Annotated in this window: 40 protein-coding genes; 10 read left to right on the top strand and 30 right to left on the bottom strand. The window is 63.4% G+C overall.

Features of this window, described 5'->3' with window-relative positions:
* Positions 1–370 precede the first annotated feature (370 nt).
* The 3 genes from ACODTA_RS28565 to ACODTA_RS28555 are packed head-to-tail and all read right to left on the bottom strand — an operon-like array spanning position 371 to position 5,845.
* The gene (locus ACODTA_RS28565) at positions 371–3,640 is read right to left on the bottom strand and encodes an error-prone DNA polymerase (protein ID WP_066701113.1); all 3,270 of its coding nucleotides are present in this window, start codon (positions 3,638–3,640) and stop codon (positions 371–373) included.
* Complete coding sequence (locus ACODTA_RS28560; protein WP_066701114.1) at positions 3,637–5,193, bottom strand: DUF6504 family protein; 1,557 nt, start codon at positions 5,191–5,193, stop codon at positions 3,637–3,639. Before ACODTA_RS28560 ends, ACODTA_RS28565 begins: the two co-directional genes overlap by 4 nt.
* The gene (locus tag ACODTA_RS28555; protein ID WP_066701115.1) at positions 5,114–5,845 is read right to left on the bottom strand and encodes an ImuA family protein; all 732 of its coding nucleotides are present in this window, start codon (positions 5,843–5,845) and stop codon (positions 5,114–5,116) included. The genes ACODTA_RS28560 and ACODTA_RS28555 overlap by 80 nt, the downstream gene beginning before the upstream one ends.
* Positions 5,846–6,019: 174 nt before the next feature.
* On the opposite strand from ACODTA_RS28555, the gene ACODTA_RS28550 reads away from it, so the two are divergent.
* A complete protein-coding gene (locus ACODTA_RS28550) occupies positions 6,020–6,553 on the top strand; it encodes a hypothetical protein (RefSeq protein ID WP_066701116.1) in 534 nt (177 codons plus the stop codon).
* Here ACODTA_RS28550 and ACODTA_RS28545 read toward each other — a convergent pair.
* From ACODTA_RS28545 to ACODTA_RS28520, 6 genes are all read right to left on the bottom strand, one after another.
* The gene (locus tag ACODTA_RS28545; protein WP_066701117.1) at positions 6,539–6,757 is read right to left on the bottom strand and encodes a hypothetical protein; all 219 of its coding nucleotides are present in this window, start codon (positions 6,755–6,757) and stop codon (positions 6,539–6,541) included. The genes ACODTA_RS28550 and ACODTA_RS28545 overlap by 15 nt on opposite strands.
* Positions 6,758–7,018: 261 nt before the next feature.
* Positions 7,019–10,255 carry an efflux RND transporter permease subunit gene (locus ACODTA_RS28540; protein WP_066701118.1) on the bottom strand — a complete coding sequence of 1,079 codons (3,237 nt, stop codon included), beginning with the start codon at positions 10,253–10,255 and terminating at the stop codon, positions 7,019–7,021.
* A complete protein-coding gene (locus ACODTA_RS28535) occupies positions 10,252–11,400 on the bottom strand; it encodes an efflux RND transporter periplasmic adaptor subunit (RefSeq protein WP_066701119.1) in 1,149 nt (382 codons plus the stop codon). The genes ACODTA_RS28540 and ACODTA_RS28535 overlap by 4 nt, the downstream gene beginning before the upstream one ends.
* The gene (locus tag ACODTA_RS28530; protein ID WP_066701120.1) at positions 11,397–12,665 is read right to left on the bottom strand and encodes a TolC family protein; all 1,269 of its coding nucleotides are present in this window, start codon (positions 12,663–12,665) and stop codon (positions 11,397–11,399) included. Before ACODTA_RS28530 ends, ACODTA_RS28535 begins: the two co-directional genes overlap by 4 nt.
* A 54-nt stretch (positions 12,666–12,719) precedes the next feature.
* Positions 12,720–13,097 carry a hypothetical protein gene (locus ACODTA_RS28525; protein ID WP_126516962.1) on the bottom strand — a complete coding sequence of 126 codons (378 nt, stop codon included), beginning with the start codon at positions 13,095–13,097 and terminating at the stop codon, positions 12,720–12,722.
* Positions 13,098–13,146: 49 nt separating this feature from the next.
* Positions 13,147–14,484, bottom strand: coding sequence for an MFS transporter (locus tag ACODTA_RS28520; RefSeq protein ID WP_066701122.1), 1,338 nt, complete (start codon positions 14,482–14,484; stop codon positions 13,147–13,149).
* Between the two features lie 91 nt (positions 14,485–14,575).
* Between ACODTA_RS28520 and ACODTA_RS28515 the strand changes: the two genes are divergently transcribed.
* The 5 genes from ACODTA_RS28515 (at position 14,576) to ACODTA_RS28495 (ending at position 18,537) form a co-directional block, all read left to right on the top strand.
* Positions 14,576–14,845, top strand: coding sequence for a metal-sensing transcriptional repressor (locus tag ACODTA_RS28515; protein ID WP_066701123.1), 270 nt, complete (start codon positions 14,576–14,578; stop codon positions 14,843–14,845).
* Positions 14,846–14,981: 136 nt separating this feature from the next.
* Positions 14,982–15,833 carry a chromate resistance protein ChrB domain-containing protein gene (locus ACODTA_RS28510; protein ID WP_066701124.1) on the top strand — a complete coding sequence of 284 codons (852 nt, stop codon included), beginning with the start codon at positions 14,982–14,984 and terminating at the stop codon, positions 15,831–15,833.
* Positions 15,830–17,245: a chromate efflux transporter gene (gene chrA / locus ACODTA_RS28505; RefSeq protein WP_066701125.1), complete on the top strand. Its 1,416-nt coding sequence runs from the start codon at positions 15,830–15,832 to the stop codon at positions 17,243–17,245. The genes ACODTA_RS28510 and chrA overlap by 4 nt, the downstream gene beginning before the upstream one ends.
* Before the next feature lie 31 nt (positions 17,246–17,276).
* Entirely contained in the window at positions 17,277–18,002 is a 726-nt protein-coding gene (locus ACODTA_RS28500; RefSeq protein WP_083216031.1) for a superoxide dismutase, read from the top strand.
* 331 nt (positions 18,003–18,333) lie between these two features.
* Positions 18,334–18,537: a hypothetical protein gene (locus ACODTA_RS28495; protein ID WP_066701126.1), complete on the top strand. Its 204-nt coding sequence runs from the start codon at positions 18,334–18,336 to the stop codon at positions 18,535–18,537.
* 8 nt (positions 18,538–18,545) lie between these two features.
* On the opposite strand, the gene ACODTA_RS28490 is transcribed toward ACODTA_RS28495, so the two are convergent.
* The 19 genes from ACODTA_RS28490 to ACODTA_RS28400 all read right to left on the bottom strand — a co-directional run bounded on the left by ACODTA_RS28490 (position 18,546) and on the right by ACODTA_RS28400 (position 37,862).
* Positions 18,546–21,359: a conjugal transfer protein TraG N-terminal domain-containing protein gene (locus tag ACODTA_RS28490; RefSeq protein WP_066701127.1), complete on the bottom strand. Its 2,814-nt coding sequence runs from the start codon at positions 21,357–21,359 to the stop codon at positions 18,546–18,548.
* An 18-nt stretch (positions 21,360–21,377) separates the two neighbouring features.
* Positions 21,378–22,832: a conjugal transfer protein TraH gene (locus ACODTA_RS28485; protein WP_066701128.1), complete on the bottom strand. Its 1,455-nt coding sequence runs from the start codon at positions 22,830–22,832 to the stop codon at positions 21,378–21,380.
* Complete coding sequence (locus ACODTA_RS28480) at positions 22,832–23,659, bottom strand: conjugal transfer protein TraF (RefSeq protein WP_083216030.1); 828 nt, start codon at positions 23,657–23,659, stop codon at positions 22,832–22,834. The genes ACODTA_RS28485 and ACODTA_RS28480 overlap by 1 nt, the downstream gene beginning before the upstream one ends.
* Before the next feature lie 283 nt (positions 23,660–23,942).
* The gene (locus ACODTA_RS28475; RefSeq protein ID WP_066701158.1) at positions 23,943–25,736 is read right to left on the bottom strand and encodes a conjugal transfer protein TraN; all 1,794 of its coding nucleotides are present in this window, start codon (positions 25,734–25,736) and stop codon (positions 23,943–23,945) included.
* Positions 25,737–25,774: 38 nt separating this feature from the next.
* Positions 25,775–26,521: a type-F conjugative transfer system pilin assembly protein TrbC gene (gene trbC / locus ACODTA_RS28470; RefSeq protein ID WP_066701129.1), complete on the bottom strand. Its 747-nt coding sequence runs from the start codon at positions 26,519–26,521 to the stop codon at positions 25,775–25,777.
* Between the two features lie 12 nt (positions 26,522–26,533).
* Positions 26,534–27,553 (bottom strand): conjugal transfer pilus assembly protein TraU, encoded by a 1,020-nt coding sequence (gene traU / locus ACODTA_RS28465; RefSeq protein WP_096367889.1) that lies wholly within the window; start codon positions 27,551–27,553, stop codon positions 26,534–26,536.
* The gene (locus tag ACODTA_RS28460; protein ID WP_066701131.1) at positions 27,553–27,822 is read right to left on the bottom strand and encodes a hypothetical protein; all 270 of its coding nucleotides are present in this window, start codon (positions 27,820–27,822) and stop codon (positions 27,553–27,555) included. The genes traU and ACODTA_RS28460 overlap by 1 nt, the downstream gene beginning before the upstream one ends.
* Positions 27,822–28,478 (bottom strand): type-F conjugative transfer system protein TraW, encoded by a 657-nt coding sequence (gene traW / locus ACODTA_RS28455; protein ID WP_066701132.1) that lies wholly within the window; start codon positions 28,476–28,478, stop codon positions 27,822–27,824. Before traW ends, ACODTA_RS28460 begins: the two co-directional genes overlap by 1 nt.
* Positions 28,475–29,011, bottom strand: a complete 537-nt coding sequence (locus ACODTA_RS28450) for a S26 family signal peptidase (RefSeq protein ID WP_066701133.1) — start codon at positions 29,009–29,011, stop codon at positions 28,475–28,477. Before ACODTA_RS28450 ends, traW begins: the two co-directional genes overlap by 4 nt.
* Entirely contained in the window at positions 28,992–29,666 is a 675-nt protein-coding gene (locus tag ACODTA_RS28445; protein WP_066701134.1) for a TrbI F-type domain-containing protein, read from the bottom strand. Before ACODTA_RS28445 ends, ACODTA_RS28450 begins: the two co-directional genes overlap by 20 nt.
* Positions 29,659–30,018: a hypothetical protein gene (locus ACODTA_RS28440; RefSeq protein WP_066701135.1), complete on the bottom strand. Its 360-nt coding sequence runs from the start codon at positions 30,016–30,018 to the stop codon at positions 29,659–29,661. Before ACODTA_RS28440 ends, ACODTA_RS28445 begins: the two co-directional genes overlap by 8 nt.
* Positions 30,019–30,023: 5 nt before the next feature.
* Positions 30,024–32,615: a type IV secretion system protein TraC gene (traC, locus tag ACODTA_RS28435; protein ID WP_066701136.1), complete on the bottom strand. Its 2,592-nt coding sequence runs from the start codon at positions 32,613–32,615 to the stop codon at positions 30,024–30,026.
* 1 nt (position 32,616) lies between these two features.
* On the bottom strand, positions 32,617–33,612 hold the full coding sequence (locus ACODTA_RS28430; RefSeq protein WP_066701137.1) for a TraV family lipoprotein: 996 nt from the start codon (positions 33,610–33,612) through the stop codon (positions 32,617–32,619).
* Complete coding sequence (locus tag ACODTA_RS28425) at positions 33,609–34,487, bottom strand: DsbC family protein (protein ID WP_066701138.1); 879 nt, start codon at positions 34,485–34,487, stop codon at positions 33,609–33,611. Before ACODTA_RS28425 ends, ACODTA_RS28430 begins: the two co-directional genes overlap by 4 nt.
* Positions 34,474–35,814, bottom strand: a complete 1,341-nt coding sequence (locus ACODTA_RS28420; protein WP_066701139.1) for a TrbI/VirB10 family protein — start codon at positions 35,812–35,814, stop codon at positions 34,474–34,476. The genes ACODTA_RS28425 and ACODTA_RS28420 overlap by 14 nt, the downstream gene beginning before the upstream one ends.
* 1 nt (position 35,815) lies before the next feature.
* Complete coding sequence (locus ACODTA_RS28415) at positions 35,816–36,625, bottom strand: type-F conjugative transfer system secretin TraK (RefSeq protein ID WP_066701140.1); 810 nt, start codon at positions 36,623–36,625, stop codon at positions 35,816–35,818.
* Positions 36,625–37,191 (bottom strand): type IV conjugative transfer system protein TraE, encoded by a 567-nt coding sequence (locus ACODTA_RS28410; protein WP_066701141.1) that lies wholly within the window; start codon positions 37,189–37,191, stop codon positions 36,625–36,627. The genes ACODTA_RS28415 and ACODTA_RS28410 overlap by 1 nt, the downstream gene beginning before the upstream one ends.
* 1 nt (position 37,192) lies before the next feature.
* Positions 37,193–37,483 carry a type IV conjugative transfer system protein TraL gene (gene traL, locus ACODTA_RS28405; RefSeq protein ID WP_066701142.1) on the bottom strand — a complete coding sequence of 97 codons (291 nt, stop codon included), beginning with the start codon at positions 37,481–37,483 and terminating at the stop codon, positions 37,193–37,195.
* Between the two features lie 58 nt (positions 37,484–37,541).
* On the bottom strand, positions 37,542–37,862 hold the full coding sequence (locus tag ACODTA_RS28400) for a TrbC/VirB2 family protein (protein ID WP_066701143.1): 321 nt from the start codon (positions 37,860–37,862) through the stop codon (positions 37,542–37,544).
* 377 nt (positions 37,863–38,239) lie between these two features.
* On the opposite strand from ACODTA_RS28400, the gene ACODTA_RS28395 reads away from it, so the two are divergent.
* On the top strand, positions 38,240–38,704 hold the full coding sequence (locus tag ACODTA_RS28395; protein ID WP_066701144.1) for a hypothetical protein: 465 nt from the start codon (positions 38,240–38,242) through the stop codon (positions 38,702–38,704).
* A 101-nt stretch (positions 38,705–38,805) separates the two neighbouring features.
* Complete coding sequence (locus tag ACODTA_RS28390) at positions 38,806–39,384, top strand: hypothetical protein (RefSeq protein ID WP_066967399.1); 579 nt, start codon at positions 38,806–38,808, stop codon at positions 39,382–39,384.
* Here ACODTA_RS28390 and ACODTA_RS28385 read toward each other — a convergent pair.
* Positions 39,381–39,830 carry a lytic transglycosylase domain-containing protein gene (locus ACODTA_RS28385; protein WP_232037496.1) on the bottom strand — a complete coding sequence of 150 codons (450 nt, stop codon included), beginning with the start codon at positions 39,828–39,830 and terminating at the stop codon, positions 39,381–39,383. The two genes, ACODTA_RS28390 and ACODTA_RS28385, sit on opposite strands and share 4 nt — an antisense overlap.
* A gap of 642 nt (positions 39,831–40,472) precedes the next feature.
* On the opposite strand from ACODTA_RS28385, the gene ACODTA_RS28380 reads away from it, so the two are divergent.
* Positions 40,473–41,771, top strand: coding sequence for a DUF8535 domain-containing protein (locus ACODTA_RS28380; RefSeq protein ID WP_066701145.1), 1,299 nt, complete (start codon positions 40,473–40,475; stop codon positions 41,769–41,771).
* A gap of 15 nt (positions 41,772–41,786) precedes the next feature.
* Here ACODTA_RS28380 and ACODTA_RS28375 read toward each other — a convergent pair whose 3' ends face one another.
* On the bottom strand, positions 41,787–42,056 hold the full coding sequence (locus ACODTA_RS28375) for a hypothetical protein (protein WP_066701146.1): 270 nt from the start codon (positions 42,054–42,056) through the stop codon (positions 41,787–41,789).
* A 154-nt stretch (positions 42,057–42,210) separates the two neighbouring features.
* Between ACODTA_RS28375 and ACODTA_RS28370 the strand changes: the two genes are divergently transcribed.
* Entirely contained in the window at positions 42,211–42,519 is a 309-nt protein-coding gene (locus ACODTA_RS28370) for a hypothetical protein (RefSeq protein WP_066701147.1), read from the top strand.
* Positions 42,520–42,542 lie beyond the last annotated feature (23 nt).

The raw sequence follows: 42,542 nt of genomic DNA, 5'->3' as shown, positions 1-42,542 counted from the left end.
CCCGATCGCCGCATAATTTAAGCCGAATGGCCTCCGGCAATCCCGGGGCGGTTCATGTCGCGATGAGGGCTTCAACTGTCGCGGCGGACGAAGATACCATGAAACGCTGCTTTCCTGCTCCGGCTGTTGCTGGCGCGCCTCGTTCACCCGCTCACACGTCAATGGCGTGAACAGAAACACTGTGACGCGTTGGCCGTAAGCTGGCCCCCGAAGGCGATATAGGAATGGTCCAGGCTCCCTGCCATGAGCTGGAATGATGTCTCTCGCCCGAATACCTATGCACCGACCGGCTAGTCTAATGACAAGCTCCCACTGCGCCGAACTTCTCTCGTTTTCCCCCGGAGCTGCGAGCCGGCGAGTTTGGACAGGATCAGCGGAAATCACGCGAACGGACCCTTATGCCGGGATCAGGCGGTGGCGTCAGCGATCTGCGATCCCACGATACCAGATCACGGGGATCGCACCGCAGCGGATGTTTGGCCACGTCAGCGCGACTAACCCGGTAGATATCGGCGACATCCGTGCGTGTGCCAACGCTGGCAAGGAGCGGCGACAAATCATCGAGCCGCTGGGCGACCACATGGATCACCTCGCCCTCGCGCTGCACCTGGCCTCGCACGCCCATCATCGACGCACCCAGGACGGCGCGCCGATGCTTCTCGAACACGTTGGTCCATACCACCAGGTTGGCGACGTTCGTTTCGTCCTCCAGCGTGATGAACATGACGCCCTTGGCGGAGCCCGGCTTCTGTCTGACCAGCACGATCCCCGCGAGATTGATCCAGCGGCCGTCTTTCATGGACTGCAGCTCATCGCAGGTGATCATCTTGCGATTGCGCAATTCGTCGCGCAGGAACGCCAGCGGATGAGCCCGCAGCGACAGGCCAGAGGCCCGATAATCCTCGACCACTTCCGCGCCGGCGCCCATAGGCGCAAGGATGACCGTCGGCTCGATCGCTTCCTGGCGTAGCTTGCCTTCACGTTCGTCCGCCGCAGCGAACAAGGGCAATGCTGCATTGCCGAGCCCCTTAACGCTCCACAGTCCCTCACGCCGATTGTTCCCCAATGAGCCGAACCCATCGGCTTCGCCGATCCGATCCAGAGCGCCGCGCCCCACGCCGGCACGCCGCTGGATTTCCTCGACGCTCTCATAGTGTTGATCGGCGCGCGCCGTGACGATCGCCGCGGCATCGCGGTTGGCGAGCTCATTCACCATGCGAAGGCCCAGCCGAACGGCGAGATAGCGGCCGCCCGTTGGCTCAAGGGTGCAATCCCAGCGGCTGTGATTGACGTCGATCGGGCGGATCTCGACGCCATGCTGACGCGCGTCGCGGACGATTTGGGCCGGGGCATAAAAGCCCATGGGCTGGGCATTTAGCAGCGCGGCGCAAAACACATCTGGATGATGGCATTTCACCCAACTGCTGGCGTAGGCGATCAGCGCAAAGCTCGCGGCGTGGCTTTCCGGGAAACCATAGGAGCCGAAGCCCTCGATCTGTTTGAAGGTGCGCTCCGCGAATTCCTGATCGTATCCGCGCGCGACCATGCCATCGATCAGCTTGTCCCGAAAATGTGAGACGCCGCCTGTCAGCTTGAACGTCGCCATCGCGCGCCGAAGCAGATCCGCTTCGCTCGGTGTGAAGCCAGCGCATTCGATGGCCACGCGCATCGCCTGCTCCTGAAACAGCGGCACCCCCAAGGTCTTCTCGAGCACGCGCCGCAGTTCCTCGGTCGGATAGGTGACGGCCTCCTCGCCGTTGCGCCGGCGACGATAAGGGTGGACCATATCGCCCTGGATCGGCCCGGGGCGCACGATCGCCACCTGAATGACCAGATCATAGAAGGTGCGCGGCGCCATCAACGGAATGGACGCCATCTGTGCGCGGCTCTCGATCTGGAAGACACCCAAGGTATCGGCCTTGCGGATCATCGCGTAGGTCGCCGGATCCTCGGCGGGGATGGTCGCGAGATCGAGCTTCAGGCCCTTGTCATTCTCCATGAACTCGAACGCCCGCCGCATGCACGACAACATGCCCAGCGCCAGGACATCGACCTTCATGAAGCCCAGGAGATCGATATCGTCTTTGTCCCATTCGATCACCTGTCGATCTTCCATCGCAGCCGGCTCGATGGGCACCAGTTCGTCAAGCCGATCGCGCGTCAGCACGAATCCGCCAGGATGCTGCGACAAATGGCGCGGCGTATTGATGAGCTGACGGGCCAATTCCAGGGTCAGCACCAGGCGCCGGTCGGCGAGGTCCAGATTGAGCTCTTCCGCGTGTTTTTCCTCGACGCCATCCTGGCTCCATCCCCAGACGGACCCGGCCAGACCCGCCGTCATGTCCTCGCTCAGGCCGAGCGCCTTGCCGACTTCGCGGACCGCGCCCCGCGCGCGATAGCGGGTCACGACGGCCGTCAGCGCCGAGTGCGTCCGCCCATAAGTCTCATAAATCCACTGGATCACTTCCTCCCGGCGCTCATGCTCGAAATCGACGTCGATATCGGGCGGCTCGCGCCGCTCGGCCGACACGAAACGCTCGAACAGCAATTCCGAGCGCACCGGATCGATCGAGGTGATGCCCAGCACGTAGCAAACGGCACTGTTCGCGGCCGACCCACGTCCCTGGCAGATAATCTCGCGCCGCCGCGCTTCGGTCACGATGGAATGGACGGTCAGGAAATAGGGCGCATACTCAAGGTCCGCGATGAGCTTCAGTTCGTGCACCAGTTGCGAGCGCACCTTGTCATCGACCCCCTCGGGATAGCGGTCGGGGGCTTTCTCCCAGGTCAGCCGCTCCAGCTCCTCCTGCGGCGTCCGGCCGGGCACATTGATCTCATCCGGATATTGGTAACGGAGCTCCTCAAGGCTGAAACTGCACCGCGCTGCGATCTCGAGCGTGCGAGAGACGGGCGACGCATCCTTGAGATAGCGACGGAACAGCCGCTCCATTTCCTGGCCGGTCTTGAGATGCCGATCGGCGAACCGCTCGCGCCGAGCGCCCAATTCGTCGATCGTGCATTTCTCCCGGATGCAAGTGACAACATCCTGCAGCATGTGGCGCTCCGCCGCGTGGTAGAGCACGTCATTGGTCGCGACCGTAGGAACGCGAGCCGCAGCCGCCAGGTTCGCGAGATCACGCAGCCGGATCGCATCTTTCGGTCGCCGCCGGATCGTCAGAGCCAGATAGGCACGGTCGGCGAAAATCCGTTTCGTCCGCGCAAGGGCGGCCTCGGTGCCGACGTCTGCCCGGTCAGGACTCAGGATCGCGATGAGCCCGTCATTCCATTGTTCGACATCCGACCAGTCGAGATGACAGGCTCCCTTGCCGCCGCGTTCTTTGCCGATGCTGAGCAGTCGGCACATTCGGCCATAGGCTGCGCGATCCGTCGGATAGAGCAGTAGCGCCGTGCCGTCGCTCAGATCGATCCTGCATCCGATGATGGCACGAACGCCGGTGGTCCGTTCGGCATCCCAGGCCCGGACGATGCCGGCGACCGATCCTCGATCAACGACGCCGAGAGCAGGCAATCCGAGCAATGCGGCCGCGGCGAACAGCTCCTCGGGGGATGATGCGCCCCTCAGGAAGCTGAAGTGCGTCGTAACCTGCAGCTCGACATAGTTGGCGTCGACCTCGCTCATGCGAACGCACCGTGGATGAACCAGCGCATGGTGCCCGTAGCCGGATTTACGCCGTCACCGAGCCGGAACAGCCAGTACCGACCGCCTGTCTCGGTCTCGACCTGATAATAATCCCGGACGATCAGCGCCTTGTCGGCCTCATTGCCGCTCTCGCGCCACCATTCGCCGTGCAAGCGTTCCGGACCATCGCCTCGGGTCACCCGATAGCGCTTTCGACGCCACACGAAGAGGCGAGGGGCATCGTCTGGCAGCAGGGCGACCACGTCGATTGGCTCGGGTCGATCCAACATGCGGGCGGGGCGAGGGAGGTCATCGTCCCACTGGGCGCCGCTATCTTTCGCAAGGGCGGGCATCGTGGTGATCGAGCGCTCAGGCATACTGCTCGCGTGCGGTGCCGCCCGATGCAGGCTCCGTGGACCAAAACGGTTGGCGAGCGCATCGACCAGAGAGGCGAGGTTCGGCCCGCGTCGCGGGCTTTCCAACCCTTCATCCTGTTGGGCCGCGAGCGCGTCAGCCAGCGGCGTCACGAGGGTCATTGCCTCAATGCCAAGCCCTGGCTCGACCGTCTCGATCTTAGCGCACAGCAATTTCGCGAGATGGCCTGCGTCGCGGGATGCGGTTGCGGTCCCGATGCGGATCGCCTGATTGTGGCCGTCCACACGGTGGAAATAGCAATCCAATCGGCGAGCACCCTTGCCGATACAGGTGAGCTGCCCCACCACATCGGCAACGAGATCGCCGATCACCTGGGCGAAGGCTTCAGGTGTCGCGATCGGCTCCATGAAACCTCGACGGGCCCGCGGCAGATGTTCAGGGTAGATCGGCTCGATCGGCTCGGGCACGAAGCCGAGCGCCTGATCCAGCCGCCGATGCAATTCGCGGCCGAACCGTTTGGCGAGAGGGCCGCGCGGCGCACCGATGAGCTGTTCGATCCGCTCAAATCCGAGCTTGCGCAAACCTTCGACCTCGCGTCCTGGCAATCGCAACGCCGATATCGGCAGGATGGAAATGGCAGTGCGGTGTCCGCCCGGCTCGATCGTGACCGGCCGGCCGGCGGGTACATGCCGCGCAACGGCATGGGCGCAGCCTGCAGTGTCGGCCACAGCGATCTGCAGAGCCAGCCCCGACGCGGCAACACGGCGATGGAGATCCTTGAGCAGCGCCTTCTCGGTGCCAAAGAGACCCGCGCAGCCGGTGATGTCGAGCCAGATTCCGTCGGGCGCATCCGGTGATACGAAGGGTGAGTATCGGCGGCCCGCCCATAGCGCGAGATCGCGAAGTCCCTGCAGGTCGCCCTCCGGGTCGGCATCGACGACCTGCAATTCAGGGGCAAACGCTCGGGCCTTCGTCACGGTCATGCCGACGCGGACACCGAGCGCCTTAGCCTCGGCATCGACGGCAGCAATGACTTTCCTGCCGTGATCGGGCACCGCGGTCACCAGCGGAAGATCAAGGACCAGGCCGTCACGGCACTCAGGCGACAATTTTGCGATCTTCCGCCGCAGCCGGTCGGTCGACCAGTGCGGCAGGAAGAGCGATACGACCCGTCGCATCGCACGCCTCCACGATCCAGGCGTGCGGATTACCACCGCGCACACGTTCCAAATCCACATGCCAGCGAGGGCGACCCAGGCTCGGCAGACCGAGATCTTCGCTTGGTGAAGCGGTGATCCGCCAGCGTGTCATCGCTGCCGTCCCTTCGGCGACCTGTTCGGCCTTCGCCGCGCGACGAAACACGAAGGCCGCTACACCCGAGCTTTCCGCCGCCAATTGCAGGCGCTTCGATGCAGTAGTCGAATATTTCCCGACTTCGCCAACCACACCGGCGATGCCAGGGTGATGCAGGCACTCCTCCATCGCGAGCAGGACATTGGTGTCGCTGCCGGCCTCGACATAGATGACCCGATCTGGATGAAGACCGGCGAGATGAAGGGCAGGGGCAAACAGGTCGCGCCAGCGCAGGCACCAGAAGACGGGACCTTCCATTCGCGCCAGGATTCCCGCCAGAAAGACCGTCGCACTCGCCTCGTCCGCGAGATCGGGACTGCCCATCATTTCATGGAGAGCACCTGCAGCAATGCCTCCGCCCGGCAATCGCTGATCCAGTTCGTCGATGCCGAACGGGATCGCTTCGCGCTGAACGCCTACGCCCTCGATACGCGCGATGCGCGCTCGCAAATCTTCAAGGACGGTTGATTGACGCATGGCATTCAGGAGACTCGGGACTCGTTGATTCGTTCCTTATTTGTTCCTGTTCCCGGCGATGAGTCAAGCAGCTCAAATGCACCGCTTCCGAAGCCTGTGGAATCCGCCAGAAAAAAAGCGCCTTCGGTCCTTTGTGGGATTCACATCCACCAAAGTGCATAGTAGATTCATGCTATGTTCCATCAGGCAGACCTATTCGAAGCATCCGTCGAACCCGCGCGAGGGATGGACACGCCGGGGCTTTTGGCGGCGATCGCCGCAGCTTCGCCGCGGCCAAAATTCTCCTACATGCTCCTCCAGCTCCTGGAGGAAGTCGCTGACGAAAAGGGCAGGGCTGGACCGAGCGTGATGGTGAACGGCGACGCCGTGCCTGTCCGCGACTGGCTGTGCGATGCGCTGGCTCCGATCGCGCAGCGTACACCCTGGCGCCGTTCGACGATCGAAACCGTGCGGTCGGCACTTGAGCAGGCTGACGAACTACCGGCCGATCCGACACAGGCTGACCGTGTCATTGAAGAAAGGGTCCGTGAGCGGGTTCGCCAATCGGGCCGCTGCAATGTCAGCCGCGCAGTGTCGGATCTATGTCGGGGCGGCCTCCTGCGACGCCACTATCAGGGCTATCGGGTGGATCATCAAAATCGCGGCGCCCAGCGCGAGGCAGTCTACACGATCATGCCGGACACCTTGGCGGCGCTACGCCGGCGATGAGCTGCCGCTGATCGCAAGATCGGCTTCTACTGCGGTCGCGCGCATCAGGCGATCGGGCATCTCCAACAACTTCACGGCCGCCGCGGTGATCGCTTCGGCTTCGGTGGGATAGGATTCGGCCGAGCTGATCGATACCCCATCGGGCAATGCGACCGTTGCCTGAAATCCGTTGCCTTTAGGTGTCGCGCTCAATCGGACTTCCATGAAAGGTCTCCGCGTTGTATCGGGACTGATATTCTTATAAGATATTGATATTTAACATAATTCTTATTATCGCTCTAAGAATTTGTAAGCGCAACTTCGAAAAGAGACACCTCCGCAATTTCCAAATGAGACTCGTCTCTTGAGGACGCCCCTGCCGCGATCCAATGCTGCTCTTCGAAGCCCGACTTATCCCGCCAACCAGCGGACGGTCAACTTAGCTGACCGTCCACTCCTCGGTAGTGTAGCCTTCGTGGCCCGCCGTTAACTCTGGACAGCGGCGTCGATCTTGGATCGTTGATCACGGCGGACTTGCCACCGAGCAGCAAGAGCCGTGATCGCCGGCAAAACGAGCAATGTGAGCACGGTCGAGGTGATCAGTCCGCCGATGACCACGGTCGCGAGCGGCCGCTGGACTTCGGCACCCGTACCGGTTGCCAATGCCATCGGCACAAATCCGAGACTGGCGACTAACGCCGTCATCAACACGGGGCGCACGCGCTGCATCGCGCCACTGACGATGGCGTCTTCCTCGCCCGCCCCTTCTTCGCGTCGCTTGCGGATCGCGCTCATCATGACAAGGCCGTTGAGCACCGCCACGCCCGACAGCGCGATAAACCCGACCGCCGCGGTGATCGAAAACGGGATGCCGCGCAGGAGCAGCGCGAACACGCCGCCGGCGAGCGCCATCGGCACCGCGCTAAAGACGATCGCTGCCGGCACGAGCCCGCCGAGTGCCATGTAGAGCAGTGCGTAGATGGCAACGAAGCAGATTGGCACGACGATCAGCAAGCGCAGCCGGGCCGATTGCAGGCTTTCGAATGTGCCGCCCCAGGCTGTATACATGCCGGGCGGAAGATCGAGGTTGCCGATCTTCGCCTGCGCTTCCTGCACAAATCCGCCCAGATCTCGGCCGCGGACGTTGACCTGCACGACCACCATGCGCTTGCCGTTCTCGCGGCTGATCTGGTTCAGCCCCTGGGTGTAGCTGAACCGCGCCACTTCGCGCAGCGGGATCGAGCGGGCAATCTGGCCATCGGCCGCGGGCAGCATCACCGGGATGGCGCCGAGCGTTTCAAGATCGTCGCGCTGGGCGTCGGGCAAGCGAACGACCACCGAGAATCGCCGGTCACCTTCAAACAACAGCCCCGCCTCACGGCCTCCCAGTGCTGCGGCGACGGTACTGGCGACCTCCTCAACCGTCAGTCCGTAGCGCGCCGCCGCGAGCCGATCGATCTTCACATCGAAGGTCGGCGCACCGTCAGTCTGTTCGGCGCTGACGTCGCCCGCGCCGGGTATCGTGCGCAATACGCCGGCGATGCGCTTGGCCTGCGCGCTCATCGCATCAAGATCGTCGCCGTAAAGCTTGACCGCGACATCGGCGCGCACGCCCGCGATCAGCTCGTTGAACCGCATCTGGATCGGCTGCTGGATCTCGGTGCGGTTGCCGATCAGCGGCTTCATCCGCTCCTCGATCCGCCGCAGGATATCCTCCTTGGATTTGACCTCGGCGGGCCATTCGCTCTCGGGCTTGGGGATCACATAGGTGTCCGAGGCATTGGGTGGCATCGGGTCGGTGCCGAGATCGGCGTTGCCGTTCTTCGAGAAGACCAGCGCCACCTCGGGCAGCGTCTTCAGGGCGTTTTCGATCTGCAGCTGCATCTGGGTCGACTGGTCGATCGATGCGGAGGGCACGCGGAAGTTGGTGACGGTGATGTCCTTCTCGTCGAGCTGCGGCATGAACTCCTCACCGAGGAACCCGAACGCGAACACAGCCGCGGCAAACACGCCGACCCCACCGAGAATGAACGGCATCGGGCGCGCGACCGCCTTGTCGAGCAGCGGGGCGTATTTCTCCTTGAACCAGCGGATCGGCTTGACCTCGGTCTCGCTGACCCGGCCCTTGATGACGATCGCGATCATGGCGGGCACGAAGGTGATCGACAGCACGAATGCGCTGGCCAGCGCGACCATGAGCGTGATCGCCATCGGCGAGAAGGTCTTGCCCTCGACCCCCTGGAAGGTGAGCAGCGGCACGAACACGAGGAAGATGATCAGCTGACCATAGACGGTCGGCCGGACCATCTCCTGCGCCGCCTCGATCGTCTCGCCCATCCGCTCCTCGAGCGTGAGCAGACGGCCTTCATGCTCCTGCCGCTCCGCAAGGCGCCTGAGCGCATTCTCGACGATGATGACCGCACCGTCGACGATCAGGCCGAAATCGAGCGCGCCGAGGCTCATCAAATTACCTGATACGCCGAGCCCATTCATGCCCGCCGCCGTCATCAGCATGGTGATCGGGATGACCGCCGCCGTGATCAGCGCGGCGCGGACATTGCCGAGCAGCAGGAACAGGATGACGATGACGAGCAGCGCGCCTTCGACCAGGTTCTTCTCGACCGTGGCAATAGTCGCGTTGACCAGTTTCGAGCGGTTATAGACCGGCTCGGCGAAAACGTCAGGTGGAAGGGCCTTGTTGATTTCGGTGAGCCGCTCGGCCGCGCTGTTGGCGACGATGCGGCTGTTCTCGCCGACCAGCATCAGCACAGTCGAGATGACCGCTTCCGATCCCATGCGGCTGCCCGAACCGGTCCGCACCGCGCCGCCGATGACGACCTGACCGACATCCTTGACGCGCACGGGGACGCCCGCGCGGGTCGCGACGACGGCCTGCTCGATCTCGTCGATCGATCTGAGCCGCGCATCGGCGCGGACGAGGAAGCTCTCGCCCGCGCGCCGGACATAGTTGGAGCCGGCCGAAAGGTTCGCCTTCTCCAGCGCATCGGCGAGGTCGGTGATCGATAGGCCGTAGGTCGAAAGCGCATTGAGGTTCGGCTCGACCAGATATTGCTTCACATAGCCGCCGTTTGAATCGACGCCGGCGACGCCTTTCACGTTGCGCATCTGCGGACGGATGATCCAGTCCTGCACCGTGCGCAGATAGGCCGCCTTGGCGAGTTCGGTGGTGAGCCGCTCGCCCTCGGGCGTCAGGTAACTCCCGTTGGACTGCCAGCCGGGCTTGCCGTCGGTATGTTCGGCGCCGCCCTTGCCGTCGGGATGCCGGAACGCGACCGAATAGAAGAAGATCTCGCCAAGCCCGGTGCTGAGCGGTGCGAGGTTGGGCTGGATGCCGGCAGGCAGGCTGTCCTTGGCCTGGGCGAGACGCTCGGTTACCTGCTGTCGCGCGAAATAGATGTCGGTCGTGTCCTCGAACACCGCCGTCACCTGGCTGAAGCCATTGCGCGAGAAGGACCTGGTCATCTGCAGGCCCGGAATTCCGGCGAGCGCTGTCTCGACCGGGAAGGTCACCTGCTTCTCGATATCTACCGGTCCAAGCGTCGGCGCAAAGGTGCTGATCTGCACCTGCCGGTTGGTGACATCGGGCACCGCGTCGATTGGCAGCTTGGTGATCTGCCAGGCGCCGAACGCGACGACCAGCAGGGTGAGACACGCAACCAGCCAGCGGCCGCGCACCGAGAGTTGGAGGATGCGGCCGATCATTCCGCCGACTCCTTCTCGAGTTCGGCCTTGAGCAGGAAGGCGTTGATAGTCGCAATCGGCGTGCCGGCCTTTAGCCCAGATACGATTGCAACCAGTCCGCCGCTGCGGCTGCCGACCTCCACATTGGTCGCCTTGAAGCCGTTCGCCGTGCGGACGAACACGACCGTTCGGTCGCCGACGGTCTGGACCGCGTCCTGCGGCACCATCACGCCATCCTTGGCGGCGCCACCGCTGCCGAAGATGCGGGCCTGTATGAGCTGGCCGGGTGCCAGCATCGACACGCCGGCACTTGGTTCGATGACCACCGTCGCACCGCGCGTGTCGGGATCGACCACGCCCGTCGAAGACCGCACCCGGCCTTCGATGATCTGGCCGTCAGCCAGGCTGAGTTCGACGCGATCTCCCGCACGGACACGCGGCGCATCGGCCGACGGCAGGCTCGCCGTGATCTGGAGACGGCTGGGATCGGCCACTCGGAACAGCTCGGTCTCGGCCGAAACGAACTGGCCAAGGTTGGCGGGAGCTGCGGTGACACGACCTGAGACCGGGCTGGCTACCACCACCGATCGCCCGTCACGCGCGACCCGCGTTGCGCCGGCGGCAGCGCTGGCGCGCATTGCGTCGGCGCGGGCGACCGCGAGGTTGGCTTCAGCCGTTTCATAGTCCGCGCGCGGCGAGACGCCCTGCGCGAGCAGGCTGCGCTCGCGCGCCAGTTGCCGGGCCGCGAGCGTCACCCGCGCGGAGGCAGCAGACTGGTCTGCGGCGATCGCCGAGGCATCGCGACTCTCGACCAGCGCCAGCGTCTCGCCGGCGCGAATGGGATCGCCGATCCGCTTGAAGATGCGGCTCACCGTGCCGGCGGCGCGCGAGGTCAGCACCGCCTCCGCGTCGGGCGTCGCCTCGAGCGTTGCGGATGCCGCGATCGCCGCGTCGAGTTCGCCCGAGGCAGCGGGCGCGACCGAGATCTGCGAGGTCTTGATCGCCTCGGCGGTCATCGCGACGCTGTCCGATGGCGCGGCCGATTGTTCGGCGGCTGCTTCGACCTGTGGTGTGGGAGCGGTCAGGCGAGCAATGCCGAACCCGGCGCCGGCAGCCAGCACGAGCGCCAGCGCAGCGCCGGCAGTGAGTTTCTCATTGGCGTTCATTGGATGGGTTCCCCCGTGATGGTGCGGCCAGCGAGGCGGGCTAGGCGTGCGCGCGCTTCGAACCGGGCGGTTTCGGCGTCGAGAACGGTGCTGCGGGCGGTGCCGAGACCGTGGCGGGCGGCGAGCAGTTCGACGAGCGGCGACTTGCCTGCCTCATAGGCGATGCGGGCGAGACGATAGGTCTCGTCGGCGGTGGCAAGCGCGCCGCGCGCGGCGGTCACCCGGCTTTCAGCGGCGGAGAGCTCGGCGGCCGCCGATTGCGCTTCGGCACGGGCCTCGGCGCGTAGCACCGCAAGCCGGGCTTCGGCGGCATCGACCTCGGCGCGCGAGGCGGCGATGTTGCCGCGGTTGCGGTCGAACAGGTGAAGCGGAATGGTCACGCCGCCGAGCACCGCGGTCGCACCCTCATATTCCAAGCGGCGCACGCCCACGCTCGCGGTGATGTCGGGTGTCGCACGGCGGCTTTCGACATCGAGCCGGCGCGCTGCGGCCGCGCGTTCGGCTTCGGCGACGAGCAGCGCGGGACTGGCCGTCGGATCGACTGGGCCAACCATGTCCGGGCTGGGACCGGTATCGAGCAGCGATTCAGCGAGGCTGGCAAATGGCGCATCCGCTCCGACCAGTGCCGACAGCCGGACATAAGCGGAGATGCGGTTCGCTTTGGCGAGATCGAGCTGGGCGCTGACCTCGTTGAGCGCCGAGCGTGCCTGGAGCGCGCGGAGCCGCGTTTCCTTGCCCGCACCGACCAGCGCTTCGGCTGCCTTCAGGTCGCTCTGCGCTTCCTCGACTTCGTCTTCGGCAAGGCCAACGCGCCGGTCACCGATTTCGGCGGCGGCGTAGGCGCGTGCGAGATCATAGGCGAAAACGACCCGGGCATCGCGGTCGCGAGCACGCGACGCGACCACGCCGGCTTCTCCGGCAGCGATCCGTGCCGAGCGCTTTCCGCCCAGTTCGATCGGCTGGCTATATTGCAGCGTCGTCTCGGCGCGCCCGAACCCGGAATAGGGTGACGATCCCGCCACATTCTCGGTCATCACATTGATACTCGGATTGGGCCGTGCGCGCGCCTGATCGCGCAGCCCTTCGGCCTGGCGGACGCCGGCTTCGCTTACCGCGAGCCGCGGAGCGTCCTCGCTTTCACGCAGCAGCGTGGCGAATGGCGGCGCTACCTGCGCATAGGCGCTCTGGGCGACCGCCATGAGGCAGGTCGCGGCCAGCATGCCGGCAACCGCACGCCGCGGCAGCCGGCCTCGAAAGGCTTGCATCGGTATTTCCCCTTGAAGGCTTGAAGATCGGGCGCGCCAGACGGGCGCGCGACTTCAGCCTCGCGGGGGTCTCAGGAGTCCGTCGGGGTGGATCGCGCCGGGCGCCTGCGGGCCGGCAATGCTCCACTGGAGCGGCACCGGCTTGAGCATCGCAGCCAGCACGGGCTGGCGCGGTACATCGATCGTCTGGATCACGGCGTGCGCCGCCATGTGCAGGACATCCGCCATGTCGGGCGTCTTGCTTGGCGCATGCTCGTGATGATCGCGATCGACACTGGTTGCATGAACTGCGGCATGGCTGTGCGGCATGCCATCGTGCCACGTCGATAGCGCCAGCACGCCGATCATTGCGAACAACGCCATAAGCGCGGCGACGCGCCCGAGCGCGCCACCGGAGCCGAAGCGCCGCGTGGAGATCGACATTGCTGTCATACGACAAGACCTATCGCGAGAGCTGTGAACTCACAAGACGAACGCGCGATCATTGGCGCGGCCAATGCTGGTGCAGATCGTCGATCACGAAGACATGGCTCTGGTTGCCGCCGCTATGATCTTGGCGAAGATGCGGATGGTCCGGGCCAAGCGTCTCGTGATCATGCGCGATCTCTTGCGGATCGCTCTTCGGCCATAGCGCGACGGCTGCAAAGAACCCGATCCCGGAGAGACCTGCCATCGCGGTCAGCGCCGCGGGCATTCCAATCGTCGCGCCAAGCTGGCCGACCAGCGGATAGGCGATCAGCCAACAAACATGGCTGAGCGCGAACTGGGCGGCGAACAGCGCGGGCCGGTCTCCGGCGCTGGCCGAGCGACGCAGCAGGCGCCCCGATGGCGTGACGCTCATCGAATAGGCGATGCCGAGCAGCGGCCATGTGAGCAACAGCACCGTCCAGCCAATCCGCCCGCCGCCCGCGGTCGCGCCCCATGTGGCGAGGCCGGCGAGCATGACGGTCAGCAAGGCGGCGGCACTCACCATCACCGCGCGATCGGCAATACGATCGAGAACGCGCGGCAACAGCAGCGCCGCGAGCATCGAGCCGCCGCCATAGGCGGCAAGCGCCAGGGCGACCTGCGACTGGCCGAAGCCGAGTCCGCGGACGATGACGACGGTGTTGACGATGACCATCGCGCTCGCCGCGGCCGCAGCAAGCGTCACCGCGAGCAGGCCGCGCAGGCGCGGTGTCTTGAGATAGATACGGATTCCGCGGGTCGTCTTGTCGTAGATGCCAGTATCGGCCTTCGGTGAAGCGGCGCTCCTGGCGAGGCCTGATGAGACCACCAAAGCCGCCGAGGCGAGGAACCCGATCGCGGTCCCCGAGAACAGCCAGTGGAAATTGATGATCGTCAGCAATGCCGCCGCGAGCATCGGGCTGGTCAGGCTCTCCATGTCATAGGCCAGCCGGGACAGCGACAGAGCGCGGGTATAGTCGCCCTCGTCGGGGAGCACGTCGGGGATGGTTGCCTGGAACGTCGGCGTGAACCCTGCGGACGCGGCCTGCAGCACGAAGATCAAGACATAAACCTGCCAGACCTCGCTGACGAACGGCAGGCAGATCGCGACCGCCGCGCGGACCAGATCGAGCGCGACCAGCAGCGCCTTGCGCGGCACGCGGTCGGCGAACGCGCCGGCGATCGGACCAACGCCGATATAGGCGACCATCTTGATCGCCAGCGCCGTGCCAAGCACCGCGCCCGCATCACCACCGGCGATGTCATAAGCGAGCAGGCCGAGGGCGACCGTCGCCAGGCCGGTCCCGACCAGCGCGATGAGCTGGGCGAGGAAAAGATGACGATAGGTCCGGTTGGCGAGCACGGTAAGCACGCCCGCCCCATATCCCCCTGGGGGGATACATGTCTATCCCCCCAGGGGGATATTTTCTCGACAGTCGGTCGCCTGCATGCGATGCTATCTCATGGCCCACTATGCACACTCCAATCATCCGGCGATCATCAAGCGGCTGAACCGTGCCGCTGGTCACCTGAAAAGCATCGTCGGGATGATCGAGGAGGAGCGGCCGTGCGTCGATATCGCGCAGCAGCTCCAGGCGGTCGAAAGCGCGATCGCCAGCGCGAAGAAGGCACTGATCAACGATCATATCGACCATTGCCTCGTCCATGCCGAGGAGGGTGAAGGACCGGCGGAGGCGATCGCGCAGTTCCGCGCGATCTCCAAATATCTCTGACCAATGCGCTTTCTTGCGCAGAGCTTTCTTGACAGTCGCGGGCTCCGGAGGCTTATTCGCGGCATGGGGATCGCGATCACCCCATGAGGCGACAGGCTGAAGCATCGCGTCCTTCTTGATAACTCAAGGACGCATCATGCCTGCGCTCAATTCCATCCAAGTCGACAAACTATTTCGCCTGATCGGCACGCCCAAGGCGCCGGTCATCATCGATGTTCGCACCGACGAAGACTTCGCCGCCGATCCGCGCCTCATTCCCGGTGCGATGCGCCGACCCTGGGCCGAGGTCGCCAACTGGGCGGGCGGCTTCCGCGGCAGGCCGGTCGTGGTCGCGTGCTGGCAAGGCCACAAGCTCAGCCAGGGCGCTGCCGCATGGTTGCGGCAGGATGGCGCGGAAGCTGAAGCACTCGACGGCGGCGTCAAGGCGTGGGTCGATGCCGGTTATCCGCTGGTGCCCGAAGCGATCCTGCCAACGCGCGATCCGCAGGGTCGTACCGTGTGGGTCACACGCGCGCGGCCGAAGGTCGATCGCATCGCTTGCCCTTGGTTGATCCGCCGCTTCGTCGATCCGAACGCGGTCTTCCTGTTCGTTGCGCCCGGCGAGGTGGTCGGGGTCGCAGACCGGTTCGGTGCGGCGCCGTTCGACATCGAGGGCGACGGCATCCGCTGGAGCCACGACGGCGATCGCTGCACCTTTGACGTGATGCTCGACGGGCTCGGCCTGGCCGGGGTCAAGCCGCTTGCCCATCTCGCCATGATCGTGCGCGGCGCCGATACCGGGCGTCCCGATATCATTCCCGAGGCAGCGGGGCTGGTCGCGCTGTCGCTCGGTCTGTCGCGCATGTATGCCGACGATCTCGAACAACTCGACGCCGGAATGCTCGTCTATGACGCGCTCTATCGCTGGTGCCGCGATGCGACCGGGGAGACCCATGACTGGGTCTCGCATCAACCGAAAGGCGCGCGCGCGAAGCCGGTGACGGCATGAGCACCGCATCCGTGGAAGTGGGCGTCGCGTCGTCGCGGCAGCCGGGACCGGTCGCGCCGGTCACACTTGGCGAAGCCTTCTGGGTCTGGCTGCGCATCGCCGCGCTCTCGTTCGGCGGTCCCGCCGGGCAGATCGCGGTGATGCACCGCATCCTCGTCGACGAGAAACGCTGGATCGGCGAGCATCGGTTCCTGCACGCGCTCAACTATTGCATGCTGCTTCCCGGTCCCGAGGCGCAGCAGCTCGCTACCTATATCGGCTGGCTGATGCACAAGACGCGTGGCGGCATTGTCGCCGGCGCGCTGTTCGTGCTGCCCGGCGCGGTCTCGATCATGGCCTTGAGCTGGATCTACGCGCTCTACGGCCGGGTCGGCATCGTCTCTGCCTTGTTCTTCGGCCTCAAGTGCGCGGTGCTCGCGGTGGTGTTGCAGGCGGTCGTGCGGATCGGCAGCCGCGCACTCAAGAACACCATCATGCGCGGGTTGGCAGTGCTGGCATTCCTGCTCATCTTCTTCCTCGGCGTGCCGTTCCCGGTCATCGTGCTCGGCGCTGGCCTGATCGGCTATTTCGGTGGGCGCGCGGGGATCGCCGCGTTCCAGGTCGGCGGCGGGCACGGCGCGGCCAAGGGCGAGATCGTCGAGGATGCCGACACGCTGCTCGGCGAGGCGCTGCCCGCGCACGCCAATCCCACGATTCGTCAGTCGCTGCGCCAGGCGGTCGTCTGGATGGTGCTGTGGCTGGCACCGGTTGCGGTGCTCTTATTGCTCCTCGGGCGGACCAATGTGTTCAGCCAGATCGCCACCTTCTTCTCGACCATGGCGGTGGTGACGTTCGGTGGTGCTTACGCGGTGCTCGCCTATGTCGCGCAGCAGGCGGTCGAGGGCTATCACTGGCTCAGCCCGACCGAGATGCTCGACGGTCTCGGTATGGCCGAGACGACGCCCGGACCACTGATCATGGTGCTCCAGTTCGTCGGGTTCATGGGCGCCTATCGCAATCCGGGGATGCTCTCTCCGTTGCTCGCGGGGACGCTCGGCGGACTGCTCGCAACCTGGGTAACGTTCATTCCCTGCTTCCTGTGGATCTTCCTCGGCGCGCCGTTCATCGAGCGGATGCGCGGCAACAAGGCGCTCTCCGGCGCGCTCGCGGCGATCACCGCGGCTGTCGTCGGCGTAGTGCTCAACCTTGCCGTCTGGTTCGCGATCCACACGATCTTCCGGCAGGTGCGGCCGCTGCGGGCCGGCCCGATCGAGTTCGACATGCCGATGCTGACCAGCGTCGATCCGTGGGCGCTCGCCATCTCGCTTGCGGCGATCATCGCCATGTTCCGCCTGAAGGTCGGTATCTGCCTGACGCTCGGCGGCGCTTCGGCCGCAGGCGTCGCCCTTCACCTCGCCGGGCTGGTCGGATGACCGGCCACAGCCATTTCCAAAGGAGACGCCCATGACTGACCCCACGATTGATCGCCGCAACCTTCTCGCCGCCGGCGCGATGGTGACTCTTGGTGCCGCCGCCCTCGGTTCGGCCGAAGCCGTGGCACAGGCTCCGGCCGCGGCCGGTCCCGCCGGCAAAGCGTTCGCGCCGCAGCCCGTTCCGCTGCCGTTCGATCCGAAGTCGATCACCGGCTTGTCCGAGCGGCTGCTCGTCAGTCATCACGACAACAACTACGTCGGCGCGGTGAAGCGGCTCGGGGCGATCAGCACGCAGTTCGCGGGGATCGATCCGATCAAGGCGCCGGGGTTCACGGTCAACGGCCTCAAGCGCGAGGAACTGATCGCCTGGAATTCGATGATTCTGCACGAGCTCTACTTCGCTGGCCTTGGCGGAACGTCGCGCCCGGGTCGCATGCTTGGCCAGCTGATCGAGCGTGACTTCGGCAGCTTCGATCGCTGGGCAGCGGAGTTCACCGGGATGGGCAAGGCACTCGGCGGAGGATCGGGCTGGGTGCTGCTCCAGTGGAGCCACCGCGACAACCGGCTGACCAACCAATGGGCCTCCGACCACACCGCGACCCTCGCCGGGAGCACGCCGCTCCTCGCGCTCGACATGTACGAGCATGCCTACGCGATGGATTACGGCGCCAAGGCAGGAGACTACGTCGATGCGTTCATGCGATCGATCGCGTGGAGCCATGCCGACACGTTGGCCAGCCATTTCGGTGGCGGTTAAAAAGACGCCCGCCAACGAAGCTTTCGCTCTGTCTGTTCAATATTGAGGGAGCTCATCGCAGAGCGATGGTTCCTTTGGTTTGTCGACAGCGAGCGTCGTTATGAGCCGGGGCAGCGTTGAGCTGTGTGGAGGGCTCCACACTGCCCCGGCTCATAACGACGGTTGGGCAGCCCTATCGCCAGCGAGAGTCTCGTTTCTAACTTGCGCGAGAATGTCTCTTTTCAAAATTGGTTTAACAGAATTTGCGATTGTGGCACGTGTCCGCATCGGCCTATTCCGGTTTGAATGCGAAGTTACTCAATGATATGATGTCGGCGGTAGAAAGTCGCCCATGTTTGATACGATCACATACGCATTCACCAAAGATCTACCCGGCGGCCCAATCTATAGGCCGGCCGATCCGATGCCGCATGAGATCAATTCCGACGAGAGCGATGACGATACTAGCGAGCTTTCGCGTGGCCGCCTGATCGGTGGCGTGATTTCGCTTGTCCTGCTCGTGGCGACGGGTGCCTATCTTTACCTGACGCTCTGACCGGTCCTTTACTTCCGCAAGTTCGGATCGGTGAAGAAACCGCGATTGAGTTCGCGGCCGACCTCGGATTGTAGATCAACATTCGCGCCACCGCGATTGTTACGGGCGGCTTCCGCTGCCGCCCGATCACCGTCCAGCTTCGCCTGTCCATCAGCGATCATGCGGGCAGCGGCGCCAGGGTCGCCGCCTCCCCCACCGCTACCGATCCCGCTAACCCCGCGCGGATTATAGGAGCCGCGCACATCGCCGGCGTCGAGATCGATCCGCGACACGTCGACCAGCGACGGGTCCTTGATATCGCCGCTGATCTCGGACCAAAGCGCGTCTCGTTTTTCCTGTGCCCACTGTTGAATCAATTGGTCACGGACCGCGCGCTTCTGCGGCGTTAAGTCGGTCGCCCAAAGCTCGGGCGCATCAAGGTTGGGATGAAGGGCCTGTTGCAGCCTGTACCATTGCGCAAGATCCTGGCTCATATTCTCGCTGAGCTGCATCCCGTGCGATTCGGCGAAGCTCGCATCGCGCGCGAGGGATTGCGATAGCTCTTCCATACGCCGCGCGGCCTCGGAATAGGATCGTGCCCGCGAAAGGGCGTCCTCGGTGCTCACCGAGGACGATGACGTCACCGATGACCGGCTGAACGAGCCTGAACGAACATAAGTGCCGTCGGATGTGCTAGCTCCGCTGCCGTTGGAGTGCTCGTCGCGCACACCGCTTGAAGACGAGCTGGAGCTGTCGGAGGAACGCGTTTGATCCGTGCCATAGCGAAGATTGTCGACCTGTTGCCCGGTCTTGCTGACCCCAAGGGAACCGCCGACATTGGGAAGAAGTCCCCCGCCGCCTGCCCGCCCACCGCCACCCTTACGACCTCCGCCGCCGCCGATGCCGCCATTGATCCCGCCGGTCACCTGATCGAGCGTGCCGGCTGACCGATCACGGCCCATCGAGATCCGATCGGTCAACCCGGTCGAGGAGCGCTCCTCTAGGCCCTGCGAGCTCGACCCGGTAACACGATCGAACTTCTCGACATTTGTATTTGCGGTGGACCCGCTTCCAGATTCAAAGCCTCTGGATCGCTCGGACGAGACCCCAAACGCACTTCGGTTCGTGTGTGTGCTGGTCAGAATATCCTGCGCGGCATTCTCCCACGCTTGCGCTTGGCGATGCGCCGCGCTCGACATTTCCCGCCATTCCGCGACGGTGCCGCTGTTCATGGTTGGCGTGAACCCCAGCCGCGAGATCGCGCCCGACATGTCGATGACATCTTGTCCATTGCCGAAGCCCGACACCACGGCGCCGTTGTCCTGGCGCCAACCCACGCTGGTCGCACCGCCCGTGAAACTCGGCGCAATCGACCATTGGTCGCTCTGGCGCATGTTCGACGTCGCATTCGCCCAGCTCACATTGCCGTAAGAATAGTTTCCCGTGGTCTGTTCCAGCGCGGCAGCCTCGGCGGCGTTCTGTGCCGGCGCAAGCATCGAGGTCGCCTGGCCCGCGATCGACATCGCGCCCCGTGCAAGACCCGCGGCGAGAAATGGGATGCTCATCAGCATGAAGCCGGCGATCGTCGCAGTCTCTCCATTCACGGCGCCGATGCCGGCATAGGTGCCCAGCGTGACGCCGCCGGGCGCGACCCCCGCGGCGGCGGCCTCGGCTCTTGTCATGCAGATCATGTGCAGGATGACATAGAGAGGCCCCCAGGCTGCGAGATAGAAGAAGCCCATCGCATAGCCCTTCAGGGTCGCGAGACCCGTTTGCGGCATCAGGAACAATGGGAATATCACCGGGAACATCGCGAAGAAGACCACGGTCAGCACGATGTTGAGGATGGGCACCCAGGCCATCGCCTGCTGTGCGATCGAATTATAAGTGTTGCGTGCCTGAATGTCGGCGCGGGTCTGCGCGAAGGTGTCGATCGTCGCCGCGCCCGATCCGCCCGCCATGCTGTTGCGGGCTTGCATGAAGGCGTTGATCGCCGTGTTCTGCCGCATGGAATCGCTGTAGTTGCTGCCCGAGCCGGTGAACGCGGCATTGGCGATCGGCAGATCGTGCCTCAGCTTGTCGGCCGCCAGCGCGTTGCTCAGCTTCGGGTAAAGCTCCTTCCCCCAGAACGGCGTGTTCGCCTCGATCATCGGCGCCCACCGCGCATTTAGCATGTCGTAAGCCTGCCGGCAGGTGACGATCGCGCTGGTGACGGTCCCATCGCCCTGCCGTTCGAGCCATTCCTGCGATCGGGCTTCCGAGCCGGGACCGATTTCCGCCCAGAGATCCTTCGATTGCGCCAGGACGGTCAGCGACTTCCGGTAGAGCATCACGTCCCCGAAGACGCATTTCTTGAAATGCTCCTCAAGATTGGTCGAGAACTCGGCATCGCGGATCACGAAGTTGCGAGTGGCGTCGAACAGGCGCGCGCCATAGACCATGCCGTTGGTCGAATAGTTGAGCTCGCTCGGCATCACGAAAACGGTCTCGGCCGTCCGCGTCAGCCAGTCGCCAATCTGCGTGGTGAAACTTGCCAGAACACCAAGCCCGAGCGGCACGTTCGCGACCGTTGCCGGTGCCAGTGACGGATTGATCCGGTCGGTGACCTTCACGTCGATGGTCGGCACCATGAGGCAGAGATAGATCGCCGTCGATTGCAGAAACCAGTTCATCCACACGCGAAAGTTCATCGTGAAGGCGACGACGAGCAGAGAGTAGATGAGCCCCATCACCATCACGACGCGGAGGAGCGAGCGGTATCCACCTCCCCCGGACCAGGCAGCGACGGCGTTGAAGGTGTTGACGAGATATTCCCCGCCCCCGACCGTAAAGACCTCGAGCATCGCGCCGGCTCCCCTGCCCTAATTCAGCCCTTGTGCGTTCAACCCGCGCGAGAAATTGAGCGCGGACGCCATGCCCGGCGTCATCGAATTCTGGAGCGTGGATTCGAGCATGATGCTGCGATCGATGATCTGCATCGTCACCTGCAGCTTGTTGGAGAGCTTCACGTCACGCTGCGCGAATTTCTGCCGCGTCGCAGCGATTTGCTGTTTCCACTGCGTCGCGGTGGCCTGGTCGAACGTCTGATAGTGAGTCTGCGCCTGCTCGACGCGATCGAGCATGTTATCGAGCATCGCGGCCAGCAGATCGACTGCGACGATCTCTGAGAGCGTTTCGATTTCGCCGTCGGTCAGCGCGTAATGCGCATAGGCCTGGACTGACAGGATCTTGTAGAGCGGTACGGTCGCGAGGTTGAGGAGCTGCTTCTCCGAACCGTCGAGCGCGGTGTCCGTCCTGATCTTGCTGCTCATCGAGCGGATCATCCCTGCGATCCGCGGCCGCAACGCCGACGAGGCCGGCACCGTCAGGGTCTGCTCACCGACATCGTAGCAATCCGTGTCGTTGCACTTGAGCATCTTCACCGCCGGTGCGTTCGCCGTGCCGTCGAGCAGCGCCGTAACCACCGCCTCCTCGGCGGGCCCGAACATGATGACCTTCCCGCCTACGCTCGGATCGGTTGATGGCGTGGTGATCACCGTGCCGACGAGCGTCATGATATATTCGGAGAATGACTGGTCGAACGCCCCGAATTTGGCGGACTTCTTCAGCGCCTCCCAAGTGTAGTTGTGTGGCTCGCCGACGAGCTGGTCCTTCATGCTCGCATCGGTATTGCCAGCGATTGTGCTGTCCCGGCGGTTGCCGTTGTTGCAGCCTTGCCGTGAAGCGGCCCAATCGGAGAATATGCCCTGGCTGTTGCCGACCGCCTCGCAGATCGTCGAGCGGGTGGTTTCCATCTGCGGCCAGATTCCACCGACCAGCGCCTGCGCCGTCTCGCAGCTCGATATATTCATCTGGTTGAGAAGCTGCGCCTTCTGGCTGAACTCATCCATTACCTTCCCGATCTCTGGCGAAACGGAATCGATCGCGAGCTTGAAGGCGAAACCAAGGGCATTGTTGGCGGTCGCCTTCAACATCGCCACGATTTCCGAGGCGTTGATGAAGGAGAAGCTGCCTGCGAACAGGTCGATGCCGCCGCAGCCCGCCCGCGCGCTCGGAAGCTGCAGATTGAACGGCGAGACGCTCTTCTGCGGAAAGCGGGTCCACACGTTGCCAAGCGAGTAATAGCCCGCGGACTGACCCTGGAATGCCGTCGGCCCGGTGACATTTGCGGCGCCACCGGCATCGTTGAAGAAGCCGTTCATCTCAGACGCGACATCAGCGTGCGCGACGCCGACGATCGCGAAATGGGAAGCTGCGATTAACGCCAGACCAGAGCCGAACTTCCGGCGCAGGACGCCCTTTTTTGCCTGTGTCATCAATAGTCGCTCCCGACCTTGGTGTTGGTCAGCATGAAGATGCGGTCCATGATTTCGTCGGCGCTGAGCACGCCGTAGCCGACCGGAATCGTCCGCTTGGTCTGGGTATCGAACAGGACCAGCGCAGGCGTTTCATTGCCCGGCACACCCATTCGTGCCCGCTGCCCGGAATCGACGACGTAATTCGGAAAATCCCTGCTCGGCCCGCCGTCCATGGATACGGCCATCACCGTCATCCGATGACTATCGGTGACCGATCGCAGGATCGGCGCGAACACCTCGCACGCGCCGCAACTTTGGGCATAGAAATAGAACAGCCCGTAGCGCTGGCCGAGGCTGGTGAGGACAGCATCGCGGTCGGCCTTCCGATTATCGAGCCACAGACGCTTGCCGACCGTCGAAACCGGGCGTTGCAGCGTATAGTCGAGGTCCGGGTTCTGCCAGAGCGCGCGTTGCCAGGTGTCCGAGAATGTCGACGCGCGATCGAGCTGTTCGCGCTGGAAGCGGATATAGTTGATGACGTTCGCTTCCGTCGGCTCGAGGATGGCCTTGGCCTTCAGCTCGTCGAGTTGCTTGGCGATCGCGGCGATCCGATCCGTGGCGCGATCCGCTTCGACAGGCGTCGCCGGCTTGGCGTTGTCCATCGGCTTTGGCTTCGCGCAATAGAACCACTGCCCCAGCCTGCGCTCGCCGCAGTAGAATTCGTCCGGCCGATCCTGCTCGATGGTATCATTTCGGGCCGCGGGCGCGTCCTGGGCAAGCGCGGGCGCCCAAATCGCCGCCGAGAGAGCTGCCGCAAGGATCACCGTCCGGTCAAGAATTGCCATGTTCCGTCCCTCCCTCGGCCTTACCGGGCGACTGTGCAGGGCGTTCGCGGGGCGGGCTTTCTTTGCGCGCTTCCCAATCCGGTAAATGAACACAGCAATCGGCCACCGTTGCGGCGTGCCGGGAGGCGCACGGCGGGCGCGGCGACGGGCTCTCGTGCGCTGGCTGAAGCAGCAGCGCTGCCGCGATGACGGGCAGCTCAAGAAGCGGCATCGACATGATCATTCTCCCTGACTTTCTGGCTTCGGACGGCCTCCCCCCGGCGTGGTGCACATCTGACCCGCCTCATTTTCCGTGGAGGTCGTAGTAGGACTGAATTTTCGCCTGGATGTCCGTCATCGTCTGGACTTCGTCAGGCAGCTTCGCCGCATCCATGAAGTCCGCATACACCTCGGTGAAATTCATGACGGAGAGGTCGAGGCGGGCAAATTCGTCGACGGTGAAGCCCTGACACGTTTCCTTTTTGGCGCTCCCCCAAGGCTTGCCGAGCTGTGGCCGGCCCTGTTCCTGAAGCACGCGGCTGAGCTTGCTTTCAAAGCAGCAATAGGCGGTCCGCTTCGTTGTGCAGATGCCGAGGATCTTCGATGAGCAATAGGTTCCGAGATTGTGGCACAGACCCATCCGATCCTTGATGTCGAGCTTCATCTCGTCCTGCGAACAAGCGAACAGGGTCAGGAAGGGCGTCGCCAACGCGGCGATCGCCGCAGGCCCGCCGGCCAGTGCGGCTGCGCCTGCACCGACCGTCAGCAGGCCTGACGTTTTGCCGGCGCAGCAGTTGATGAGCCCGAACACCGGCTTGTGACAGGTCTCGCGATTGCCCTTGAAGACCGTGAAATTGGTCTCGTCGAACTCCTCACCGGCCTGGTCGATCGAATGCAAGGCGACGAGCGCATCCTTGAATTCGGTCGACGCCTCGCGAACGATCGGCTCGCAATCACCGTTGATGCAGTAGACATCGTCGCCGCAAATATATTGCGGTGCGTCGCTGGTCCCACTCAAGGGCGTCGGGCATTTATAAACCCGGTTTTCGACCTGACATGCGCCGCCGTTCGGTTCGTCATCAAGGCATTCGGTCCGCAAATAGGTGCAGGCCCGATTGCTCTCGAGGTCGCCGCAGTCGCTGGCGGGAGTCAGCGTGTGGCAGGTGAAGTCTCTTTTCCACGCCCAGCATGCCTGGGTTATCGGCACCCCATTGATGACGCGGGTCTCCGGGCCCTCGGTGCAAATCTCCCCCGCAGGATCGGCCATGCACATGGCATCCGCTGTAAGAGGTCCACAGCCGTCGGCCCTCTTGACGGTGACCTGCGTGTCGGTCGTTTTGGCATGCCAATCCCGTCCGGTAATCGGGCTAGGGAGGAAGGCAATTCCCGTCAGGTCCTGGGAGCAAACATATTCGGTGGCGTTGTAATCGTCGCAAAATTTGTTCGTCGAAACGCCGTAGATGCGATGGGCGGCGCACGCCTGCATCACCACGCCAGTCGGACGGCATGTCCCGGCCGTTATATGCGGCGCCATCGAATCGTACCGTGCGAACGGGGTGCCGTAGGCGCTGTTGGGAACCACAAAGAATTTGAAGGCGTCGACCGTCGTCGTCTCCGGCACCATCGTGATCGAGCAGGAGCGCGGCTGGTCCTCGATCTTCGTGCCCTGATTGCAGGTCGCTTCGTAGTAGCCTGCGTTCCCAACCGCCGGTGGCAACGGCACACAAGACCCGCCACCGCCGCTATAATCTTCACCGGCCAGATAGGTGGATGGATCGTTCTCAACCGACGTCGCCCTCTGCGTGGCCGCCAAGATCTCCGAATTGCTGAACGTCGCGCGCGTCCGATCGGCGTCCGTCGTGATGCGATATTGCTCGTTCGAGGACTTCGCCGATTGACCGGCCGCCTCAAGTCGCTCGGGATCGTCGAAATAGGAACCTTCGGGCAGGCTCGGGCCGGAATAGCCGGGGACCGCTGCCGCCTGGGCGTCACTCGACGGTACGAGCGTCGGATCGTTGCGCTTCTGGGTGCCGAGCTCCTTGCCCTGCTCCCGCGCCTCCTCGACGGTCGTTTGCGCCAGCGCCGGCGTTACGACCATCAGCGCGACAACGAGCGCAGCCGAGGCGGGGATCGACCTCACCGATTGACCTTGCGCATGTTGGAGAGCCCAACGGCGGCGACGCGGGCACCCGGGCCATTCCCCTCGGCAAACTGCTCGAGCGCATATTCAACCGAGACGTTGCCAATGAGACGGTCGTGGGGCGGAACCTTGGTCTGGCACGAGAAACCGGCGCAAAGGTCGAAATCGGACGAGACGGCGATATAGGTCGGAACAGCTTGGACGTCGAAAGCGCGGAAGAGGCGCGGATCAATACCGACATTGGCGAAATCGTCCTGCCGGGTCACGATCTTCCCGAGGGCGGACGAAAACTCCTTCATCGAATTGTTCGGAAAGCCCCGGAAGACGACCACACCGCCCGCGCGCGCGGTATCGCCGATCAATTGCTTGAGCGCCTGTGGCGGCATCGACAGGCTGGCAAACACTATGAACTGGGGTGCTTCGCCCTTCCCCACCGTCGCGTTCGACGCGGCGCCCGCTACGATTTCGTCGAAGTCGACCGGACCAGCGGGCCCCTTGGGCAGATCGGTCTTCGCAACGCGCTGCATGTTGGCCATGCCACCGTCATTCACATTGGCCGCCTCCTCGCGGAACGCATCACCCCTGTCCTTCACCTGATTGACGAACGCCTCGGCATCAGCCTGAAGCTCGGCTGAGCGCTTCTTGATCGCCTGAACGTCGATCCCATCGACGCTCTGCGCAAGCACCGCCGATATGCTGGCGATGCCGAGAACAGCAGTAGAAGCCCAAAGATATCCGCGCATCGAAAGGCCCCCCTAGAGAACGCAGCAGTTGCGTTTGCGCCAGACCAGGTAGCCCATGTCCTCGCCACCGGCGGGATAGGCGCGGCCTGCGTCGGGCGGCATGGTGGATGCCCCGATCGCGGAGCAAGCGAAGCGACCGCTCACGGTCGGGATCGGATTGACCATCTGAAAGCGGTATTGCTGCTTCCGCATGATCGGCATGAGGTACTTCTTGCAGAGGCCCGCCGACCCCATCGTTCCCCACGCCAGCGCCTCGCGGTGCATCTTGTACGCAAAGCGCGACAGCGCGAGCCGCGAGGACTGAACGTGGCCGATCGACGACGGCACGTTTCCATTGAGCGGATACATGCTGCCCTGGCAGCCAGCGCACCAGAATAGCGGATCGAGCGGCAAATGGGCGGTGCCGGCGATGCAGTCTCCGGCGCAGGCAACCTGGGCGATCGGATTGGCAAAAACGATGGCTTCCGGGTTGATAAGTGCTGTCAGCGAGTCGTCCTGCCAGAGCGGGTCGATCTCGGTCATGTACGCGATATCGAAACTTGCCTGCTCGAAGCAGACGAAGTCGGTCAGGATTTCCATCCAGTAGAGGAGCGGGTACACATACCAATGGACGTGCCATTTGGCCGTGCTCTGGGAGCGGCCGCCCACCATCGACGGGCCGGCCAAATAGCCCTGTCCGATGTCGAAGCCGGGTGCGATGCGGATACCACCAAGGTTCGGAAAGCACCAAGGCTTCATGGTCACGTCCGCGAGGCGCGCTGGTTCCCAGAAACCGACGGAGATACCGATCCGAGGAATGGGGCTGCCGCAGGCGCAAATAGGCGAAGCCGGATTGGCTGTATCCGGCCGGCCGCTCGGCCAGATCTTGAGGCCGCCCACCGACAGCGGGAAGAGGCACGACCAACAGACATCGGTGATCGGGTTGACGAACTTCCCGTGACAGGTCGGTCCCGCGGCCTGAGCGCTCGGCGCGAGAATGAAGGCGGCGATCATCGTCAGGAGGAGCCGCAGAGCCCATCGCGCGCTATGCATCATTGCTCCTCCCCGCTTGCTTCCAGAAATGAGGTGTCGGCGCGATGCTTCCGCGCGAGGTAGACGGCGGTCGTGCAGATATTGGCAAGCAGAAGTACTGCGATCGCGCATGGCGCCGCCCGCCCGAAGGCGAGCGATAGCGGCTGCAGGCCAATAATCGCGGCGCCGAGCATCAGACAAAGCATCTGCCAAATCAGGCGCAGACGTCGCAGCGCGCCGGTCTCGGGGGCCGCCATCGGCGTGCGAAGCATGTCTAGCCAAGGTGGCATCAGCCTGTTTTTCCGGGCTTGAGCGCGACTTCGGACACGCGCATCACCCTGCCGGCCTGGGTGACGATTGCCGGTGTGTGCTCGATGCCGAACCGGGTCGTGAGCTTGCCTGCCTGGTCGAAATAGAAACGCCGCTTTTTCGCGGTCATCAGCTCGACCGGCGAGCCATTGACCAGGATGATCTTGGCCTTGATGTCGGAGTAATGCTCGATGGCCCACGCCGTCTGCGCGGGGTCGTCACCATCGATGAAGACGAGGTCCTGTCGGACCGAGACGAAGTCGAGCGGATTGATACGCTGGCCGGCCGCGGCGATCAGGTTTCCTTTCTGATCGCGAATGTCGCGCTCCATCATGACCGAAGGATCGAAGTCCCAGCTTCGGGCCGCTCGCGCCGCGGTTATCCCCGCCACGGGATCAGGACGCCGAACCTTCGCCTCGACGCGCTTGGCAAACATCTCATTGGTGCGCGCGAGTTCGCCACTCGCCTCGGCCCTGCGCAGTCGGGCTTCGATCGTCGAAAGCAGATCCGGCTCGATCACCGGAAATGCCTGTGCCGCCTGGCCATAATCCTTCGCTTCCGACCGCATCGGGGGAAAGACGAGCGCCGCGCCTAGCGCCGCAACCGCGCACACGCAGCTCGTGACAAGCATCCTCATAGGATTGGCTCCCCTGTCCCAATGATCTGGCGCCCGCAGACGAAGCCAATTTCGCCGTAACGGCTGTCGAAGCCGTCCTTGTGAGGCGTCGCCGCGAAATAGCATCCGGCCGGCACCCGTCCGGTGGCGCCAGGAGTCAGCGGCTCGCCGAAGCGTGTGAAGGGCTTCATCTGCGCGACCGGGTGACCATTCACGGCGACCGTCCGGCCGATATGGCTGATGATGTCGCCGGGCACGCCGTAGGCGATCTTCCCGAACATCTGTGGCTTCGCGCCGAAATGGCGGCGGAGGAGCTCGCCGGGCGGCGGATCGAAGAACACATAGTCGCCGCGTGCCGGCAGCTTGTGGCGCTGGATGAGAAACGCCCAATTCGGGAGCGAGTCCGTCGTGTTGATCAAAAGGGCGTGGCCATCACGCCATTCGCCGATCGCGCCGAAGCCAAGCGTCCCGGCGACGGCCACCGCCAGCATCCCCCACATGCGCGTGCGGGGACGCCAACGCAGGGCTTCCACCCTATTGGCCGCCGTTGCCATCAGGTCCTCCGAACGTCGAGACGGACGCACCGGGAATCTGCGGCGGGATTGGCTGGGCCGGAAAAGCCTGGCCCGCGGGCACCTGAGGGCTGGCGCCGGGGACGCCAGCCATCGGATCGATGGTTGCCCCCGGCGCCGCCAGCGGTGCTGCACGCGAGGCGGCCAGCGCCGATTGGGCAGCCGAGAGCTCCTGCATCCGCTGCAATTCCTCGACGGACATACGCTTGGGTTCGGGAACGCCCGAGGCAAAGACCGCCATTTTCAGGCTGTCGGTGATGTCCGGCACGTTCTTGGTGAGCACGGCTTCACCGACAAGCACGATCTGGCCGTCTTGGCTCCTGCGCTGCAGTTCCTTGTCGAGCGAGGACATGAACGCCTGCATCTCGGCGCGCACGCGGTCGGGCGGCGAGCCTGAGAAGCGCTGTGCCTCGACATAGTCGCCGACCAGCGCCGACAACCGTGCCGAAACGATATGGTCTTGTTTCGACTGGGTCAGTGCCCGCGTCACCCACATTCCCCAGATGATCGCAGCGACGAGCAGCAACAGGATCAGCATCTGGACGCGCGTGAAGCCGCCAAAACCGACCCTGCGCTTCGCTGCTCGGGTCTCAGGCGCGGAAGGGGGAGGAAGGTCGAGTTGGGGTTGGTCAGCCATGAGGCGGAACTCCCTCATCCGCACGCTGCGGAAGGATGCGATTGGCGCGAAGAGCGACGACGGCGGTGGAAAGGATCATGTGCGCGATCGCGAACATGTTGAGGAAGGCGGCGGTGCGCGCCGGGTCCGCGGCAACGTAGCGCGTCGTGAAATTATTGAGCTGATGGACGAAACCATCGAACGAGAAGCCGCCGATCGCGAGGAAGAAGAGGCAGAAGAGGCCCCAGGTGATGAGCATCGTCGACGCGACAAAGCCGAGCCCATGCAGCAGGAAATGAAGCATGGTCTGCCATTCATGGCGCGTGAACCCGATGTATCGCCGGGCGGTGGTCGGGACCGGATGCGTCGCCATCCCTGCTACTCCGCCGCGATCGCGATCTCGTCCTCCGGGACGAGATTGCTGACCCACTTTTCGGGATTGTTCGGAAACGCGATCCGCTCGATCGCCTCGTCCATGCTGAGGCCCTCGGCGATCAGAGCGTCGATCGCCGCAAAAGTCTTCGGACTCGAGGAGAACAGCGCTGCGGAATAGGGGTCGAGGACCAGGCGGCCGACAGCGAGGGTGTCGGGCCCTTTGATCATGATGTCCGAATATTCGAAGCCGTTGCGCTTCAAGGATCGCAACAGCGCATCGGTGTGATCGTCCATCTCGAAGCGGTCATGCTTCTTGAAGTCTGCGATCGTCTCCGGCTTTTGCTGGAGGATCACGAACCAGTCGGAATTTTCGAGCGCCGCGACCGATCCGGCCGATTTGTAATAGTCGTTCAGCGATTGCGTCGCCGTGACCAGCGATGCGCCATATTTCCGGCAGGTACGCGCGTAGGTCTCGATGAAATCGGCCATCGCCCCGCCGCGGAGCATCTGCCATGCTTCGTCGAGGAGTAGCGCTTTCGGGATCGAACGATCCAGCTTGCGCATCATCTGCTGCGACATGAACATGATCGCCGTCAGGACGACGCTGCGCAGCTCCTCACGGGCAGACAGATCGGAGAGCTCGAAGACCGTGAGCTGGGCCGAAAGTTCGAACGAGACCTCGCCCTGAAAGAAGCGGCCGTAGGTGCCGCCCGACGAGAAGGGCCGCATCGCGATCGCAAGGTTCGCGGCCAGCCCGTTTCCGGTTGCCTCGAGCGCCTCGATGACAAGATCGATCGAGCCGCGGCTGCCGTGCGCCTCCCAGACCTGGTTCACGGCACCGTCGATCAGCCCGCGCTCGGTGTCGTCGAGCAGGTTGATATGCCGGGACATCTGATTGATGATGGCCTTCAGCATTGCCATGCAGTCGAGGAGATAGTCCTCGTCTTCGGCGGCCTGGGCCTCGTCGATCATCGAGAAGGGATTGAGACAGAAGCCCGAGCTCATGGTGAACTCGACAAAGGCGCCGCCCTGAAGTTTGGCCGAATGCTCGAACGAACGCCCGTCGTCGATCACGACCACTCGCGCGCCGGCACCGCAGAGCGAGCCGCATAATTCCTGCAGCGCGACCGACTTGCCGGAGCCCGATTTGCCGAACACGGCGACGTTGTGATTGCCGGCGGCATTCTCGAAGGGGCTCCAGAAGAAGGGCTGTCCGCGCCGGCCGATCAGCAGCAGGTGGGGAATGCTTCCGCCGAGATATTCCCCCTGCAGCGGCGCGAGATTTGCGGCCGTCGTCGTGAGCAGAGTGCGCATCCGCTTCATGCGCTCGAGATCCTTTGACAGGCCATTGGCCATCGTCATGGGCATCGCGCACAACAGACCCATCACCTGCAGGTAGCGGTCATCGAGAAGATCCCAGCCCGCCGCACGGTAGACCGACTTCAGCACTCGCTCGTTGCTGTCGCCCTGCCCTTTCGGCGAGAACGACGTGACGCTGAAGAACACGCGCACGAGCTTCCTGCCCTGCCGGATCTCTTCATTGACGTGTCGCCACTCCTGCGACTGCTCGCGGAGCTGCGGCAGGAAGCGGGACGATTTGGAATCGGCCAGGCTGGTCGTTCGCATGAACTTGTAGCTGGCCTTGTTGGTCGACGCCTGCGGGTCCGGGAACTCGATGCACAGGTTGGTCGATACGGGGCATGGCATGCGCAGCTTGTCGGTAAAGATGTCGCCGATCAGCCGGGTTACGTCCCATGGCGCCCAGCGCGTGGGCAGGTTGCGCACCGAGAAGGAGCGCACATCGAACACGTCGGGGTAGATCTCCCCGATCTCCGGCGCGCCCTTCAGCGTTTTTCCGGTCGGCCGGAAGCGCTCGGTCCGCAGCAACATGCGGTCCGGCTCGATATGCAGCTCGATATCCCTTCGGATCGCCTGATCGGCGATCGGGTCGAGAGGGTTGTAGCTCACCGCATCGTCGCCAGCGGCGGTGGTCGGCGACGTGATATCGTCGATCCAGCCGATGAGCGCGACCGGGTCCATCTTGCGGGCGGATACGTTCACCGATTGAAGAGCCGAGATCAGCCCGTCCATGAGCGATACGATCTGCTCGATCGTGATGTTTGAGGACTCCGGCGTCGAGTAGGATATCGCGACCCGATGATGGCGAAGGCAAAACGGCGCGTCGGCTGAAAGCGAATTCCAGACGCCGTCCGTCAGGAAGTCGACCCGGTGCTTGGCCATCCGTTCGTAAACGCCGCGCGCCGAGTAGCGGGGCAGATACCATTTCGAGAGCTGCTCGCCGATGCGCGGCGACATCCATTGGTGAATCTGAAGGCAGCCGGGCGCGGGAATGCCTTCGGACAGGAACTGCGCCAGGATCTCACCCGTCCGCTCGTCCGCGCCGACCAGCGGCGCGGCCTCGATCACGAAGCCGCGCGAGGCGCTATTGTAGAAGATACCGGTCTTCGGGTCGAAGCTTCGATAAGGGAGCCAATGCGCAAGCATCGGGACCACCAGGTCCGGCCGCTGGGTGTCCGGTCGCTTGCTGTCGCCGAAGATACCGGACAGCAACTCATCGAGGAAGCCGCTCGCCATCTCAATTTTCCTCTGGAGCAGCGGCCGGGAAGTTCGCCGCGCGCACGGTGGGCTTCGTCTTGGGCTCGGGTGTCGGCGTCGATCCGGTCAGAGCTGCTGCCTTCGCGTCGCTCGCTGCCTGAGCCGAGCGCGCCTGGTATTCGGTAGAGCCTCTCACCCGCGTGATTGCTTCGCCGATCGCGGTCGCACTGTCTGCGCCCTCCGGCGCCGGGGCGGTCCCGGCCGAGGCTTTGTCTGCCGTTGCGAGCGGCGGCACCTTCGCTTCGATAGTCGGCGCCCCCGGCACTGCTCCCTCGACGCTGCGCGATTCCGCGCGCCTGGAGGAGACGTTAGTGGCCGGGGGCGTCGGTGTGCGGCCCGCCTTGGGGGCTAGACGGGTCGCAACATCGTCCTTGATCGCTTTGACCGGGTCGGCTGCACGGGCGCGGGCTGCCGCGACGGCCGCAGGATCGGGTAGATTGGGGTCGACGCCGCCCGTCGCTCGGCTTGCCAGTTCCGCTCGATCGACCGCTTCGGCGAGCGATTCCGGCTGCTCAGCAGCGACAATCGCATCTCGGTCCGGTATCGCTGTTGCATTGACGAGGAATTGTTGTTGCCATTCCCCGCTTTGCACCACGGCATGGACTGCCGTCACCTCATGAAGGCGGCCACGCTCATCGATATATGGCTGAAAGACAATGCGCAGCACGCGCTCCTGGGTACGGCGCGCATCGATCTGAGGTGCCGGCGCTTGTCCTAAAAAGGCGATGTGCGAGGATCTGGGTGCAGACTGCCTGGCCGGCCCGCTGCTGGCCGGCGATGAACGCTCGACAGTGCCCTCTCCGGTGATCATCGCGAGTGCTCGATCGTCGATCGAGGACGATGGCGCGCAGATGCCATCGGGCGCTTTACAGGAAAAACTTCCCTTCACATTGCTGCCGAACGTGGCGCACCCGCCAAGCAGGGACAGAGCGGCGATCGCGCAGCCGCGCAGCGACAGGGCGTGCCGCGCCGTCACGACCGCGTCCCCTGCAGCCAGGCCTCGAGAAACTCCTTGGGCCGATATCCTTCCAGGACGGCGCCATCACCCCGAACGATGATTGGCGTCGCATTAAGCCCATGCTCGCGCGCGAAGCGCTCGTTTGCATCGAGCCCCTTGGTGTCGCAGCTCGCCGGCGCTTTGAATGGCTCACCGGCATAGGCGGCATGCAGCGCCTGTTCCTGGTTTTTGGAGCAATAGACGCGGTCGGCGATGTCGCGGCTACCGAGGACCGAGATCGGACGCTCGACCACCTTCACATCCATGCCGCGCAAGACGCTGGCGAGCGCCCTGCAATAACCGCAACGGAAGTCCGTGAAGATGGTGATGCTCTGTTTGGCCGACCGGTTGCCCCAGACAATGGCCCCGTCGGCCGGAAGCCCAGACAGGTTGAGCGAGACGGGGCGGACCGGCGCGGATGTCTTGCCGACACCGCGCGCCGTCGCTGCGATTTCGCCAGCCTCGCCGTCATCGGATACCGCGGCGTTCGCCTTGGCGGCCCCGCCCACCAGCATGTCCGGATTGATCTCGAGCAGCCGCGCCGCGGTCAGGTCTTGGCGCGTCTCCATATCGTAGACACGACCGATGATCAGATAGCGCGCGCCATGATTGACGTAGAAGAGGTTCGCGCCCGAGGTGACTTCGCACAGCCCGTCGATCTTATCGCAATCGAGCTTGTTGATCGGCGTCTTCGGAAGCCTGGTCTTCAGGAGCAGGCTGACCTTGGCGTCATCCTTGCCGGCGACATCGGCTGCAAGAGCGATTCCGGCAACGCCGAGCGCGGCAGCGGCCGCTACAATCGGCGCCGGGCGAGCGAACGCGCGCAGCTTTCGCAGACGATCAATTGCGGACATAGACACCCTCCAGGAAAACGATTTCGACATCGATGCCGGTCGGCATCTCGATCACGGGCTGATATTGCTCGGCCCGCTCGATCAGATATTTCGAGACGTCCTTGCCCGATTCCGCGGCACCGCCGCCGAGCGCGCGCAGGCCGACGCTGCCGAAGTTGGGCGTGCGGTTGACGCCCCCCTCCCCGTCGGTGCTGATGCTGGCGAGCGGCTGATTGAAAGCGGTGTTGAGAGCGTTGCCGCCACCACTGACCAGACCGGCCAGAAACGCCTGCATGGCAAGCGAGCCTTCCCGGCTGACCACTCGGCCGCGCACCCCTGTCTTGCCGCCAAAGGCGATGAACCCCTTGACCTCGGAGACGGCGTAGCGCCCGCCAGGCTGCGGGCACGTCATCTTTTGCAGTTTGACGTAGACCTTCTCGCTCGAGAGCTCGCCGCGGGCGGCACCGTTCACGAGGCAGCCTTCGATCTTGGTCGTTAGGAGGCGCCCGTTCTGATAGACGGAACGGGCCGGGCCAGTGACGCGAAGCACGACCGGCAAGGGGTCGGTCTGGCTGTTGACGCCGGCGCTCGCGTCAACGCCGACTATGACCTTGGCACTGGCGAAGCTGTTGGGCGGCAGATAGTTGATGCTGTCGCTGAAGGTGGTCGTTCCCTTAGCGACGCGCGTGGCATTGCCGGCATCTGCGGTCTGGAAACTGACCAGCTTGACCTCGGCGGCGCCTCCCATCGGCATCGGGCGACCATTGGCAGACGCGTTCGGCCCATCCGGACGCTGATAGGCCTGGGTCCCGTTGGGCCCGTACATCGCGCCCGGCCCGGTCGCGGGCGCTGGCGCCGGCGTAGTTCGGGCGGAAGCCACCTGTCGGCGCAGCGCCTCATTCTCTTGCTGATAAGCCGAGAGGACGCGCGAGCCGTCCGCCCGCATCGCCTGATTTTCCCCCTTGAGCAGTTCGACCTGCTGCGAAAGCTGGTCCAGGCGTTGCTGCTGGCCGTTGACCGATTTCAGTTGATTCTCGACCGATTGCATCTGGTTTTCGGAGAGCGCCATCCACTCCTGCTGGTTGAGATTCTTGTTGACCATGTCCTTGGTCGACACCTCGACCTTCGCGGTCCCGTCGTCGTTCGTACCGGTCGCCTTCTCGTCGCCGCCGAAGATCCAGAAGGACGATGCCACCAGGCCGACGCCGGCGACCCCGGCGAGCAGCATGCGCTGCTTTTTTCGGATGCTTTCGTTCGCGGACAGGTCGGCCGAGATGGGCGAGACGCCCTCAGTATCGCTGCCATCCAACGGCTCACGATTGCGTTTTAGGAAGTCATTCCAGGCCATGTCACTGCCTCCCGGTTTGTGAGACGAGGTAGGCCGTGGTGACCTTCCCAGGTTCCAGCTTCGGCTCGGCGATCGACACGGCGAGCGCACTGCTCGGCGCGACCGTGCTCTCCGTCAGCGTGACGGCTTCCCCGCCGCGATTCTCTATGCGCAGCACGCGGCCGGTCAGTTCCGACCCCCGATATTCAGCGATCATCTGGACCTTGAGATTGCCGACATAGACCGGCCGCAGAGTGCGCTGGCGCATCTCGTAGCCATCGGCGACGCTGTTTGAATACATCGCCTGGATGAGGACGACCGCCGCTTCCTGCGGGCTGGTTGCAACCACCGCCTGGGGCGCCCCATTCTCCTCCACGTTGGCCTTCGCGATCGCCGGATTGGAGATGAAGAGCTGCACGGCCTGCTCGCCGGCGATCCGGCACACGATCTTGTAGACGTAGCCGCGCTTGCTGGTCGCAAAGAACGAAAGCGCCGGGCGCGCGAAGCCCTCCGGCACCGAGAGGTAGATGTCTCCCCGCACCGGTTCGTTGACGACGGAAAAGTCATCCTGCGGATTGCCGGTCGAGATCTTCGAGACCGACGCAAACTCGTCCTCGACCAAGCTGATCCTGGTGAGATCCTTTGCCGACGCTGCGCAATCAACCTGGCTGCCGTCGGCTGCCATCACCGTCTGGTCCGCCCAAGCCGGGGAGGTGATGAGGAAGAAGCTCACGGCGACTAGGGCAACGCCGATCATCCGGCTCACGATGCAATAATAGCGCGACAGGAAGACCGCGCCGGTCGCGGCGCTGCCGATGATGTAGACCGACATCACTGATCCTTTTCCTTGCCGGTCGTCACCATTCCGAAGCCCACGAGCTTCAGGGACAGTCCGGAATATTGCCAATCGAAGCGGAAGGAGCGGCGCTCGCTGGAGACGACCTTGTTGCCGACGATCGTGTGCAGGTCGCCGGTGACGGTCGACCGCAGATTCTTCGTATCCAGCTCCATAGTCTGGATGGTGAAGAACTGGGCGATCGACGAGCCGCGCTGCTCGTTGACGATCTTCATCAGGTCGGCGCGGATCTTTCCTTGCGCGCTGGGCGCGGTGATATCGAGTACCGACTTCATCCAGTATTCGAGATTCGCCGGGCTGCGATCGAGCGTCAGCACCGCGGTGTCGCGGGTGACCAGCTCGAGATACTGCCGCGAGACACCTGAAGAGTTCACGACCAACGGCGATGCCAGGATCGGTTGAAGGACAATCTCCCTGTCGCGCGTGACTGTCACAAGACCGAGGATGGCGCACAGGCTGCCAAGGACGCCGGCGACGATCACAAGCAGGTTGCGCTGCTTCAGGACCCGCTGGCTTTGAGCGTGGGTGTAGGAGATTTCCATCTCAGCCCGCCATCAGCCGGAGATAGGAGGGCGGTGTGGCCTTCATGCCGGTGAAGCCGGCCGGAAGATGCCAGTAGGCCATGTGAAGCAGCCAGGAGATCGCCCGTCCTGCCTTAGCCTTCTTCAGTCCCCACCAGCCTGCGCCCGCAAGCAACATGCCAATGAGAATATGCTGAGACAGGATACCCCAGACGAATGGCAAAACCATCGCTAGGAACTCATCCAGCGTCCACAGCCCGATTAGCTCGGGATCATCCAGATGAGACGGAACGACGTACTTGTCCGCGGCCATATCACCACCCTCCCCGCAGGCCGACCGGATCTGCTATTCCGGCCGACCCTTGGACTGTTCAGATTGTTGCCGTGACGGTGGAGGTGACGATCGGAATGCCGGTCCCGGCACCCACACCGACGCCGACAGGAATGGCGATCTGGCCCATCGAGAAGCGGCCTGAGGCCAACGCGACGATGCCGCCCGCGAGCGACAGGACGGTGATGATCTTGCCGCCCGACCCTTCGAGGAAGTCGGTGAACTTCGTGAGCGCCGTATCGAACGTCGTGTCGGCACCGGCGAGGGCCGGGCCGGCAAAGAGCAGGAGCGCGAACGCGAGTGCGACCAAAGCGAAGATCGCCAGCTCCGCACGACCGCTGTACTTTATGACAGACTGCATGAGAGTTTCCCTTCAAACGGAACGCGACTGACCCGCGCCCAATTGAAGGGTGGTCCCGGCGAGCGATCGGCGGCAACGCAGTTCCCGACGGCACGGTCTCGCAAACGAATTTTATGTGAGTCTGATCGGACCCTGCCCCGATGGCCGGGGCGGCGCGCCCCGGCATGCGGGGCAGCTCGCCCCACTATCTGGGGCACGCCGCCCCATTTCTCGGGGCAGACGAATTTTTGATTCGGCGTCCGCGCCTCTAATTGCGATCAATGACGGGCGAAGTTAGAATCGCTAACCGGATTCGGGGGGATCCCGTCAGCCCGGCTTAATCGTGTCTACGTTATCGAACCACAGCTAAGGATGGAGGATAGCCAGGTGCAGGTGCCATGACAGGAGATCAGTGCACCCTCGCGCTCGACATATCGGAGCATTTCTTCAATTTGACGACGGAGAGCCTGCGCCTGCGTTCGAACGAAACCAGGTGCTATCAGACCCTCGGAAATCTGGTTTCCGATCGGATCGGGTTGCCGTGTGCGCTGGAGGACCATGCACCTGAAACAATCCGGGAGCATCTGTCGGCGATCCCTACAACAGGCGACATTCGAATCGATCTGACCATCACCAGATCAAGTGCCGACAGCCTGGATGCAGTAAAGAAGCTCATCTCTGAGGGGCTTGGGTCCGAAATAAGCTTGGGGGACACACTTTCGATCATGCTCTTCCACTACGTGGTCGGCCAGAAAGCTGCGCGCGTTCTTGAGCGACTGGGATTGGAGGGCACAGATAATCCGCCACGAAAATCTGCGATCAGCGAAGAACTGGGTAACGAGAAGATAGTCCCGCTAAGATAGTTGCTGCTGGCTTTTGCTGCAGGCGCACAAAATGCAGAGGCTTGCTAAGTCACTGCCTGTGTGTTTCGTTTCAGGCCTTGCGTGCAAAAGGGGGCCATGACTTGTCATCGCTTGCCCATATCGAAGCTTCCGACGATGGCTGCGTTCCGGCCAGGGTCGAGCAGTGGGACTTCATCCCGCTGATCCTCGAAGCAATGTCTGAACAGAATGTAGGCCAACGCAAGCTGGCGCTGAAGACCGGCATCAGCAAAACGCGTCTCGGTCTCCTACTTCACAGTGATCCCGCTAAGCGCGCGCCGATGTTCGTGTATGAACTCCAGCAGGTTTTGGCCGCCCTGGACATCAACATCGTGCAAGCCATGATCGCGATCGAGACCTACAGTGATCCAGCCCTCTTCCTCGACGAGCGCTTCCAAACCTCGCTTGTGATGCTCGCCGAGTTATTCAAAGGCCTCCCGGCGATGCTCGTGGCGGCGCTCGACGAAATCGAAGGGATGGATGGCACAGAGGTACGCAAGGAGTGGGCCGGGCCGCTACGACAAGCGGTAGTTGAGAAGCTAGTCAAGGAGGTCAGTGCCGTGATGGCTCGGCGGGTACAACTCGCTCAGATTTCCACCCTCAGCCTGCTCTTGTGGATGTCGACGATGGCCACGGACTTGCTCGATCCGCTTCTCGCCTAGTACGAAAAAACTGTTACCCTTCGGGCTCTGTGCTGCTGCCGCACGGCAGCGAGCTCCGACATGACCTGGACCGTCGCCCGCGGCGGCAGCGCCGCCAAACGTCGCCAATTTAGAAGCACGTTATCGACATAGGCCTGGGTCTCGGCGATCCGCGGCAGCATCCCGTCCCTCACGCGGCTCGGTCCGGCATTATAGGCTGCAAGAGCCAGGTGGACCTGTCCGAAGCGATCGAGCTGCTGCCGGAGGTATCGCGCCCCGCCTCGCAGATTCTGCTCGACGTCGTAGCGATTGACTCCAAGGTCGGCGGCCGTGCCGGGCATGAGCTGCGTCAATCCGAAAGCGTTCTTTGGCGAATAGATCCCTGCCTTGTAACCGCTCTCCCGGATGATCATCGCATCGAAGAGGCCGACCGGAATGCCGTACTCACAAGCGATGCTGCTCATCATCTCATAGTATCCGGATCGTCTATATTCGGTGCGGGAATCAAGGAAACTCGCCGGTCGATAGCCGCTTGGGGCGCAGCCCGGCGCACTACTCGTTGGAACACTCGAGAAGACCACACCCTCGCGCATCCAACCTGGGATTGCTATTGGGGAAGTGAATGACACGGCGTCCTGCGACTGAAGAGGCGCAGTTGACGCGACTCCTACATGCGCAAAGGGATCCTGGTCATTGGGATCGGTTTGCGCTGTCGCCGCAGCGAAGCTGTTCGCCATCTCAAAGGCGACCCAACGCCTGCTCAGGTCATGGGTCCGAAATGCCGTAGGAAGCGAATTGGAAGCCGTCACTTGACGATTGCCTCCGTTATCCTCTGCGCGCGGAGCTGTGGCATCGACAGCAGATCCCCTCGGCGCTGGCTCCGTCCCCATCACGATCACCTCCACCGACCTGCGCTCCCTGCCTTTTTGGCTGGCACCGGCTTCCGAGCCATGAAAGGCAACGGATAGGGCGACCGCCACGAGCAAGATTGATCTCATTTCGCACCTCCTAGCCGTGCTCATGGGGAGTGGAGGTCAGGGCGAATATTGTTGTCAATCCTGAACGCTTCAGGGACGATCGGATCGAAACCCGCTTCGACAGGTTAGTCCATGTGGTTGATTGATCGCCATAGCGACGGACTTGACGCCGCTCGCATCCCCCTTCCGCTCCCCCTTCGGGCGGCTCTCGTGCGCTGGTACATCGGTGAAGGATCCCGACATGACGAAGAGGCCGGCATCACGTTGGTGCAGCAGGCGCGTATCGGCTCGAAGTGGATTGCCTGCAACTGCCGTGGCACCAAACAGGCACCACCCATTTTGACACCCGCGTTCCTGTCGGAAGCGGAGACCTATTACCTGCGGCGGCTCACAAGCACAAACCGGCCCGAACACGTTTCGTCCTGTCCCTTCTTTCGGGACCAAGCCACGAACCGCATCACGGAAACGCGGAGAGCCCAGACGCCGGCAGACCCCCCCGTCGGCTATTTCGAGGTTCTGCGCCCGGCGCCGGAAAAGCTCGCTCAACGACCAGATGACGACGCCAGCGACGACCGCACGCGAAGTGCTTCCGTTCCGCGCCTCGCCCGCCTGCTCTGGAGGCTGATCGCCAATGCCGGTCTCAACATTGCCGTCCCCAGCGATCAGGAGCCGTCAGAGCGTGCCATCGGCGCGGAGTTCAAGCTGCTCGCAGCGGCCGCCGCGAGGATCGAAGTTGCCCCTGGAATCGAACTCGATCGTGTTCTCTGGACTCACGGCGACGCGCTTCACAGCAGGCGGGCCTTCGCAGGCATCCGAGCGCTATCTCGCCGATGGCCGCGCGGCCATGCACCCCAAGGCTTTCTCACGATCTTTGCCAAGTCGTTCAAAGGCTCGACGATCTTTCCGGCAGGATCCGAGCCGATCGCAGTCGCCAATCGCGTCCAGTCGCCATCGGTGCGGGATAACTCGATCACAGGGCCGTATCTGGTGATTGTCGTTATCGGCCAATATCCCGAAGCGCAAGGCTATGCGCCACTGCGAGCCTACGCCCAACCGATTTATTCGGGTCTGAGGTTCATACCGGTCGATAGCAATTTCCATAGGACCTTGTTGAGAGCCCTCCTCCGATCGAGGCACCGCCTCATGCAAGATGGCATCGAACTAGCAATTGAGAAGCCAGTTTTTGACCGGCTGACCCCGCTTGGAAGCTGTCGACCGGAATTCCTCCTCGAAGCGCGCTCGCGTCTTACTGGTGAGATTCGACGATTCATAGTGCAAGCTCTAGAGGAGACGAGCGTCGAGCTACGTATCCCGAAGCTGGCTGCTCGCCGGAGCCTTGAACAGATCGCTCCCGTTCTTTCAATCACGCCGAAGGACGTTGAGGATGAACAAATCTGGCGCCTGATCGTCGAAGCGTTCTACCGATCCTGATGGAAGGGCGTAGCCCTAAGGCCAAGACAATGTCATGGCGAATGCACTCACGATGGCAAGCGTAACAGGGGTCGAAAGCAGGTACAGCTTCTGCCATCTCCACCAGGTTTTAGGGATGAGCCGGAGCAGGTTCCTCGGCGTGGTGACCGTTTCCCATGTCCGTTCGCGGCACAGCTCGACGGTGATGAAACCCAAGGACATGATAAGAGCAAGGGCGCAGCAAAGCCCCGCAGCGGCATAGAGCGCGATCCAATTCTGAAGCTCCGCGGCCGAAAGATGTTCCACGGTTCACAACCCTTCCATCCGCTCTGGTCGTATCAGTCGACCACGGCCGTCGTTTCCATGAGACTTACACCAGTCGCAATCAATCGACTACACACGCAAAGTTGCTCCAATTTGGAGACGATTTTCAGCGATCTCGAACGGCGTCGGGCTTAGCATGGTCAGCAGCCTGGAGACAGTTCATAAATTGGTAGGTACACAGGGCGAGCTTCAAGGTGTCATGCAGGTATCGGTTCTTGTGATACTCTATCGTGGGCGAGAGCGCATCACGGTTCACGACGACAGTGATAAGGCCTGGTCTGAACTTGTAAATTTTGTCGACGCCTTCTGGAAGAATTCTGACGTGGCGGTGCTGACCTCTACCCCCGCCTCAGAAGAGCAGCGCGTCAAACTATTCTTTTCCGAGACGGGTGCATCCTATATCCTAGGCCATGCGTACGCATCCGGTGAGGACCGCGGCTACTGACGGTTTGCTGGGGGTTTTGGCAT

The sequence above is a fragment of the Sphingomonas sp. FG14 genome (genome assembly GCF_057809675.1).
The sequence above is the reverse complement of the archived record's forward strand: the minus strand, read 5'-3'. Positions and strand labels throughout refer to the sequence as shown.

Coding starts and splice junctions, on each gene's coding strand:
- ACODTA_RS28565 (WP_066701113.1), bottom strand. CDS start 3,640: ATGAGCGAGGTCGACGCCAACTATGTCGAGCTGCAGGTTACGACGCAC.
- ACODTA_RS28560 (WP_066701114.1), bottom strand. CDS start 5,193: ATGCGACGGGTCGTATCGCTCTTCCTGCCGCACTGGTCGACCGACCGG.
- ACODTA_RS28555 (WP_066701115.1), bottom strand. CDS start 5,845: ATGCGTCAATCAACCGTCCTTGAAGATTTGCGAGCGCGCATCGCGCGT.
- ACODTA_RS28550 (WP_066701116.1), top strand. CDS start 6,020: ATGTTCCATCAGGCAGACCTATTCGAAGCATCCGTCGAACCCGCGCGA.
- ACODTA_RS28545 (WP_066701117.1), bottom strand. CDS start 6,757: ATGGAAGTCCGATTGAGCGCGACACCTAAAGGCAACGGATTTCAGGCA.
- ACODTA_RS28540 (WP_066701118.1), bottom strand. CDS start 10,255: ATGATCGGCCGCATCCTCCAACTCTCGGTGCGCGGCCGCTGGCTGGTT.
- ACODTA_RS28535 (WP_066701119.1), bottom strand. CDS start 11,400: ATGAACGCCAATGAGAAACTCACTGCCGGCGCTGCGCTGGCGCTCGTG.
- ACODTA_RS28530 (WP_066701120.1), bottom strand. CDS start 12,665: ATGCAAGCCTTTCGAGGCCGGCTGCCGCGGCGTGCGGTTGCCGGCATG.
- ACODTA_RS28525 (WP_126516962.1), bottom strand. CDS start 13,097: ATGACAGCAATGTCGATCTCCACGCGGCGCTTCGGCTCCGGTGGCGCG.
- ACODTA_RS28515 (WP_066701123.1), top strand. CDS start 14,576: ATGGCCCACTATGCACACTCCAATCATCCGGCGATCATCAAGCGGCTG.
- ACODTA_RS28510 (WP_066701124.1), top strand. CDS start 14,982: ATGCCTGCGCTCAATTCCATCCAAGTCGACAAACTATTTCGCCTGATC.
- chrA (WP_066701125.1), top strand. CDS start 15,830: ATGAGCACCGCATCCGTGGAAGTGGGCGTCGCGTCGTCGCGGCAGCCG.
- ACODTA_RS28500 (WP_083216031.1), top strand. CDS start 17,277: ATGACTGACCCCACGATTGATCGCCGCAACCTTCTCGCCGCCGGCGCG.
- ACODTA_RS28495 (WP_066701126.1), top strand. CDS start 18,334: ATGTTTGATACGATCACATACGCATTCACCAAAGATCTACCCGGCGGC.
- ACODTA_RS28490 (WP_066701127.1), bottom strand. CDS start 21,359: ATGCTCGAGGTCTTTACGGTCGGGGGCGGGGAATATCTCGTCAACACC.
- ACODTA_RS28485 (WP_066701128.1), bottom strand. CDS start 22,832: ATGACACAGGCAAAAAAGGGCGTCCTGCGCCGGAAGTTCGGCTCTGGT.
- ACODTA_RS28480 (WP_083216030.1), bottom strand. CDS start 23,659: ATGGCAATTCTTGACCGGACGGTGATCCTTGCGGCAGCTCTCTCGGCG.
- ACODTA_RS28475 (WP_066701158.1), bottom strand. CDS start 25,736: ATGGTCGTAACGCCGGCGCTGGCGCAAACGACCGTCGAGGAGGCGCGG.
- trbC (WP_066701129.1), bottom strand. CDS start 26,521: ATGCGCGGATATCTTTGGGCTTCTACTGCTGTTCTCGGCATCGCCAGC.
- traU (WP_096367889.1), bottom strand. CDS start 27,553: ATGCATAGCGCGCGATGGGCTCTGCGGCTCCTCCTGACGATGATCGCC.
- ACODTA_RS28460 (WP_066701131.1), bottom strand. CDS start 27,822: ATGCCACCTTGGCTAGACATGCTTCGCACGCCGATGGCGGCCCCCGAG.
- traW (WP_066701132.1), bottom strand. CDS start 28,478: ATGAGGATGCTTGTCACGAGCTGCGTGTGCGCGGTTGCGGCGCTAGGC.
- ACODTA_RS28450 (WP_066701133.1), bottom strand. CDS start 29,011: ATGGCAACGGCGGCCAATAGGGTGGAAGCCCTGCGTTGGCGTCCCCGC.
- ACODTA_RS28445 (WP_066701134.1), bottom strand. CDS start 29,666: ATGGCTGACCAACCCCAACTCGACCTTCCTCCCCCTTCCGCGCCTGAG.
- ACODTA_RS28440 (WP_066701135.1), bottom strand. CDS start 30,018: ATGGCGACGCATCCGGTCCCGACCACCGCCCGGCGATACATCGGGTTC.
- traC (WP_066701136.1), bottom strand. CDS start 32,615: ATGGCGAGCGGCTTCCTCGATGAGTTGCTGTCCGGTATCTTCGGCGAC.
- ACODTA_RS28425 (WP_066701138.1), bottom strand. CDS start 34,487: ATGTCCGCAATTGATCGTCTGCGAAAGCTGCGCGCGTTCGCTCGCCCG.
- ACODTA_RS28420 (WP_066701139.1), bottom strand. CDS start 35,814: ATGGCCTGGAATGACTTCCTAAAACGCAATCGTGAGCCGTTGGATGGC.
- ACODTA_RS28415 (WP_066701140.1), bottom strand. CDS start 36,625: ATGTCGGTCTACATCATCGGCAGCGCCGCGACCGGCGCGGTCTTCCTG.
- ACODTA_RS28410 (WP_066701141.1), bottom strand. CDS start 37,191: ATGGAAATCTCCTACACCCACGCTCAAAGCCAGCGGGTCCTGAAGCAG.
- traL (WP_066701142.1), bottom strand. CDS start 37,483: ATGGCCGCGGACAAGTACGTCGTTCCGTCTCATCTGGATGATCCCGAG.
- ACODTA_RS28400 (WP_066701143.1), bottom strand. CDS start 37,862: ATGCAGTCTGTCATAAAGTACAGCGGTCGTGCGGAGCTGGCGATCTTC.
- ACODTA_RS28395 (WP_066701144.1), top strand. CDS start 38,240: ATGACAGGAGATCAGTGCACCCTCGCGCTCGACATATCGGAGCATTTC.
- ACODTA_RS28385 (WP_232037496.1), bottom strand. CDS start 39,830: ATGATGAGCAGCATCGCTTGTGAGTACGGCATTCCGGTCGGCCTCTTC.
- ACODTA_RS28380 (WP_066701145.1), top strand. CDS start 40,473: ATGTGGTTGATTGATCGCCATAGCGACGGACTTGACGCCGCTCGCATC.
- ACODTA_RS28370 (WP_066701147.1), top strand. CDS start 42,211: ATGGTCAGCAGCCTGGAGACAGTTCATAAATTGGTAGGTACACAGGGC.